54 protein-coding genes and 4 tRNA genes (1 of these 58 cut by a window edge) are annotated in these 54,604 nt (G+C 72.7%); 27 read left to right on the top strand and 31 right to left on the bottom strand.

Features of this window, described 5'->3' with window-relative positions; genetic code table 11:
• The 3 genes from ACFQLX_RS10025 to ACFQLX_RS10015 all read left to right on the top strand — a co-directional run.
• Positions 1–466, top strand: partial view of an RDD family protein gene (locus ACFQLX_RS10025; RefSeq protein ID WP_386413865.1) — the 3' portion only. It extends 782 nt beyond the left edge of the window; the window shows 466 of its 1,248 coding nt (coding positions 783–1,248); its start codon lies off the left edge, out of view; its stop codon occupies positions 464–466.
• Between the two features lie 58 nt (positions 467–524).
• Complete coding sequence (locus ACFQLX_RS10020) at positions 525–1,196, top strand: RDD family protein (RefSeq protein WP_386413863.1); 672 nt, start codon at positions 525–527, stop codon at positions 1,194–1,196.
• Between the two features lie 95 nt (positions 1,197–1,291).
• Positions 1,292–1,849: an RDD family protein gene (locus ACFQLX_RS10015; RefSeq protein WP_386413862.1), complete on the top strand. Its 558-nt coding sequence runs from the start codon at positions 1,292–1,294 to the stop codon at positions 1,847–1,849.
• A gap of 29 nt (positions 1,850–1,878) precedes the next feature.
• Here ACFQLX_RS10015 and ACFQLX_RS10010 read toward each other — a convergent pair whose 3' ends face one another.
• Positions 1,879–2,160 carry a hypothetical protein gene (locus ACFQLX_RS10010; RefSeq protein ID WP_386413860.1) on the bottom strand — a complete coding sequence of 94 codons (282 nt, stop codon included), beginning with the start codon at positions 2,158–2,160 and terminating at the stop codon, positions 1,879–1,881.
• A 347-nt stretch (positions 2,161–2,507) separates the two neighbouring features.
• Between ACFQLX_RS10010 and ACFQLX_RS10005 the strand changes: the two genes are divergently transcribed.
• Positions 2,508–4,904 carry an immune inhibitor A domain-containing protein gene (locus ACFQLX_RS10005; protein ID WP_386413858.1) on the top strand — a complete coding sequence of 799 codons (2,397 nt, stop codon included), beginning with the start codon at positions 2,508–2,510 and terminating at the stop codon, positions 4,902–4,904.
• Between the two features lie 97 nt (positions 4,905–5,001).
• Here the strand turns inward: ACFQLX_RS10005 and ACFQLX_RS10000 are convergent, their stop codons facing one another.
• Positions 5,002–5,592: a nicotinamidase gene (locus ACFQLX_RS10000; protein ID WP_386413857.1), complete on the bottom strand. Its 591-nt coding sequence runs from the start codon at positions 5,590–5,592 to the stop codon at positions 5,002–5,004.
• A 182-nt stretch (positions 5,593–5,774) separates the two neighbouring features.
• Positions 5,775–7,097, bottom strand: a complete 1,323-nt coding sequence (locus ACFQLX_RS09995) for a nicotinate phosphoribosyltransferase (RefSeq protein WP_386413855.1) — start codon at positions 7,095–7,097, stop codon at positions 5,775–5,777.
• A 203-nt stretch (positions 7,098–7,300) separates the two neighbouring features.
• Here ACFQLX_RS09995 and clpS point away from each other — a divergent pair, with 203 nt between their 5' ends.
• The 3 genes from clpS to ACFQLX_RS09980 all read left to right on the top strand — a co-directional run bounded on the left by clpS (position 7,301) and on the right by ACFQLX_RS09980 (position 9,710).
• Positions 7,301–7,609: an ATP-dependent Clp protease adapter ClpS gene (gene clpS, locus ACFQLX_RS09990; RefSeq protein ID WP_386413854.1), complete on the top strand. Its 309-nt coding sequence runs from the start codon at positions 7,301–7,303 to the stop codon at positions 7,607–7,609.
• On the top strand, positions 7,609–8,220 hold the full coding sequence (locus ACFQLX_RS09985) for a DUF2017 domain-containing protein (protein WP_386413853.1): 612 nt from the start codon (positions 7,609–7,611) through the stop codon (positions 8,218–8,220). The genes clpS and ACFQLX_RS09985 overlap by 1 nt, the downstream gene beginning before the upstream one ends.
• A gap of 68 nt (positions 8,221–8,288) precedes the next feature.
• Positions 8,289–9,710, top strand: a complete 1,422-nt coding sequence (locus ACFQLX_RS09980; RefSeq protein ID WP_386413852.1) for an amino acid permease — start codon at positions 8,289–8,291, stop codon at positions 9,708–9,710.
• Between the two features lie 73 nt (positions 9,711–9,783).
• Here ACFQLX_RS09980 and ACFQLX_RS09975 read toward each other — a convergent pair whose 3' ends face one another.
• From ACFQLX_RS09975 to ACFQLX_RS09960, 4 genes are all read right to left on the bottom strand, one after another.
• Positions 9,784–10,734, bottom strand: a complete 951-nt coding sequence (locus ACFQLX_RS09975; RefSeq protein ID WP_386413851.1) for a PLP-dependent cysteine synthase family protein — start codon at positions 10,732–10,734, stop codon at positions 9,784–9,786.
• Entirely contained in the window at positions 10,734–11,009 is a 276-nt protein-coding gene (locus ACFQLX_RS09970) for a MoaD/ThiS family protein (protein ID WP_386413850.1), read from the bottom strand. Before ACFQLX_RS09970 ends, ACFQLX_RS09975 begins: the two co-directional genes overlap by 1 nt.
• Before the next feature lie 73 nt (positions 11,010–11,082).
• Entirely contained in the window at positions 11,083–11,178 is a 96-nt protein-coding gene (locus ACFQLX_RS09965; RefSeq protein ID WP_386413936.1) for a putative leader peptide, read from the bottom strand.
• Positions 11,179–11,264: 86 nt separating this feature from the next.
• A complete protein-coding gene (locus ACFQLX_RS09960) occupies positions 11,265–11,732 on the bottom strand; it encodes a M67 family metallopeptidase (RefSeq protein ID WP_386413849.1) in 468 nt (155 codons plus the stop codon).
• Between the two features lie 247 nt (positions 11,733–11,979).
• Between ACFQLX_RS09960 and ACFQLX_RS09955 the strand changes: the two genes are divergently transcribed.
• The gene (locus ACFQLX_RS09955; protein WP_386413847.1) at positions 11,980–13,500 is read left to right on the top strand and encodes an ABC transporter substrate-binding protein; all 1,521 of its coding nucleotides are present in this window, start codon (positions 11,980–11,982) and stop codon (positions 13,498–13,500) included.
• Positions 13,501–13,583: 83 nt separating this feature from the next.
• Here ACFQLX_RS09955 and ACFQLX_RS09950 read toward each other — a convergent pair whose 3' ends face one another.
• Positions 13,584–14,063 carry a type II toxin-antitoxin system PemK/MazF family toxin gene (locus tag ACFQLX_RS09950; protein WP_386413846.1) on the bottom strand — a complete coding sequence of 160 codons (480 nt, stop codon included), beginning with the start codon at positions 14,061–14,063 and terminating at the stop codon, positions 13,584–13,586.
• Positions 14,064–14,311: 248 nt separating this feature from the next.
• On the opposite strand from ACFQLX_RS09950, the gene ACFQLX_RS09945 reads away from it, so the two are divergent.
• The gene (locus ACFQLX_RS09945) at positions 14,312–15,064 is read left to right on the top strand and encodes an MBL fold metallo-hydrolase (RefSeq protein WP_386413844.1); all 753 of its coding nucleotides are present in this window, start codon (positions 14,312–14,314) and stop codon (positions 15,062–15,064) included.
• 30 nt (positions 15,065–15,094) lie between these two features.
• On the opposite strand, the gene ACFQLX_RS09940 is transcribed toward ACFQLX_RS09945, so the two are convergent.
• Positions 15,095–16,378, bottom strand: coding sequence for a PTS transporter subunit EIIC (locus ACFQLX_RS09940; RefSeq protein ID WP_386413843.1), 1,284 nt, complete (start codon positions 16,376–16,378; stop codon positions 15,095–15,097).
• Between the two features lie 263 nt (positions 16,379–16,641).
• Between ACFQLX_RS09940 and ACFQLX_RS09935 the strand changes: the two genes are divergently transcribed.
• The 4 genes from ACFQLX_RS09935 to rdgB all read left to right on the top strand — a co-directional run bounded on the left by ACFQLX_RS09935 (position 16,642) and on the right by rdgB (position 18,776).
• A complete protein-coding gene (locus ACFQLX_RS09935; RefSeq protein WP_386413842.1) occupies positions 16,642–16,890 on the top strand; it encodes a PTS sugar transporter subunit IIB in 249 nt (82 codons plus the stop codon).
• Positions 16,891–16,993: 103 nt separating this feature from the next.
• Positions 16,994–17,770 carry a ribonuclease PH gene (gene rph, locus ACFQLX_RS09930; RefSeq protein ID WP_386413840.1) on the top strand — a complete coding sequence of 259 codons (777 nt, stop codon included), beginning with the start codon at positions 16,994–16,996 and terminating at the stop codon, positions 17,768–17,770.
• On the top strand, positions 17,770–18,156 hold the full coding sequence (locus ACFQLX_RS09925; protein ID WP_386413839.1) for a hypothetical protein: 387 nt from the start codon (positions 17,770–17,772) through the stop codon (positions 18,154–18,156). Before rph ends, ACFQLX_RS09925 begins: the two co-directional genes overlap by 1 nt.
• Positions 18,153–18,776, top strand: coding sequence for an RdgB/HAM1 family non-canonical purine NTP pyrophosphatase (rdgB, locus tag ACFQLX_RS09920; RefSeq protein ID WP_386413838.1), 624 nt, complete (start codon positions 18,153–18,155; stop codon positions 18,774–18,776). Before ACFQLX_RS09925 ends, rdgB begins: the two co-directional genes overlap by 4 nt.
• Positions 18,777–18,778: 2 nt before the next feature.
• On the opposite strand, the gene ACFQLX_RS09915 is transcribed toward rdgB, so the two are convergent.
• The 3 genes from ACFQLX_RS09915 to ACFQLX_RS09905 all read right to left on the bottom strand — a co-directional run bounded on the left by ACFQLX_RS09915 (position 18,779) and on the right by ACFQLX_RS09905 (position 21,644).
• Positions 18,779–19,759 carry a YidC/Oxa1 family membrane protein insertase gene (locus ACFQLX_RS09915; protein ID WP_386413837.1) on the bottom strand — a complete coding sequence of 327 codons (981 nt, stop codon included), beginning with the start codon at positions 19,757–19,759 and terminating at the stop codon, positions 18,779–18,781.
• A 147-nt stretch (positions 19,760–19,906) separates the two neighbouring features.
• Positions 19,907–20,215, bottom strand: coding sequence for a DUF6412 domain-containing protein (locus ACFQLX_RS09910; RefSeq protein ID WP_386413836.1), 309 nt, complete (start codon positions 20,213–20,215; stop codon positions 19,907–19,909).
• 127 nt (positions 20,216–20,342) lie between these two features.
• The gene (locus ACFQLX_RS09905; protein WP_386413834.1) at positions 20,343–21,644 is read right to left on the bottom strand and encodes a DUF445 domain-containing protein; all 1,302 of its coding nucleotides are present in this window, start codon (positions 21,642–21,644) and stop codon (positions 20,343–20,345) included.
• Positions 21,645–21,864: 220 nt separating this feature from the next.
• Between ACFQLX_RS09905 and ACFQLX_RS09900 the strand changes: the two genes are divergently transcribed.
• The 3 genes from ACFQLX_RS09900 (at position 21,865) to ACFQLX_RS09890 (ending at position 28,012) form a co-directional block, all read left to right on the top strand.
• Complete coding sequence (locus ACFQLX_RS09900; protein ID WP_386413833.1) at positions 21,865–23,169, top strand: SGNH/GDSL hydrolase family protein; 1,305 nt, start codon at positions 21,865–21,867, stop codon at positions 23,167–23,169.
• Positions 23,170–23,443: 274 nt separating this feature from the next.
• Positions 23,444–25,681 (top strand): RNA polymerase recycling motor ATPase HelR, encoded by a 2,238-nt coding sequence (helR, locus tag ACFQLX_RS09895; RefSeq protein ID WP_386413832.1) that lies wholly within the window; start codon positions 23,444–23,446, stop codon positions 25,679–25,681.
• A gap of 144 nt (positions 25,682–25,825) precedes the next feature.
• Positions 25,826–28,012 (top strand): transglycosylase domain-containing protein, encoded by a 2,187-nt coding sequence (locus ACFQLX_RS09890; protein WP_386413831.1) that lies wholly within the window; start codon positions 25,826–25,828, stop codon positions 28,010–28,012.
• A gap of 99 nt (positions 28,013–28,111) precedes the next feature.
• Here ACFQLX_RS09890 and ACFQLX_RS09885 read toward each other — a convergent pair whose 3' ends face one another.
• A complete protein-coding gene (locus ACFQLX_RS09885; RefSeq protein ID WP_386413935.1) occupies positions 28,112–29,155 on the bottom strand; it encodes a glycoside hydrolase family 6 protein in 1,044 nt (347 codons plus the stop codon).
• Between the two features lie 307 nt (positions 29,156–29,462).
• Here ACFQLX_RS09885 and ACFQLX_RS09880 point away from each other — a divergent pair, with 307 nt between their 5' ends.
• Positions 29,463–29,843, top strand: a complete 381-nt coding sequence (locus tag ACFQLX_RS09880) for an STAS domain-containing protein (protein ID WP_386413830.1) — start codon at positions 29,463–29,465, stop codon at positions 29,841–29,843.
• Here the strand turns inward: ACFQLX_RS09880 and ACFQLX_RS09875 are convergent.
• Positions 29,827–30,468 carry a class F sortase gene (locus ACFQLX_RS09875; protein WP_386413829.1) on the bottom strand — a complete coding sequence of 214 codons (642 nt, stop codon included), beginning with the start codon at positions 30,466–30,468 and terminating at the stop codon, positions 29,827–29,829. The genes ACFQLX_RS09880 and ACFQLX_RS09875 overlap by 17 nt on opposite strands.
• Positions 30,465–31,076: a hypothetical protein gene (locus ACFQLX_RS09870; protein ID WP_386413828.1), complete on the bottom strand. Its 612-nt coding sequence runs from the start codon at positions 31,074–31,076 to the stop codon at positions 30,465–30,467. Before ACFQLX_RS09870 ends, ACFQLX_RS09875 begins: the two co-directional genes overlap by 4 nt.
• Positions 31,077–31,316: 240 nt before the next feature.
• Here ACFQLX_RS09870 and ACFQLX_RS09865 point away from each other — a divergent pair, with 240 nt between their 5' ends.
• Together ACFQLX_RS09865 and ACFQLX_RS09860 are read left to right on the top strand one after the other, a co-directional pair.
• Entirely contained in the window at positions 31,317–32,096 is a 780-nt protein-coding gene (locus ACFQLX_RS09865) for an HAD-IIA family hydrolase (protein WP_386413827.1), read from the top strand.
• 349 nt (positions 32,097–32,445) lie between these two features.
• Positions 32,446–33,540, top strand: a complete 1,095-nt coding sequence (locus tag ACFQLX_RS09860) for a Gfo/Idh/MocA family oxidoreductase (RefSeq protein ID WP_386413826.1) — start codon at positions 32,446–32,448, stop codon at positions 33,538–33,540.
• 39 nt (positions 33,541–33,579) lie between these two features.
• Here the strand turns inward: ACFQLX_RS09860 and ACFQLX_RS09855 are convergent, their stop codons facing one another.
• The gene (locus ACFQLX_RS09855; protein WP_386413825.1) at positions 33,580–34,215 is read right to left on the bottom strand and encodes a nucleoside/nucleotide kinase family protein; all 636 of its coding nucleotides are present in this window, start codon (positions 34,213–34,215) and stop codon (positions 33,580–33,582) included.
• Between the two features lie 288 nt (positions 34,216–34,503).
• Between ACFQLX_RS09855 and ACFQLX_RS09850 the strand changes: the two genes are divergently transcribed.
• Positions 34,504–36,402 carry a glycosyltransferase family 2 protein gene (locus ACFQLX_RS09850; protein WP_386413823.1) on the top strand — a complete coding sequence of 633 codons (1,899 nt, stop codon included), beginning with the start codon at positions 34,504–34,506 and terminating at the stop codon, positions 36,400–36,402.
• Positions 36,393–38,333 (top strand): radical copper oxidase GlxA, encoded by a 1,941-nt coding sequence (gene glxA, locus ACFQLX_RS09845; RefSeq protein WP_386413822.1) that lies wholly within the window; start codon positions 36,393–36,395, stop codon positions 38,331–38,333. The genes ACFQLX_RS09850 and glxA overlap by 10 nt, the downstream gene beginning before the upstream one ends.
• A gap of 111 nt (positions 38,334–38,444) precedes the next feature.
• Here the strand turns inward: glxA and ACFQLX_RS09840 are convergent, their stop codons facing one another.
• Positions 38,445–38,747, bottom strand: coding sequence for a GroES family chaperonin (locus ACFQLX_RS09840; protein WP_386413933.1), 303 nt, complete (start codon positions 38,745–38,747; stop codon positions 38,445–38,447).
• A 146-nt stretch (positions 38,748–38,893) separates the two neighbouring features.
• Positions 38,894–39,226, bottom strand: coding sequence for a DUF3618 domain-containing protein (locus ACFQLX_RS09835; protein WP_386413820.1), 333 nt, complete (start codon positions 39,224–39,226; stop codon positions 38,894–38,896).
• Between the two features lie 128 nt (positions 39,227–39,354).
• Between ACFQLX_RS09835 and bcp the strand changes: the two genes are divergently transcribed.
• The 4 genes from bcp (at position 39,355) to ACFQLX_RS09815 (ending at position 41,408) form a co-directional block, all read left to right on the top strand.
• On the top strand, positions 39,355–39,828 hold the full coding sequence (gene bcp, locus ACFQLX_RS09830; RefSeq protein ID WP_386413819.1) for a thioredoxin-dependent thiol peroxidase: 474 nt from the start codon (positions 39,355–39,357) through the stop codon (positions 39,826–39,828).
• A gap of 138 nt (positions 39,829–39,966) precedes the next feature.
• Entirely contained in the window at positions 39,967–40,620 is a 654-nt protein-coding gene (locus ACFQLX_RS09825) for an HNH endonuclease signature motif containing protein (RefSeq protein WP_386413932.1), read from the top strand.
• A 2-nt stretch (positions 40,621–40,622) separates the two neighbouring features.
• A complete protein-coding gene (locus ACFQLX_RS09820) occupies positions 40,623–41,282 on the top strand; it encodes an HNH endonuclease signature motif containing protein (protein ID WP_386413818.1) in 660 nt (219 codons plus the stop codon).
• Between the two features lie 54 nt (positions 41,283–41,336).
• Positions 41,337–41,408: transfer RNA gene (locus tag ACFQLX_RS09815), tRNA-Leu, on the top strand.
• A 121-nt stretch (positions 41,409–41,529) separates the two neighbouring features.
• Here the strand turns inward: ACFQLX_RS09815 and ACFQLX_RS09810 are convergent.
• The 7 genes from ACFQLX_RS09810 to ehuB all read right to left on the bottom strand — a co-directional run bounded on the left by ACFQLX_RS09810 (position 41,530) and on the right by ehuB (position 45,879).
• Positions 41,530–41,603: transfer RNA gene (locus ACFQLX_RS09810), tRNA-Lys, on the bottom strand.
• Positions 41,604–41,662: 59 nt separating this feature from the next.
• Positions 41,663–41,736, bottom strand: a tRNA-Lys gene (locus ACFQLX_RS09805).
• A gap of 57 nt (positions 41,737–41,793) precedes the next feature.
• Positions 41,794–42,552, bottom strand: coding sequence for an IclR family transcriptional regulator domain-containing protein (locus ACFQLX_RS09800; RefSeq protein WP_386413817.1), 759 nt, complete (start codon positions 42,550–42,552; stop codon positions 41,794–41,796).
• Positions 42,553–42,777: 225 nt separating this feature from the next.
• Complete coding sequence (gene ehuA / locus ACFQLX_RS09795; protein ID WP_386413816.1) at positions 42,778–43,611, bottom strand: ectoine/hydroxyectoine ABC transporter ATP-binding protein EhuA; 834 nt, start codon at positions 43,609–43,611, stop codon at positions 42,778–42,780.
• Positions 43,601–44,233 carry an ectoine/hydroxyectoine ABC transporter permease subunit EhuD gene (gene ehuD, locus ACFQLX_RS09790; RefSeq protein ID WP_386413815.1) on the bottom strand — a complete coding sequence of 211 codons (633 nt, stop codon included), beginning with the start codon at positions 44,231–44,233 and terminating at the stop codon, positions 43,601–43,603. The genes ehuA and ehuD overlap by 11 nt, the downstream gene beginning before the upstream one ends.
• Positions 44,230–44,955 (bottom strand): ectoine/hydroxyectoine ABC transporter permease subunit EhuC, encoded by a 726-nt coding sequence (gene ehuC, locus ACFQLX_RS09785; protein ID WP_386413813.1) that lies wholly within the window; start codon positions 44,953–44,955, stop codon positions 44,230–44,232. Before ehuC ends, ehuD begins: the two co-directional genes overlap by 4 nt.
• Before the next feature lie 9 nt (positions 44,956–44,964).
• A complete protein-coding gene (gene ehuB, locus ACFQLX_RS09780; protein ID WP_386413811.1) occupies positions 44,965–45,879 on the bottom strand; it encodes an ectoine/hydroxyectoine ABC transporter substrate-binding protein EhuB in 915 nt (304 codons plus the stop codon).
• A 246-nt stretch (positions 45,880–46,125) separates the two neighbouring features.
• Between ehuB and ACFQLX_RS09775 the strand changes: the two genes are divergently transcribed.
• Positions 46,126–46,464, top strand: a complete 339-nt coding sequence (locus tag ACFQLX_RS09775; RefSeq protein ID WP_386413810.1) for a hypothetical protein — start codon at positions 46,126–46,128, stop codon at positions 46,462–46,464.
• A 37-nt stretch (positions 46,465–46,501) separates the two neighbouring features.
• On the opposite strand, the gene ACFQLX_RS09770 is transcribed toward ACFQLX_RS09775, so the two are convergent.
• On the bottom strand, positions 46,502–48,304 hold the full coding sequence (locus ACFQLX_RS09770; RefSeq protein ID WP_386413931.1) for a putative bifunctional diguanylate cyclase/phosphodiesterase: 1,803 nt from the start codon (positions 48,302–48,304) through the stop codon (positions 46,502–46,504).
• Between the two features lie 509 nt (positions 48,305–48,813).
• On the opposite strand from ACFQLX_RS09770, the gene ACFQLX_RS09765 reads away from it, so the two are divergent.
• Positions 48,814–50,100 (top strand): M6 family metalloprotease domain-containing protein, encoded by a 1,287-nt coding sequence (locus tag ACFQLX_RS09765; protein ID WP_386413809.1) that lies wholly within the window; start codon positions 48,814–48,816, stop codon positions 50,098–50,100.
• Between the two features lie 167 nt (positions 50,101–50,267).
• Here ACFQLX_RS09765 and ACFQLX_RS09760 read toward each other — a convergent pair.
• From ACFQLX_RS09760 to ACFQLX_RS09740, 5 genes are all read right to left on the bottom strand, one after another.
• Positions 50,268–50,341: transfer RNA gene (locus ACFQLX_RS09760), tRNA-Lys, on the bottom strand.
• Entirely contained in the window at positions 50,303–50,989 is a 687-nt protein-coding gene (locus ACFQLX_RS09755; RefSeq protein ID WP_386413930.1) for a bifunctional DNA primase/polymerase, read from the bottom strand. The genes ACFQLX_RS09760 and ACFQLX_RS09755 overlap by 39 nt, the downstream gene beginning before the upstream one ends.
• Positions 50,990–51,100: 111 nt before the next feature.
• Positions 51,101–51,487, bottom strand: coding sequence for a hypothetical protein (locus ACFQLX_RS09750; protein ID WP_386413808.1), 387 nt, complete (start codon positions 51,485–51,487; stop codon positions 51,101–51,103).
• A 103-nt stretch (positions 51,488–51,590) separates the two neighbouring features.
• On the bottom strand, positions 51,591–52,961 hold the full coding sequence (locus tag ACFQLX_RS09745) for an AAA domain-containing protein (protein ID WP_386413806.1): 1,371 nt from the start codon (positions 52,959–52,961) through the stop codon (positions 51,591–51,593).
• The gene (locus ACFQLX_RS09740; protein ID WP_386413805.1) at positions 52,958–54,517 is read right to left on the bottom strand and encodes a hypothetical protein; all 1,560 of its coding nucleotides are present in this window, start codon (positions 54,515–54,517) and stop codon (positions 52,958–52,960) included. Before ACFQLX_RS09740 ends, ACFQLX_RS09745 begins: the two co-directional genes overlap by 4 nt.
• Positions 54,518–54,604 lie beyond the last annotated feature (87 nt).

Here is a 54,604-nt window from a genome sequence, read left to right as displayed (position 1 = left end):
CCTCGGCGCCCGCCTCGCCGCGCGGCTGATCGACCTGGTGGTGACCGCCGCCCTCTCCCTCCCGCTCGCGCTGCCCCTCGCCCTGCGCTCCGCCGAGCACCTCGACCGCAAGATCGAGGCGGCCCGCGACTCGGGCCGCACCGTCCACGTCTGGCTGATCGACGGCACCACGGGCCCGTACCTCGCCCTCTTCGCCACGGTCCTGCTGCTCTTCGGCCTGCTCTACGAGGCGCTGCCCACCGCGACCTGGGGCCGCACCCTGGGCAAGAAGCTCTGCGGGCTGCGGGTCGTGGACGTACGCACCCAGCGCCCCCCGTCGCTGACGGCCGCCGGGAAGCGCTGGCTGACGATGTTCCTGACCTGCCTGCCGCTGGTCGGCCTCGCGGGCCTGCTGCGCGGGCTGTACGACCGCCCGCGCCGCCAGTGCTGGCACGACCGCGCGGCGGGGACGTACGTGGCGCGCTGATCACCCCATCGGCCCCCGCCCCCGTGCGCCCGGGGCGCGGGCGCGGTCCCCTCGGGGTATGAGTGACGACGACGCGCAGGGAACCCCTCAGCACGGCGGCACCCCGTCCGGCGGCTCGCCGTACGACAAGCCCTCGTCCCCGTACGGCGGCCCGCCCCCCGCGGGCCCGCCCCCCGGCGGCGGCTCGCCCTACGACCCCCCGCCGTCCCACCCCGGCGGCGGCGGCCCGTACGGCGGCGCCCCCTACGGCGGTGCCCCCTACGGAGCGCCGCAGGACCCGCGACTGGCGGGGATGCCGCCGCTGGGCGGCCTGGGCAACCGGGTGGTGGCGCGGATCATCGACTACCTGATCATCTCGGTCCCGGTCTCGATCCTCGCCGCCATCTTCAGCGGCTTCGACGACTACGAGGACACCGGCACCTACGGCTGGTCGCTCTTCGCGCTCCTGGCGTACTTCGTCTACGAGGGCGTGATGCTGAGCAAGTCCGGCCAGACCGTCGGCAAGAAGGTGATGGGCATCCGCGTCGCCATGCTGCAGGACGGCGCAGTGCCGACGGGCGGCCCCGCCTGGATCCGCTCCTCCGTCTACCACCTGCCGCTGCTGATCCCCTGCCTCGGCTGGTTCTTCTGGCTCTTCAACGTCCTGTCCTGCACCTGGGACAAGCCGTTCCGCCAGTGCGTGCACGACAAGGCGGCCAAGACGGTCGTGGTGAAGGCCGTATCCCGGTAGTCCGCGCGAGAGCAGTCCGCGCAGGGACCCCCGCCGAGGCCCCGGGCCCGCCCGCAGCTACGGGCGGCCCGGGGCCCGGTGGTTCAATGGCAGGCATGAGTCTGGACCAGTCGGCCCCGTCCGCCCCCGCCGTACGACCGAAGCCCGCGCTGCACGAGATGGCGCCGCTCGCCCCGACGGGCCTGCGCTTCACGGCCCGGGTGCTCGACAGCCTGGTGCTCGCCGTGCTGTGGTTCGTGTCGGCGACGGTCACCGGGCTCTTCGGCGAGGTGATGGAGGCCCAGCGCGCGGGCGGCAGCTTCGTGGAGCAGACGGCGTCCGTGGACCCGGTGCGGGCGGTGCTCGCCTTCGCGCTGACCTACCTCGTCTACTTCCTCTACGAGGGCGCGCTGCTCGCCCGCAGCGGCCAGACCCTCGGCAAGAAGGCCGTCGGCATCCGCGTCGCGGTGCTCTCCGACGGCGACATCCCCGGCCAGCGCGGCTGGACCCGCGCGGCGGTCTACGCCCTGCCGGGCGTGCTTGGCGGCGCCCCGGGCCTGTCGCTGCTCGGCCAGCTCTTCTGGCTGACCGACTCCCTGTGGTTCCTCCGCGACCGCCCCTACCGCCAGGCACTGCACGACAAGGCCGCCAAGACGGTCGTCGTACGGGCCTGAGCGGCGTTGCGTACGGGCCTGAGCGGCGGTTAAGCCGCGTCCTGCCCCACCACCGCGCGTTCCGGCGCGGACACCCGGGGCAGGACCGCCGGCGCGGGCAGCGCGGCCCGGGTGCGGCGGGCGAGGGGTGCCGCCACGGCGGCCAGTACGCCGGCGGCCAGCGCCGCGAGGCAGATCGCGAGGACCGCGAGCTGCGAGCGGGCCTGGGTCAGCAGCAGCAGGGCGGTCGCCGTGCAGACGACCGTGAGTGTGCCGTAGGCGAACTGGGCGGCGGTGGGCGCGGCTTGGCGGGCGACAGCGGGTCGCGGCATGGCGGGCTCCCAGGTAGGAGTGGGGCGCTCTCAGGGCTTGGATGCCCATCGGGTCCGCCGCCAATCCTGGCCCGACCAGTGACCCGGGGCACAAGGGGCGCACAGGCGCGCGGAGTTGGGGACAGTCGGGGGACGCCGTCCGATGCCGAGTGGACGCTGAGACCTGAGTCACCTTAGCGACAAACGGCGGTTACTGAACCGTAAGTCATTACCCCCCTGGCGTGAGCAAGTCAAGACTGTCATTTCTGCTCCTTCTCCGATCGAATGCACACCACATGATTCGCGCCGCGCGTGTGGGTCGGTTCGGTCGATCCCTCACGCCGGCCGAAGGGGAGGACAGCGCATTCGTGATACGCCAACGGAGGAGCATCAGATCCGCCGCTCTGGCCACCGTGACCGCTGCCGCGATCACCGCGGCCGTGCTGCCGGCCTTCACTGCCTCGGCAGCTGAGGGCGCGGTCACACCCGACCGCCGTGACCCGGCGGCGGTGGGCAAGGACAGCGAGCACAACTTCGAGGGCCCGTTCAGCAAGCAGCAGGCGGAGGCCCGCGAGGTCGCCGTCGAGCGCATGCTCAAGGGCGGTCCCAAGGCGAAGACGGTGGAGAAGAACGGCTCGACCGTGATGAAGCTCGACGACGGCAAGTACGTCGAGCTCGCACGGGAGCAGACCGACAAGATCTTCCCCATCCTGGTCGAGTTCGGCGACAAGGTCGACAACGAGACCATGTACGACCCGGACGGCGAGGGCCCCGAGCCCGCCGTGGTGAAGTGGGGCGGCACGCCCGGCCCCGCGCACAACACCATCGCCAAGCCGGACCGCACCAAGGACAACTCGACGGCCTGGCACCCGGACTTCAACCGGGAGCACTTCCAGGACCTGTACTTCTCCCACGACGCCGACAAGGAGTCCGTGGCGAAGTACTACGAGAAGCAGTCCTCGGGCCGCTACTCGGTCGAGGGCGAGGTCCAGGACTGGGTGAAGGTCGAGTACAACGAGGCCCGCTACGGCGGCAACTGGTGCGGCGACAACAGCTGCGACGTCTGGGACCTGGTCCGCGACGCCGTGAACAAGTGGACGGACGAGCAGAAGGCAGCGGGGAAGACCGCCGCCGAGATCAAGGCGGCACTGGCCGAGTACGACCAGTGGGACCGCTACGACTTCGACGGTGACGGCAACTTCAACGAGTCCGACGGCTACATCGACCACTTCCAGATCGTGCACGCCGGCGAGGACGAGTCGGCGGGCGGCGGTGCCCAGGGCACCGACGCGATCTGGGCGCACCGCTGGTACGCCTTCGGTACGGATGTCGGCTCCACCGGCCCGGCGGACAACAAGTCCGGCGGTACGGAGATCGGCGACACCGGTATCTGGGTCGGCGACTACACCATCCAGCCCGAGAACGGCGGCCTGGGCGTGTACGCCCACGAGTACGGCCACGACCTCGGTCTGCCCGACCACTACGACACCACGGGTGGCGGCGAGAACTCCACCGGCTTCTGGACGCTCATGTCCTCGGGCTCGTGGCTCGGCGAGGGCAACGGCTCCATCGGCGAACTCCCCGGCGACATGAGCGCCTGGGACAAGCTGCAGCTGGGCTGGCTCAACTACGACGTGGCGCGTGCGGGCGAGAAGTCGACGCACAAGCTGGGCGTGGCGGAGTACAACACCGACGACGCCCAGGCGCTCGTCACCATCCTGCCGAAGAAGGCCGTCACCACCACCATCGCGACGCCCCCCGAGGGCACGCAGCAGTGGTGGAGCGGCAGCGGCGACAACCTGTCGAACACCCTGACGCGCTCGGTGGACCTCACCGGCAAGACCTCGGCCTCGCTGTCCTTCAAGGGCTGGTACGAGATCGAGGAGGGCTACGACTACCTCTACACCGAGGTGTCGACCGACGGCGGGGCGACCTTCACCCCGATCGACGGCACGATGAACGGCACCGCGATCCCGCGCGACGGCGGCGACAAGCCGGCGCTCGACGGGACCTCGGGCGGCTACCAGGACTTCGCCTACCCCCTGGACGCCTACGCCGGTCAGAACATCCAGCTCCGCTTCCGCTACTACAGCGACGGCGGTGTGGCCGAGAAGGGCTTCACGGCCGACGCCCTGAAGATCACCGCCGATGGCGCGGAGGTCTTCGCGGACGGTGCCGAGGGTGACGACAACGGCTGGACGGCGAAGGGCTTCTCCCGCATCGGGGCGTCCTTCACCAAGGACTACGCGCAGTACTACATCGCGGAGAACCGCCAGTACGTGTCGTACGACAAGACCCTTGAGGTCGGGCCGTACAACTTCGGCTTCGCGAACAGCCGTCCGGACTGGGTCGAGCACTACCCGTACCAGAACGGTCTGCTGATCTCCCTGTGGGACCGCTCGCAGTCGGACAACAACACCTCGGTCCACCCGGGCAAGGGCCTGATCCTGCCGGTCGACGCCCACGCCAAGCCGCTCCGCTGGAGCAGCAAGGGCGGGCTGATGCGCAGCCGGATCCAGTCCTACGACTCGACCTTCAGCACCTACCCGACGGACGCGCTGGTCCTGCACAAGGACAGCAAGGCGACCACGATCCCCTCGCAGAGCGGGGTCTCGGTCTTCGACGACCGCTTCGGTACGTACTGGTACAAGGTCAACCCGTACGCCGGTGTGCAGGTCCCGAACACGGGCACGCGCATCTCGATCACCGACGAGCCGCTGGACGGTTCGTCGATCACGGTCGAGGTCGGTCCCAGCGTGAAGTAGCACCACCCGTCGGCCCAGGCCGGTAGGACGGATGCGGCCGTCGCCCTCTTCGGGGCGGCGGCCGTGTCCGTTCGTGCCGCGTGCGTACGCGGCGGGCTCAGCCCGCGACCACCGGCTCGCCCCGCAGCTCCACGCCCGCCTCGCGTAGCTCCGCCAGCGCCCGCTCGGTGCTCTCCGGCGCCACCGCCGCCGTCAGGTCCAGCAGCACCCGGGTGCGGAAGCCCGCGCGGGCCGCGTCCAGCGCGGTGGCCCGTACGCAGTGGTCCGTGGCGATGCCCACCACGTCCACCTCGCCGACGTTGCGGGCGCGCAGCCACCGCTCCAGGGGCGTGCCGTGCTCGTCGGCGCCCTCGAAGCCGCTGTACGCCGCCGCGTGGGCGCCCTTGTCGAAGACCGCCTCCACGGCGCCGGAGGCCACCGCCGGGGCGAAGTTGGGGTGGAAGCCCACGCCCTCGGTGCCGGCGACGCAGTGCCGGGGCCAGGAGACGGCGTAGTCGGGCTCCTCGGCGAAGTGCCCGCCGGGGTCGATGTGGTGGTCGCGGGTGGCGACGACGTGCCGGTAGCCCGCGGGCGCCTGGCCGACCAGGTCCGTGATGGCGGCGGCGACGTCCGCCCCGCCGCCGACCGCGAGGCTGCCGCCCTCGCAGAAGTCGTTCTGCACATCCACGACGATCAGTGCGCGATGCATTCGCTGGATCTCCCAATCCGCTTGCGCCTGGGGGGTGTTGGGGCTGCGTTGAAGCTGTGGGGGGCGTACGGCCGGAGTCTCCCCCCTGGGCCCGGCCCGTACGCCCGCAGCCGTCCGGAGGTGTTCCGGGGTCCGCAGAGGTCCGCAGAGGTCCGCAGAGGTCCGCAGAGGTTCAGAGGTCCTCAGAGGTACTCCGTGGGCAGCACCGCCTCCCCGCGCGAGAGCTGCGTGGCCGAGAGCGGCAGCGCGGCCCGCGCCTCGATGTGCCGGGCGCGCGCCGCCTCCAGCGGCTCGCGGCCGATCACGGACCCGGCGCGCACGAGGGGTACGGGAAGCAGGCGCTCCGCCAGGTCCTTCGGCACCTCGCCCGTGCCCAGCACCTCCGCCGCCGCGAAGCCGTCCTCGTCCAGCCGCCGCGCGGCCCACTTGCGCCCGCCCACGGACGACTTGCCGCCCGTCGACCTCTTCGCCACGGGCAGCAGCGGGGCGCCCGGCTCGGTGGACGTGGCGCGGGCGACCAGCTTGTAGACCATCGAGCAGGTCGGGTGCCCGCTGCCGGTGACGAGCTGGGTGCCCACGCCGTAGGTGTCGACCGGGGCGGCGGCCAGCGAGGCGATGGCGTACTCGTCGAGGTCGCTGGTCACGACGATCTTCGTGTCGCGGGCGCCCAGCTCGTCCAGCTGCTGGCGTACCCGGTGGGCCATCAGCAGCAGGTCGCCCGAGTCCAGCCGCACCGCGCCGAGTCCCGGTCCGGCCACCTCCACGGCGGTACGGACCGCCTCGCGCACGTCGTAGGTGTCGACCAGCAGCGTGGTGCCCCGGCCCATCGACTCCACCTGCGCGGTGAAGGCGTCGCGCTCGCTGTCGTGCAGCAGGGTGAAGGCGTGCGCGGCGGTGCCGGTGGTGGGGATGCCGTAGCGGAAGCCGGCCGCCAGGTCGGAGGTGGCGGCGAAGCCGCCGACGTACGCCGCCCGCGCCGCGGCGACCGCCGACAGCTCGTGGGTGCGGCGCGCGCCCATCTCGATCAGCGGCCGGCCGCCGGCCGCCGCCGACATCCGGGAGGCCGCGGCGGCGACGGCGGAGTCGTGGTTCATGATCGACAGGATCACGGTCTCCAGCAGCACGCACTCCGCGAAGCTGCCCTCGACCCGCAGTACGGGGGAGCCGGGGAAGTAGACCTCGCCCTCCGGGTAGCCCCACACGTCGCCGTGGAAGCGGAAGCCGGCCAGCCACTCCAGCGTCGGACCGTCCACGATCCCGCGCTCGCGCAGGAAGTCGAGCTGGGCCGCGTCGAAGCGGAAGCCCTCCACCGCGTCCAGCACCCGCCCGGTGCCGGCCACCACCCCGTAGCGCCGCCCCTCGGGCAGCCGCCGGGTGAAGCACTCGAACACGCAGGGGCGGTCGGCGGTGCCGTCGCGCAGCGCCGCCTGGAGCATCGTCAGCTCGTACTGGTCGGTGAAGAGCGCCGTCGAGGGGACGCTCACCGGCAGCCTCAGGTCTGTCATGCCCACCATGCTACCCCCAGATCTCGTCAGTTTGACGATTTCCCCCGGCGCGGCCGAATGGCTGTGACAGGGCGCACAGTGGCAGCATGGGGGGTGGCGGCCGCCCGGCGAGGACGGGCGGCGGTCTGCGCACACCGGGGCACGCCGGGGCACATCAGGGCGCACGAGGGCACACGAAGGGCAGCACGGATGAGGGGCAGCAAGTGAGCGTCGCGCCTACCGAGATCGAACGCTCGGAGACCGTTGAGGCGCTCAACCCGTCCCCGGTCCCCGAGCCGGACGTCCCGTGGGTGACCATCGTGCACAACGACCCGGTCAACCTGATGAGTTACGTGACCTATGTCTTCCAGGCATACTTCGGCTACCCCAAGGACAAGGCCCGCAAGCTGATGATGGACGTACACACCAAGGGCCGCGCGATCGTCTCCAGCGGCACCCGCGAGGAGATGGAGCGCGACGTCCAGGCCATGCACGGCTACGGCCTGTGGGCCACGCTCTCCCAGGAGCGCTGATGGCCTCCCAGTTCGAAGCCGTGCCCGGCGGCGGCGCCGCCATCGCCCTGGACGAGGTCGAGACCTCGATCCTGCGCTCCCTGGCCGTCCAGCTGCTGGAGCTGCTCGGCCCCGGCGAGGGGCCGGCCGACGCCTCCGCCGACCCCCTCGACGCCCTCTTCGCCGAGGGTCCCAGCAAGGCGCCCTCCGACCCCGCGCTCGCCCGCCTCCTCCCCGACGGCTACGGCGACCCCGCCCGTCCGCCGGCCGACGAGGCAGCGCGCGTGGCCCAGGAGGAGGCCGCCGCGGAGTTCCGCCGCTTCACGGAGAACGACCTGCGCGCGGGCAAGCGCGAGCACGCCCTGGCCGTGGTCCGGGCGCTGGACTCGATGGCGGTGCGGGGCGAGGGTCCCGCCGGCGTGCTGAAGCTCGACCCGCAGCAGTCGCGGCAGTGGCTGGGCACCCTCAACGACCTGCGCCTGGCGATCGCGGCCCGGCTGGAGATCAGCGACGAGGAGGACGGCGAGCTGCTCTACCGCCTCCCGGACGACGACGCCCGCAAGCCGATGGTGATGGCGTACCTCTGGCTGGGCGGCCTCCAGGAGACCCTGCTGGAGACCCTCACTCCGTAAGCGCCGAGGCGCCCCGCCCGCCCATCGTGAGTGATTTGCACCCTTTGTCATGTGGGATACGTGACTGCATGAACGAAACGATGACGCCGGACGGGGCCCCGCCGCCCCCGGAAGAGGGCTACGAGCGCGGCCTCGGCAGCCGCCAGGTCCAGATGATCGCCATCGGCGGTGCGATCGGCGTCGGCCTCTTCCTGGGAGCCGGCGCGAACATCGCCAAGGCGGGCCCCTCCCTCATCCTGATGTACGCCCTGGCCGGCGTGGTGATCTTCTTCATCATGCGCGCCCTGGGCGAACTGCTGCTCTACCGCCCGGTCTCGGGCTCCTTCGCGGAGTACGCCCGCGAGTTCCTCGGCCCCTTCTTCGGCTACGCCACCGGCTGGACGTACTGGCTGATGTGGGTGGTCACCGGCATGGCGGAGCTGACCGCCGCCGCCATCTACGTGCACTTCTGGTTCCCGTCGATCCCGCAGTGGGTCAGCGCCCTGGTCTTCCTGGTGGTGCTCTTCGGCGTCAACCTGATCTCGGTGAAGATCTTCGGCGAGGTCGAGTTCTGGTTCTCGATGGTCAAGGTCACCGCGATCATCGGCATGATCGTCATCGGCCTCGGCGTGCTCACCCTGGGCTTCTCCGACGCCGGCGACACCGCCTCGGTCTCCCACCTCACCGCCCACGGCGGCTTCTTCCCCCACGGCGTCGGTGAGAGCCTGATGACCCTGCAGGGCGTCATGTTCGCCTACCTCGCCGTCGAACTGGTCGGCGTCACGGCCGGCGAGAGCGACAACCCGGAGAAGACGCTGCCCAAGGCGATCAACACGCTGCCCTGGCGCATCATCATCTTCTACGTCGGCGCGCTCGTGGTGATCCTCTCCATCGTGAAGTGGACCGAGTTCCAGCCCGGCGTCAGCCCCTTCGTCGCCGCCTTCGACAAGATCGGCATCCCGCTCGCGGCCGGCATCGTCAACTTCGTCGTCCTCACCGCCGCGCTCTCCTCCTGCAACTCCGGCATGTACTCCACCGGCCGGATGCTGCGCGACCTCGCCGCCAACGCCGAGGCGCCGCGCTTCCTGGGCAGGCTCAACTCCCGCAAGACCCCCGCGGCGGGCGTCACGCTCTCCGTCGTGCTGATGGGCGCCGGCGTCGTCCTCAACTACGTCGTGCCGGAGAAGGCGTTCGGCTACGTGGTCTCCGTCGCCACCGCGGCCGGCATCTGGACCTGGATGATGATCCTCGTCAGCCACCTCCTCTACCGCCGCGCGGTCGCCGCCGGCCGGCTGCCCGCCTCGTCCTTCCCGGCCCCGGGCGGCTCGGCGGGCAGCTGGCTCGCGCTGCTCTCGCTGCTCTTCGTGACCGTGCTGATCTACCTGGACCCCGACGGCCGCGTCTCGCTGTACGTGGGCGCGCTCTGGGCCCTCCTGCTCGGCATCGGCTACGCGGTGCTGCGCAGCCGCGCCGCCGCCACCCGCGAGCTGGAGCCGGAGTACGCGGACTGACCCCCGCCCCACCCCGGCACACGGACGCGGCCCCCTCCCGTACGGGACGGGAGGGGGCCGCGTTCTGCCGTTCCTAAGCCCAGAGTTGGCCCTGGAGCGCCTCGACGGCCTCCTCCGTGGTGGCCGCGGTGTAGATGCCGGTGGAGAGGTACTTCCAGCCGCCGTCCGCGACGATGAACGCGATGTCCGCGCTCTCGCCCGCCCGCAGCGCCTTGCGCCCCACGCCGATCGCCGCGTGCAGCGCCGCCCCGGTGGAGACCCCGGCGAAGACCCCCTCCTGCTGGAGCAGTTCACGGGTACGGGCCACCGCGTCCTGCGAGCCCACGGAGAAGCGGGTGGTCAGCACCGAGGCGTCGTACAGCTCGGGGACGAAGCCCTCGTCGAGGTTGCGCAGCCCGTAGACCAGGTCGTCGTAGCGCGGCTCGGCGGCGACGATCTGGATGTCGGGGCGCTGCTCGCGCAGGTAGCGCCCGGCGCCCATCAGCGTGCCGGTGGTGCCCAGGCCCGCGACGAAGTGGGTGATGGAGGGCAGGTCGGCGAGGATCTCCGGGCCCGTGGTGGCGTAGTGGGCGCCGGCGTTGCCCGGGTTGCCGTACTGGTAGAGCATCACCCAGTCCGGATGCTCGGCGGCCAGCTCCCTGGCCTTCGCCACCGCCGTGTTGGAGCCGCCCGCGGCGGGGGAGGGGATGATCTCCGCGCCCCACATGGCGAGCAGCTGGCGGCGCTCGGCGGAGGTGTTCTCCGGCATCACGCAGACCATCCGGTAGCCCTTGAGCCTGGCCGCCATGGCCAGGGAGATGCCGGTGTTGCCGGAGGTCGGCTCCAGGATCGTGCAGCCCGGGGTGAGCAGGCCCTCCTTCTCCGCCTGCTCGACCATGAACAGCGCCGGGCGGTCCTTGACGGAGCCGGTCGGGTTGCGGTCCTCCAGCTTCGCCCAGATCCGCACGTCCTCGGACGGGGAGAGCCGGGGCAGGTGCACCAGCGGGGTGTCACCGACCGCCGCGAGCGCGCTCTCGTACCGCATCAGGCCCCGCCGGCGACGGCCGGGAGGATGGTCACGCTGTCGCCGTCGGCCAGCTTGGTGGCGATGCCGTCCAGGAAGCGGACGTCCTCGTCGTTGAGGTAGACGTTGACGAAGCGGCGCAGCTCCCCGCCGTCCACCAGGCGGTCGCGGATGCCCGCATGGCGGGACTCCAGGTCGAGGAAGAGCGCGGCGATGGTCTCGCCCTCGCCGGTCACGGCCTTCTCGCCGTCGGTGTACGTGCGCAGGATGGTCGGAATGCGGACATCGATGGCCATGGCAGGCTCCAGAAGGGGAGGCTTCGTAGCGGCGGCGGATTCGCAGCGGCGACGAAGGGGACGGGACGCGGACTCAGGCTGCCGGTCGGCCCGGACAGATCGCGCTGGCGAGGCGGCACAGGTCGACGTGGAGGCGCGCCACGAGCAGCGAGCCCGGCGCCCTGTCCATCCCGTCCCTCACGCAGCCGTCAACCATGGGCTCATCGTAACGATTCCCGTGCGCCGCCCCCACCGCCCGTCCCAGCATGCGGATGCTCAGGTGGACGGGGCGGCCCCGTCCTCGTACGAGGCGACGATCCGCACCTCCTCCTCGGTCACCGTGCCGTCCACGATGCGGAACGAGCGGAAGGAGACGGGGCCGTCGCCTTGGCCGTCGTCGCCGCACTCGGCGGTGGAGACCAGCACGTAGTGGGCGCCGGGCTCGCCCGCGTAGGAGATGTCGGTGCGCGAGGGGTACGCCTCGGTGGCGGTGTGCGAGTGGTAGACCACCACCGGCTCCTCGTCGCGGTCGTCCAGCTCGCGGTAGAGCTTCAGCAGGTCCTGGGAGTCGAACTCGTAGAACGTGGGGGAGCGGGCGGCGTTCAGCATCGGCACGAAGCGCTGCGGACGCCCGTCCGCCGGAGCGGGGCTGGGGCCGGCGACGATGCCGCAGGCCTCGTCGGGGTGGTCGGCTCGGGCGTGCGCCGTGATCCGCTCGTACAGCTCCTGGGTGATGGTCAGCATGAGCGCAAGGATAGGAGGCGGTCGCCGGCCGGCGGCAGGGCGGCGGATGCGCCTCCGTGTCCGTTCTGATGGCGAAAAGTACCCCGAGCATTAACCAAAGCCCCACACAGTGTGGTGGACTGTCTGTCCACCAATCAGGTGACAGACAGCCCGAGCCGTGAGCCCCGGGCGCAGTGGCGTGTGTGGAAGGCAAAATCCCGTGCGGTTGACGCGACGACTCGTTCCCCTTGCGGCCGGTGGACTGGCAGTGACCCTGCTGTCCGGCTGCGGCGCTCTCGGCCTCGGTGACGAGGAGGGGGGCGACCCCATCCTGGTCGGGACGACGGACGAGGTGACCTCGCTCGACCCGGCGGTCGCCTACGACGCCGGCTCCTGGGCACTGATCAGCACCCTCGGCCAGAGCCTGCTGACCTTCCAGCCCAACGGCTCGGAGCCCGTCCCGGACGCCGCGGAGACCTGCGAGTTCACCGACGACGAGCTGACCACGTACGAGTGCACCCTGCGCAAGGGCCTCACCTTCGCCAACGGCGAGGAGATCACCGCCGAGGACGTGGTCTTCAGCTTCGACCGGATCAAGAAGTACTGGGACAAGGAGGAGGACGGCACCTGGCCCGTCGTCTCCACCCTGAAGAAGACCGAGGCGGTCGGCAGCGACAAGGTCGTCTTCCACCTCAGCACGCCCGACGCCACCTGGCCGTTCAAGCTGGCCAGCTCCGCCGGCACCATCGTCAGCCGCGAGAGCTACCCCATGGGGAGCGCGCTGGAGGGCAGTTCCGTGGTGGGCTCGGGGCCGTACGTGCTCAAGAGCTACACCAAGGGCAAGTCCGCGGTGCTGGAGCGCAACCCGAAGTACAAGGGCGCGCTCGAGGTCCACAACGACACGGTGGAGATCCGCTACTACGCGTCCTCGGAGAAGCTCTCGACGGCCTGGAAGGCCAAGGAGCTGGACGTGGTCAGCCGTGAGCTGCCCTCCGAGGAGTACAGCAGGCTGGAGAGCGACCCGCCCGCGGGCGTGCGCCTCTCGGCCGCCAAGGGCAGCGCGGTGCGCCACATGGTGTTCAACGTGCGCGCCGGCTCGCGGACCAAGGACCTGGCGGTCCGCCGGGCCATCTCCGCGCTCGTCGACCGCGACGACATCGCGGTCAACGGGCAGGCCAACACCGTCATCCCGCTGTACTCGGTGCTGCCGGCCGGCGTCCAGGGCCACACCACGCCGTTCTACGACAAGGTGCCCACCAACGACCCCGCGGAGGCGGAGAAGATCCTGCGCGACGCCGGGATCCCCACGCCGTTCACCTTCACCTACGCCTACCGCGCGGACTCGGGCAAGGACCAGGAGAGCAAGCTGCTGGCCAAGCAGCTGGGGCGCAAGGGCCTGTTCAAGGTCCAGCTGAAGCCGCTGAAGGCCGACGCTTACTTCGACATGGTCTCCGAGGGCAAGACCGACGCCTTCGGCGTGGGCTGGCTCCCCGACTTCCCGGACCCGATCACCTACATCGAGCCGGTCGTCGGTTCGGCGAACACGTACAACAACGGTTTCTCCGACGCCCGGGTCGACGGTCTGATCAAGAACATCGGGAAGGTCGCCGAACGCAGCCGGATCGGTGCGGACCTCAACAACGTCGACGTGCGGGTCGCCCAGGAGCTGCCGCTGCTCCCGCTCTACCAGGAGCGCGACTTCACCCTCACCACCGACCACATCCTCGGCGGCGAGAACATGATCGACTCCACCGGCGCCTGGCGCGTCTGGGAGCTGTCGCGCGAGTAGTACGCAGGGTCCTTCACCGACGGGCCGCCGCAACCACCCGGTTGCGGCGGCCCGTCCGCGCTCTGGGAGGTCCGCCCGTACGGTCACGGCTCCGCCAGATAGCGCACCTGGTCCCAGACCGTCGGGTCCACCGTGCCCGCGCGGCGGCGCAGCTCACCGAGCGGCACCTCGCGCAGCTCGCCGGTGCGCAGGTAGCCCGGCCGCCCCCGCGCGTCGCCCACCGTCCCCGGCGGCAGCGGGATCACCCCGGGGCGGTCGTGGTCGAACCTGCCGGTGATCCCGGCGACGAGCGCGGTGGCGCCGTCCACCCGCAGCACCAGGCAGGGGCGGTCCCGGGCGCGGACCCCCTGCGGGGGCCTGTCCCCGCAGGGGGTCCGCGCCCACCAGATGTCACCCACCGTCACCCCGGGCCGCGCCCCGGCGAGCATTCCTTCGAACAGCAGGCCCGTCCGGTGCCGCGCCGCACGCAGCCCCCGGCGGGCCCGGCGCCCCGCGGCGCCCAGCCCGGCCCCCAGGGCCAAGGCCACCGCGGCCGCCGCCGACCACCACCAGGAGGTGTCCATATGCCTGGATCGTAGGTCCGCGCCCCGGCCGCCGCCCGGCGGCCGGCGGGCGCGCCCGGCGCCCACCGGCGCCCCCGCGTCCTGGTGATTCCGCGCACACATGGGGTGACGCCGGGTCCCGGGCGCCGCCGCGAGCCTTAGGCTCAACGGGCCGATCGCCGTCGTCGCACCCTTCCCCCAAGGGGACAGCCCAGCCGCCGCCATGGCGCCGAGGGGCATCCCCTGACCGCCGGAGGTTCCTGCCGCACATGAAGCTCACCGTCGTAGGCTGCTCCGGCTCCTTCCCGTCCGCCGACTCGCCCTGCTCCAGCTACCTCGTCGAGGCCGAGGGCTACGCGCTGCTGCTCGACATGGGCAACGGGGCGCTGGGGGAGCTGCAGAAGCACTGCGGGCTGTACGACCTCGACGCGATCGTCCTCAGCCATCTGCACGCGGACCACTGCATCGACATGTGCGCCTACTTCGTGGCCCGTTACTACCGCCACGACGGCGGCCGCCCCGCACCGCTGCCCGTCCACGGCCCGGCCGGCACCGAGCAGCGCCTCACCGACGCGCACGCCTCGACGCCCTCCCGCCACTCGATGGCGGAGGTCTTCGACTTCCGCACCCTGGAGCCGGGCCGCTTCGAGGCGGGCCCCTTCACCGTCCGCGCCGACCGGGTGGCCCACCCGATCGAGTCCTTCGCCTTCCGGATCGAGTACGGCGGGCGCACCCTGGTCTACTCCGGCGACTCGGGCCCGTGCGCGGCGCTCACCCAGCTCAGCAAGGACGCCGATCTGCTGCTCTGCGAGGCCGCCTTCACCCACGGCAAGGAGGACATCCCCGACCTGCACCTCAACGGGCTGCAGGCCGGGGAGCTGGCGGAGGCGGCCCAGGTACGCCGGCTGGTCCTCACCCACATCCCGCCGTGGACGGACCCCCAGACCAACCTCCGCGACGCCCGCGCCGCGTACGGCGGACCGGTGGAACTGGCCCGGGTGGGCGCGGTGTACGAGGTCTGAGCCGCCGCCTTGCGCCCTGCGCGCCGCGCCTCACGCCTTGTACTGCGCCGTGTCCTCGGCGGCCAGCTCCTCGTCCGACTCCCGGCCGGGCGTGGGGAGGTTGAACCTCAGGATGGCGAACCGGAAGATCACGTAGTACAGCACCCCGAAGCCGAGCCCGACCAGCATCAGCGCCCAGGGCTTCTCCGCGATGCCGAGGTTCAGGACGAAGTCGATCGCGCCGGCCGAGAAGCCGAAGCCGTCGCGCATCCCCAGCGCCCAGGTCAGCGCCATCGAGACACCGGTGAGCAGCGCGTGGATCGCGTACAGCACCGGGGCGATGAACATGAAGGTGAACTCGATCGGCTCGGTCACACCGGTGACGAAGGCGGTGAGCGCGATGGAGAACATCATGCCGCCGACGACCTTGCGGCGCTCCGGCCGGGCGGTGGAGTACATCGCCAGGCAGGCCGCCGGCAGCGCGAACATCATGATCGGGAAGAAGCCGGTCATGAACTGCCCCGCCGTGGGGTCCCCGGCCAGGAAGCGCGCGATGTCGCCGTGCACCACGGTGCCGTCGGGCTTGGTGAAGGAGCCGGCCTGGAACCAGGGGAAGGAGTTGAGCAGGTGGTGCATGCCGACCGGGATCAGCGCGCGGTTGAAGACGCCGAAGAGGCCCGCGCCCACCGCGCCCGAACCGACCAGCCACTCGCCGAAGTTGTGGATGCCCGCGCCGAGCCACGGCCAGACGTACCCGAAGGCGATGGCGATGAACAGGCCGGCGAAGGCGGAGAGGATCGGCACCAGGCGGCGCCCGCCGAAGAAGCCGAGCCAGTCGGGCAGCCTCTTGCGGTGGTAGCGCTGGTAGAGCAGCGCCACCACCAGGCCCATCACCACACCGCCCAGCACGCCGGCGTTGACCGGGGCGTCGACCACCTCGATCTTCCCGTCGACGACCGTCTCGACCGGGTCGACGCTGGGGTCGGTGAAGGTGGCGAGCACCTTGGCGAAGACCAGGTAGCCCACCACGGCCGCGAGGCCCGTGGAGCCGTCGGACTTCCTGGCGAAGCCGATGGCGATGCCCACCGCGAAGAGCAGCGGCATGTTCTCCAGCAGCGCGCCGCCGCCGGCCGCCATCCAGGTGGCGATCTTGTTGATCCAGTCCGGCAGCGCGGGGTCGCCCAGCAGGTCCTGGGCGCCGAGCCGCACCAGCAGCGCGGCGGCCGGCAGGACCGCGATGGGCAGCATCAGGCTGCGGCCGATGCGCTGGGCGACGGCCATGGCGCCCGCGCCGCGGCCCTTCTTGTCTGCGGCTGTGGGAGACGCCGTGGACATCGATTCCTCCAGGGGGACGCCGTCGTCCGAGTGGGGGTGCCCGGGTTGCGGGCGATGTGGTCTACACCTGTGAGAGGTGTAGACCAGTTGTAGCATGCAGGTTCCGGCGGGGGACAATCCCCTGGCCTTCGAAGCTATGCGATACGTACGTGTACGTCCCGTTTTGCTGAGCCGTCCCGAGCGGACGCGGCCTCGGGAGTGGCGCATACTGGCGTAGACCAATGGCCGGTTGAGGGCAGCGCTTTCGACGGGCCGCCGAAGAGATGCGGAGTGTGGACATGGCCAGCAAGGCTGAGAAGATCGTCGCCGGCCTCGGCGGGCTCGCGAACATCGTCGAGGTGGAGGGCTGCATCACCCGGCTGCGCACCGAGGTGGAGGACGCGGGACTGGTCGACGAGGCCGCGCTGAAGGCCGCCGGCGCCCACGGCGTGGTCAAGATGGGCACGGCCGTGCAGGTCGTCATCGGCACCGACGCCGACCCCATCGCCTCGGAGATCGAGGACATGCTCTGACCGGCCCTCCCGCCGACCCCCTCCCCGGGCCCTGCGGCGGCCCTCCGACCCGACCGGCCGGAGGGCCGCCGCGCCTGTGCGTCCGCCCGATAGGGTCGGGGCCATGTCTGGAACCATTGGCACCCCCTCGGCCGCTCCGGGGGAGCCCACCGCGTCCCGTATCGACGGGCGTACGCCCGACCGGCTCCGCCCGGTGACCCTGCAGCGCGACTGGAGCAAGCACGCGGAGGGCTCCGTCCTGGTGTCCTTCGGCGACACCAGGGTGCTGTGCACCGCCAGCGTCACCGAGGGCGTCCCGCGCTGGCGCCGGGGCAGCGGCGAGGGCTGGATCACCGCCGAGTACGCGATGCTGCCGCGCGCCACCAACACCCGCGGCGACCGCGAGTCCGTCCGCGGGAAGATCGGCGGGCGGACCCACGAGATCTCCCGGCTGATCGGCCGCTCCCTGCGCGCCGTCATCGACTTCAAGGCGCTCGGCGAGAACACGGTCGTCCTGGACTGCGACGTCCTGCAGGCCGACGGCGGCACCCGCACCGCCGCCATCACCGGGGCCTACGTCGCCCTCGCCGACGCGCTCGGCTGGGCCCGCGAGAACAAGCTGGTCCGCGGCAAGGCCCAGCCGCTGACCGGGACGGTCTCCGCCGTCAGCGTCGGCATCGTGGGCGGCGTGCCGCTGCTCGACCTCTGCTACGAGGAGGACGTGCGGGCCGAGACCGACATGAACGTGGTGTGCACCGGCGACGGCCGCTTCGTCGAGGTGCAGGGCACCGCGGAGGGCGAGCCCTTCGCCCGTACCGAACTCGACGCACTGCTCGACCTCGCGGTCGAGGGCTGCGCCGAGCTGGACCTGCTGCAGCGTGAAGCCCTGGGAGAACTGTGATGAAGCGTCGCCCCCTCGCCATAACCGTCGCCGTGGCCGCCGCCACCGCCGCGCTCGCCGCCGGCCTGACCGGCTGCGGAGCCGTCGACAAGGCGCTGGACTGCGCCCAGCTCGCCGCCGACGTCGCCCAGGACGTACAGGACCTGCAGGACGCCGTCGCCGGCGCCGGGGAGAGCCCGCAGGGCGTGGTCGACGCCCTCAACGCGATCGAGACCGACCTGGACGACTACCAGAAGAAGACGGACAACGCCGACCTCACCAAGGCCGTCGACGACCTCCAGCAGGCCGTCGAGAACGCCCGCACCTCCGCCGAGGACGGCAGCATCCCCGACATCGCCCCGGTCACCGGCGCGGCGGGCGAGGTGTCGAAGGTGTGCGCCTCGTGACGGCCGCCAAGCTGGTCCTGGCGACCCGTAACGCCCACAAGGTCGTCGAGCTGCGCGAGATCCTCGCCGACGCCGGCCTGGAGGTGGACCTGATCGGCGCGGACGCCTTCCCCGAGGTCCCGGACGTCGTGGAGAACGGCACCACCTTCGCCGCCAACGCCCTGCTCAAGGCGCACGCGCTGGCGAAGGCCACCGGTCTGCCCGCGCTCGCCGACGACTCCGGCCTGTGCGTGGACCTCCTCGGCGGGGCGCCCGGCATCTTCTCCGCCCGCTGGTCGGGCGGCAGGGGCGACCGGGCGAACGTGGAGCTGCTGCTCGCGCAGCTCGCCGACATGGCCGCCGAGCACCGCGCGGCGCACTTCGCCTGCGCGGCGGCGCTGGTACTGCCCGACGGGCGCGAGCGCGTGGCCGAGGGGCGGCTGTCGGGCACCCTGCGCTTCGAGCCCGTCGGCGACGGCGGCTTCGGGTACGACCCGGTCTTCGAGCCGGTGGGACTCGACCGCACCCTCGCGGAGCTGCCCGCCGCGCAGAAGAACGCGATCAGCCACCGGGGCAGGGCCCTGCAGGCGATGGTCCCGCAACTGCGCGAACTGCTGGACGCGGGGGCGCCGGACGCCTGAGCCTACGCCCGACCCTTCTTCGCGGGCCGGGGGGATGCCGCACGCGCGGCGTTCCCCCGGCCCGCTGCCGTACGCGCCCTCGTCCCGGCCTTGGCGGCGGGGGCCGTGGCCTTTGTCCGTGCCTCGGCCCGTGCCTCGGCCGGGGCGGGGGTCGTGGCCTTCGTGCGGGCCTTGGCCCCTGCCTTTGCCGGGGCGGCCGTCGTGGCCTTGGCCGGGGCGGGGACGGAGGCTGCGGCCTTCGCCGGAGCCGGCGCCGTGCTGATCGTGCGGTGCAGCAGCGTGCGCTCGGCGACCGACCACAGCGTCGTCGTGGCGAGGTAGAGCGCCGCGGCCAGCGGGACGACCGCCGCCGACAGCAGCGTGCCGAAGGACAGCAGCGGCATCCAGCGCGCCATCCCGGCCATCCCCGGCAGCTGCTCGGCCGCGTTCCCCGCCACCCCCGCGGCCTCGCGCCTGGCCGCCGCGGCGGCGGCCAGCCTGCGGCTGTGCAGGAAGGACCAGGTGGCGCCGGCCGCCACGACCGCGAAGAGGCCCAGGTACACCAGCCCGTGCGGCCCGAACACGCCCCCGTCGGCCAGCGCGTCCGACCAGCGCCCGCCCAGCGGGGCGCCCAGCAGGGTGTGGTCGAGCAGCTCGTGGTCGTGGCCGGAGAAGAGGCGGTACATCACCATGAACACCGGCAGCTGCAGCAGCATCGGCCCGCAGCCGGCCAGCGGGGAGGAGCCGCTCTCGCGGTACAGCTCCATGGTCGCCTTCTGCAGCTTCTCCGGGTTCTTCCTGTGCTTGCGCTGCAGCTCGGCCAGCTGCGGGGAGAGCGCCTCACGGGTCTTGTGGCCGCGCGCGGTGGCGCGGGCGAGCGGGTGGAGGGCGAGGCGCACGCAGAGGGTGAAGACGATCACCGCCGCGGCCGTGGCGGCGCCGCCGAAGAGGGGGTCGAGGACGTCCGCGAGCGCGGACAGGACGGAGCTGAGGGCGTCGAACATCGCTGGGATGCCTTCCGGGTTCGTCGTACCGATCGGGGATGCGGTGTGACGAGCCGCGCGGCGCGCGGGCGGCCCGGGGCGCACGAGGGCGCGGACCGGGGCGGGGCGCGGGGGAGGGGGCGCCGGGAGCGGGGCTCCGGCGCGGCGTTACGCGGCCGTCGGAAGGACGTGTCCGGGCGCCCTGGGGCGGGCCCGGCCGGCGGCGTCGGGGTCGCGCTGCGGCAGGAAGGCGGTGCGCCGGGCCCGCTCGCGGATGGCGGTGCGGACCCCGGCCGGTGTGACCGTCCGGGCCACGGCGTGGTGCGGGAAGGCCGCGCCGAGCAGCATGAGGGCGGCGGAGGCGGCGACGCCCGTGAAGGCGGCGGCCAGTCCGGCCTCGTCGTACATCGCCTCGCCCAGCAGGGCCAGGACCGCGCCGACGAGGAGGCGCACCACGGCTTTCGTACGCGGATGCACGGGGGCGGTCCTCCTTTCACGGCCGGCCCGGCGCCGAAGCCGGGTCCTCACCGGATCGTAACGCGCCCACCCGCCCGAGCGGTACGGGCCGAGGTCCCCGATCCCCGCCGCCCCCGCCGCGGCGCGGCTACCCCCCCGTCACCGCGTGGTACACGCTGTAGATCGCCAGCCCCGCCAGCGAGCCCACCACCGTGCCGTTGATCCGGATGAACTGCAGGTCGCGCCCGATGTTCGCCTCGATCTTCCGCGAGGTCATGTCCGCGTCCCAGCCGGCCACCGTGTCCGTGATCAGGGAGGTGATCTCCGCCCGGTAGGTGGTGACGATGTACGTGGCCACGTCCTCCACCCAGCCGTCGACCTTCGCCCGCAGCCGCTCGTCGGTGGCCATCCGCTGACCCAGCGACATGACCGCCGCGCGGGCGCGCAGCCGCAGCTCGCTGTGCTCGTCCTGCGCCGCCCCGACGATCATCCGGCGCAGCGCCCCCCAGGCAGAGGCGATGAACTCCTGCACCTCGTCGCGGGCGAGGACCTCCGCCTTGAGCCGCTCCACCCGGGCCCGGGTGGCGGTGTCGGACTGCAGGTCGCCCGCGAAGTCGCGCAGGAAGCGGTCGATGGCGCCGCGCGCCGGATGCTGCGGGGAGTCGCGCATCTCGGTGACGAAGCGCATCAGCTCGCGGTAGACGCGCTCGCCCACCCTGCGGTCGACGAAGCGCGGCGTCCAGCCCGGGGCGCCGCCGGCGACGGCCTCCATCACCGAGTCGCCGTTGCGCCGCAGGTAGCTCTCGGCGCGCTCGCAGACCAGGTCCACCACCCGGCGGTGGCCGCCGTCCGCGACGACCTGCTCCAGCAGCTTGCCCGCGCCGGGGGCGATCTCCATGGTGGCGGCGCGGCGGTTGATCGCCTCGCCGACGACGGCCTGCACATCCGAGTCGCGCAGCACCGTCAGCGCGCCGCGCAGGGCGGTGGCGGCCTCGGAGGTGACGCGGTCGGCGTTGGCGGGCTCGGCGAGCCAGCCGCCCAGCCGGCGGGCGAGGTCCAGCTTGGCGATCCGGGAGCGGACCACCGGCTCGGAGAGGAAGTTCTCGCCCACGAAGTCGCCCAGGCTCCGGCCCAGCTGGTCCTTCTTCGTCGGGATGATCGCCGTGTGCGGGATGGGCAGCCCCAGCGGGCGGCGGAAGAGCGCGGTGACGGCGAACCAGTCGGCCAGCCCGCCGACCATCCCGGCCTCGGCCGCCGCCGCCACGTAGCCGGCCCAGGCGCCCGCACCGCTCTCCTCGGCCCAGGTGGCCAGGCAGAACACGGTCGCCGCGAAGAGCAGCAGCCCGGTGGCGACCAGTTTCATCCGCCGTACGCCCAGGCGCTTGGCCTCGTCGGAGGGCGTGTACTCGAAGCCGCCCGGGGCCTCGCCCGCCGGTTGTGTCCGTTCCATGCACCCTCATTCGTCCGTGCGCGCACCGCCTGCCGTTTCCTTCCACCCACCAGAACGAACGGACAGTTCCCGCCGTCCCATCCCCCGGTCGGACTAACGCGCGAACGGCCACCCACAAGGGCCCCGTCCCATGGGGGCGTTGTGCGCACAGCATGCCCACGGAGATAACATGACCAGTCGTTTAACACGGCGCAAACCCATCACCAGGAGAATCGAGCACGTGACGAGAAGAGCGGGATACGCCGTGCTCGCGCTCTGCGCCGCCCTGCTGCTCACGGCCTGCGCCGCGGTGTACGGGCTGGCCGACCGCGGCGAGAGCCCGCGCGCCCTGCCCCCGGCCCCCCGCGAACCGCTGGCCCGCGCCATAACCGGCGCCTGGACCGGCACCTGGGCCACCGCCCCCGTCACCGGCGAGCCCGGCACGGCGCACGGCCTGCCGGGGCAGTCCCTGCGCAACGTGGTGCACACCTCCGTCGGCGGCACCCGCGTACGCATCCAGCTCTCCAACCTCTTCGGCACCTCCCCCCTGACCGTCACGCACGCCTCCGTGGCCGTGGCGCTGCCCGGCGGCGGCGCGAGCGCGGTGCCCGGGACCATGCGCCGGCTCACCTTCGCCCGGCTCGGCCAGGTCACGGTCCCCGCCGGGCAGGCGGTCGTCAGCGACGCCGCGCCCCTGGCCGTACCGGCCGACGCGGACCTCCTCGTCACGACCTACTCGCCGCTGTCCGCGGGCCCCGTCACCTACCACCCGCAGGCCCGCCAGACCAGCTACGCGGCGCACGGCCAGCACACCGCCGCCGAGGACGGCGCCGCGTACACCCGGCAGGTCACGCACTGGCGCCACCTCACCGCGGTCGATGTCTGGAGCACCGGCGCCCAGGGCGCCGTCGCCGTGATCGGCGACTCCCTCACCGACGGCTCCAGCTCCACCCCGGACGCCAACCACCGCTGGACGGACTTCCTCGCCCGCCGCCTGCGCACCGAGCCCGGCGCCCCCCGCTACGGCGTGCTCAACCTGGGCATCAGCGGCAACCGCCTGCTCCGCGACGGCGGCACCTCCCCGGCCTCCGGCGAGCGCGCCCCGGCCCGCTTCGAGCGCGACGTCCTGTCCCGTACGGGCGTCCGGGCGGTCGTGGTGGAGCTGGGCATCAACGACATCCTCAAGACCCCGCACGAGACGAGCCCGGGCCGCATCACCGCAGCCCTGCGGCAGCTCACGCAGGCGGCGCACGCCCGCGGTCTGCGCGTCACCGGCGCCACGCTGATGCCCTTCGCCGGCCATCCGCGCTGGTCGCCGGCGCTGGAGCGGGTACGCACCCAGGTCAACCGGCAAATCCGGGCGGGCGGCGTCTTCGACGCGGTCGTCGACTTCGACGCGATGGTGCGCGACCCCCACCACCCGGAGCGGCTGCGCACGGCGTACGACTGCGGCGACCACCTGCACCTGACGGACGAGGGCTACGAGGCGATGGCCCGGCTGATCGACCCGGCGCAGCTGCGGGGGACCACGCAGGCTGCGTTGTAAGGGCTGTAAGGGCTGTAAGGGCAAGGGGTACGGCGCGCCCGGAAGGGCCGGCGCCCGGAGCGGGAGGATCGGGCGAGGGGGACCCACACTCCCCGCCACTCCTAACGTATAGCGCACAGGGGGCCTTGCGGCAAGGCCCCCTTTCTGCTGCACAATCACCGCCTGACCTCGGCAGCCGCCGACAACCGGCCGCAGCACCCAGCCGCAGCACCCAGCCGCGGCACCCATCCGCAGCGCCCATTCGCAGCACCCATCCGAAACCGGAGCTGATGCCTTGACCCCCGCCTCCCCCCTCGCCGCCCCCGCCGCCCCGACCGCGGGCGCCTTCGACCTCCCCGCCCGCTCGCCCAAGGCCGACCCCGCGCTGACCGCCGCCGACGAGCGCCACTTCGCCGCCCTCGCGCGCACGCTGGAGGAGACGATCGCGGAGGTCTCCGCCCGCCTGGAGGACGCACTGCGGGCACCCGGCGGCGCGGGCCGGGAGGCCATGGACCGCGACCGGGAGGTCCACCGGCTGAGCGCCCGCCTGCGTACCCTGCGCCGCTTCGGCCTCGACCTGTGCCTCGGCCGCATCGTCGCGGCAGAAGGCCCTGACAGCCCCGACGGCCCCGACAGCGCAGAGCCCCTCTACATCGGCCGCCTCGGCCTCACCGACAGCGCGGGCCGCCGGCTGCTGACCGACTGGCGCTCGCCCGCCGCCGAGCCGTTCTTCGCGGCCACCCACGCCCGCCCGATGGGCCTGGCGAGCCGCCGCCGCTACCGCTGGACCGGCGGCCGCATCAGCGACTACTGGGACGAGGTGTTCACCTCCGAGGGCCTGGCGGGGCACGCCGCGCTCGACGACCAGTCGGCCTTCGTCGCGAGCCTCGCCACCCACCGCTCGGCCCGGATGCGCGACGTGCTGGGCACCATCCAGGCCGACCAGGACGCCATCATCCGCGCGGGCTCGCGCGGGGCGCTGGTCGTAGACGGCGGCCCCGGCACGGGCAAGACCGTCGTGGCCCTGCACCGTACGGCCCATCTGCTCTACGCCGACCCGCGCCTGGGCGGCAGCGGACGCGAGCGCAGCCGGGGCGGCGTGCTCTTCGTCGGCCCCCACCAGCCCTACCTGTCGTACGTCGAGGACGTGCTGCCCAGCCTGGGCGAGGAGGGCGTCCAGACCTGCACCCTGCGCGACCTGCTCCCCGAGGGCGCCGCGGCGCCGGTCGAGAGCGACCCGCAGACCGCCCGGCTGAAGTCCTCCGCGGGCATGGTGAAGGCGGTCGAGAAGGCTGTCGGGATCTACGAGGAGCCGCCCACCGAGGGCATGACGGTCGAGACGCACTGGTCCAACGTGCCGCTGCGGGCCGCGGACTGGGCCGAGGCCTTCGCGGCGGTCGAGCCGGGCACCCCGCACAACGAGGCGCGCGAGCAGATCTGGGAGGAACTGGTCGCGATCCTGTGGGAGCGCCACGGCGACGAGGGGGAGGAGGACCTCACGCCCGAGCTGTTCGGCAGGTCGCTGCGGCGCAACCGGGAGCTGGTGGGCACCCTGGAGCGCGCCTGGCCGATGCTGGACGCGGGCGAGCTGGTCGGCGACCTGTGGACGGTCCCCGCCTACCTGCGGCTGTGCGCCCCCTGGCTCGACGCCGAGGAGGTACGCAGGCTGCGGCGCGCCGAACCCCAGGCGTGGACGGTGTCCGACCTGCCGATCCTGGACGCGGCCCGCCGGCGCCTGGGCGACGCGCAGGCGTCCGTGCGCCGCCGGCGCCACCGGGCCGCCGTCGCCGCCGAGCGCGCCCGGATGGCCGAGGTCATCGACCACATGGTCGCGGCCGACGCCGACGGCGAGGGCGCGGTGACGATGCTGCGCGGCCAGGACCTGCAGGGCGCCCTCGTCGACGAGGACGCGCTGCCCACCGCCGACCGCGACCTGCTCGCCGGTCCGTTCGCGCACATCGTCGTGGACGAGGCGCAGGAACTGACCGACGCCGAATGGCAGATGCTGCTCCAGCGCTGCCCCTCGCGGAGCTTCACCATCGTCGGGGACCGCGCCCAGGCCCGCCACGGCTTCACCGAACCGTGGCGCGAGCGCCTGCGGCGGGCGGGTTTCGACCGGATCGAACTGGCCTCCCTGAGCGTCAACTACCGCACCCCGGAAGAGGTGATGGCGCAGGCCGAGCCGGTCATCCGCGCCGCGCTGCCCGACGCCAACGTGCCCGTCTCCATCCGCGCCGGCGGCATCCCGGTCGCGTACGGGGCGGTCGCCGAGCGCGACGCGGTCCTGGACGCCTGGCTCGCCGAGCACCCGGAGGGCACCGCCTGCGTCATCGGCGCCGGCCCCACCGGGGAGGACGCCCGCCCGACGGCCTCCCGGGTGCGCTTCCTGACCCCGCAGCTGGCCAAGGGCCTGGAGTTCGACCTCGTCGTCCTCGTCGAGCCGGACTCCTTCGGCGAGGGCGTCGCGGGCGCGGTCGACCGCTACGTCGCGATGACCAGGGCGACGCAGCGGCTCGTGATCCTGGCGGGCTGACACCCCCTTTTTTTCCGGAGGTGGTACGGGAGGGCCGTCCGGGCGGCCCTCCCGCGAAGGGGTGCCGCCGGGCGCGCCCTGCGCGGTAAAACCGACCCTCGATGTCACAGTGGCGCATATCGGACTTATCGGATGTGAAGCCAAATGACTCAGACCGAGACGCCCCTGATCACCGAGGAAACCCCGCAGAGCGCCGACGGCGCGCCTGCCGACGGGGCTCCCGAGGCAGCCGCCGACGGGAGCCCCCCCGCCGGCCGCCGCAGGCGCCGCCTGCGGCTGCTGCCCGGCTGGCGCCCCACCGTGGGCACCTCGCTGATCGCCCTCGCCCTGGGCTCCGGCGCCTTCGCCGTCGGGTACATGTCCGTCGACATGCCCCAGCCCAACCGCGCCGCCGTCGCCCAGAGCAACCTCTTCCTCTACGCCGACGGCACCCCGCTGGCCCGCGACGGCGAGATCGACCGCGAGAGCGTCGGCATCGAGCGCGTCCCCGAGGCCGTACGACTGGCCGTGCTCGCCGCCGAGGACCGCAACTTCTACACCGACTCCGCGGTCAACCCCCTGGCCATGGTGCGCGCCGGCTGGAACACCGCCTCCGGCAAGGGCACCCAGTCCGGCTCGACGATCACCCAGCAGTACGTGAAGAACTACTACCTCGACCAGGGGCAGACGATCTCCCGCAAGCTCAAGGAGTTCTTCATCGCGATCAAGCTGGACCGCGAGGTCACCAAGGACGACATCCTTGAGGGCTACCTCAACACCAGCTACTTCGGCCGCAACGCCTACGGCGTCCAGGCCGCCGCGAAGGCGTACTTCGACAAGGACGTCACCGAGCTGAACGTCTCCGAGGGCGCCTACCTCGCGGCCCTCCTCAACGCCCCGCACACCCTGGACGTCACCCTCAACCCGCAGAACCGCCATGCCGCGGTGGGCCGTTGGAACTACGTGCTGGACGGGATGGAGAAGAAGCGCTGGCTGACCGCCGAGCAGCGCGCCGCCTTGCGCTTCCCCCAGCCCCAGCAGGCCCGCCCCCGCGAGAGCCTCTCCGGCCAGCGCGGCTACCTGGTCGAGGCGATCAAGTCGTACCTCACCGAGCACCGCATCATCGACGAGCAGACCCTCGCCGCCGGCGGCTTCCGGATCACCACCACGATCCAGCCCGCGCGCCAGCAGGCGTTCGTCGAGGCGGTGGACGACCGGCTGATGTCGCGCCTCAGTGACGACAACCCCGTCGACCGCTTCGTACGGGCGGGCGGCGCGTCCGTCGACGTGCGCACCGGCGAGGTGGTGGCGATGTACGGCGGGCGCGACTACGTCCAGCAGTTCGTCAACAACGCCACCCGCCGCGACTACCAGGTCGGCTCCACCTTCAAGCCCTTCGTCTTCACCGCCGCCGTCCAGCACGACGCCCGCACCGTCAAGGGCGCGCCGATCACCCCGCGCACGGTCTACGACGGGAAGAGCAGGCGCCAGGTGGTCGCCAAGGGCGGCAGGAAGGTCGGCTACGCGCCGGAGAACCAGGACGACGAGGACTACGGCCGCCTCAGCGTCGCCGCCGCCACCGACGAGTCCGTCAACTCGGTCTACGCGCAGATGGCGCAGGACGTCGGCCCGCGCCGGGTCTTCGACACGGCGGTGAACCTGGGACTGCCCCCCACCACCCCGGAGATGCTGCCGCATCCGGCCATCGCGCTGGGCTCGGCGACCGCGAGCGTGCTGGACATGGCGCAGGCGTACGCCACCCTCGCCAACCACGGCCGCCGCCCCGCGCTGACCATGGTCGAGAAGATGACCAAGAACGGCCACGACTACCGCCTCCCCGTCGCCGCGGACGTCCAGGCCGTCAGCCGGGTCGCCGCCGACGCCACCACCGCGATCCTGGAGAGCGTGGTGGACAACGGCTCGGGCGGGGCGGCCCAGGAGGCGGGCCACCCGGCGGCCGGGAAGACCGGCACCGGCGAGCACAACCGCTCGGCCCTCTTCGCCGGCTACACCACCCGACTGGCCACCGTGGTGGCCGTGATGGGCCAGGACTCGCAGACCGGCGAGCAGAAGTCGCTGCACGGGGCACTGGGCGAGGACCGCATCTCCGGCAGCGGGGTGCCGGCGCAGATCTGGGCCGACTACACCGCGCGGGCGCTGGGGGACGCGGAGCCCGAGGAGTTCGACCTGCGGGCCGGCGCCAAGGGCCGCCTCCCCGCACCCCCGCCGCCCCCCGCCCCGCCGGCTCCGATCGCCCCGCCCCCGGTGCCAGCGGCCCCCGCCGTCCCGCAGCCCGCGCCCGCCGCCCCGCAGCCCGGCGCGGTCCTGCCCGGCGCGGCCCCGCCGGCGTAGTCGCCGGGCCGCCGCCCGCACAGACCAGGACCCCCGCTCCCTCCTTGCCGGAGAGCGGGGGTCCTTCCCGTCCGCGTACGGGCTGTACGGGCGCCCGCCTCAGCCCGCGTTCCCGGCCAGCTGCAGGGCGTACTGCGGCCACCAGCGGCCGGCCTGCGGGCCGCCCTTGCAGGTGCCGTCCGACTCGCCGGGGCGCTTGATCCACAGATAGGCGTCGACCAGTTCCTCGCCCGTCTCCACCGTCGGCGCCTCACCCAGCGCCCGGCCCGGCGGATTGCACCAGGTCTCGTCGTCCCCGCCGTCCCCGCTTCCCCGCCACGGCCCGTTGCCGTTCCTGCTGGTGTCGATGACGAAGTGCGGACTGCCGCCCAGCAGACCGGAAAGCCGGATCCCGTATTCCCTGCTGGCGGCTGTCGTATAGAAATTCGAGACATTCACTGAAAAGCCGTCGGCCTGCTCGATCCCGGCCCGGCGCAATCCCGCCACCAGCGCCCCCGGATCCGGCCCGAAACCCGGGTTCCCGGCGTCCAGATAAACCTTCGTCCGGGGGAGTTCCTTCAGCCGCACCACGGCCTCCTTCAAAAGCGCGTACCGCTCCTCGTGGAACTCCGCCGGTGTGCAGCCCTGCTGCAGCAGGTGCGGCAGCGCGTCCGGCTCCACCACCACCGTCGCCGAGCGCTTCCCGATGCCCTCCAGCACCCCGTCCAGCCAGGCGCGGTACGCGTCGCCGTCGGCCGCCCCGCCGCGCGAGTACTGGCCGCAGTCGCGGTGGGGGAGGTTGTAGAGCACCAGCAGCGCCGTCTTGCCCTCCCTGGCCGCCGCCTGGGTGAAGCCCCGTGCCTCGCCGCGGGCGTTGTCCGTGCCCAGCCACTCGGCGGCCGGGCGGTCGGCGATCCGGGCGATGAGCTTGGCCTCGCGCGCCTGCCCGGCCGAGCGGAACGCCCGCTCCTGGCGGGCTGCGCTGCCGTCCGGGTTGACCCAGTACACCCCGGTCGACCGCCGGTGCTTCTGACTCTGCCCCGCCCCCTCGCGCTCCGTGGGGGAGGACTGCGGATCCTCCTGCGAGCAGCCGCCCGCCATCGTGAGGACCATCGCGGCGGACACGGCGGCAAGAGCCGTACGACCGGCGAGAACGCCGTACATCATTCCCCTTCGGACAGGCGGAAAAGGTCTCCCATATGGTGGCACAGCCGCCCTGCCCGCAATGGCCCCGCGAGTGCATCCGGCCCAGTTCCCCGCCACGTCGGAGCGATCCCCGCCACCACCCCGCCCACTCCGCGAGATCGAATCGACTAGCGCACTTCACGGATGCGTGTCAAGCAATTCGGGAAAACACCGCCCGGTGGGGAGAGGGCCGATCTACGCTCGGTGTGGTCGGCCCGGAATCCGTCGACACACAGACCCAGACCGGTCCCAGACCAGTCGCTCCACACCTTCCGGGGTCCGCACCATGACCACATCCGACCCGTTCCCCACCCTGCGCACCCAGGTACACGAGGCGTACACCCTCGTCGTCCTCGGCGGCGAGCTCGACGCCTTCGCCGCCGGCCGCCTGCGCCCCGAGCTGGACACCCTCACCGCCCCCGGCGCCGACGGGCCGCCCGGGCTGGTCCTCGACCTGCGCCGCGTCACCTTCGCCGACTGCGGCGGGCTGTCCCTGCTGGTACGCGCCCGGCGCCGCGCCCGCGGCCGGGGCGGCGACGTCACCCTCGTCTGCGACTCGCCCCGGGTACTGCGGGTGCTGCGACTGACCCGGCTGGACCGGGAGTTCACCGTCCGCGCCGACCGGGCGGGCAGATCCGGTACGGCCCAGCTCAGCGGCTCGCGGTGAGATAGCCCGAGACGACCAGGTTGGCCGTGTAGGACTTCTCCTCCGGCAGGTAGCGCCCCCCGCAGGTGATCAGCCGCACCTCCGCCCGCCCCTTCACATGCGGCCCGTAGACCCGCTCGGCGTCGAAGTGCCTGCGCTCCACCGTCTCCACCCGGTCCACCGTGAACTCCGCCGTCGAGCCGTCCGCCCGCACCACGCGCAGCCGCTGCCCCGGCCGCACCTCCGCCAGGCGGTAGAAGACCGCCGCGCTGCTGCCCGTGTCGAGGTGCCCCACGAAGGTCGCCACCCCCGCCGCCCCCGGCCGCGCCCCGCCCCGGTACCAGCCCACCTCCTGCGGGCTGGCGAACGGCGGCGCCTCCACCGCCCCCGCCCCGTCCAGCCCCCGCTCGATCACCGGCGCCTCCACCCCGGCGCCGGGCACGTACAACGAGACCGGATCGGAGCCCCGCAGCGGCGCGGCCGCCTTGGGCGCGGGGCCCTGGAGCGTACGGACCCGGCTCACCGCGCCCTGTGCGCCGGCCACCGCCGGGCCGTGGGTGCGGCCCCACAGCCACAGGCAGGCCAGCAGCACCGCCCACACCAGGACCTTGGTACGCCGCCCCGACCAGCCCACCCCCGCGCTCACACCCCGCCACGCCCGCCGCGGCGCCGCACCAGCACCCGCCGGCCGGCGAATCCCACCAGGGTCGCGGCCCCGGCACCGAGGGCGAACTCATCGGCGTACCCGACTGCTTGACCTCGGACAGCGGCCAGCGCGCCGACCTCCCGCTCCGCTGGGCTCGCGGCCCGCTCGGCCTTCGGGGCGGTGCCGCCACCGCCGGCGTGCACCGGCCGCCAGGGCCGCGGCTGCCACTGGCCCGGCTGGGGCTGGGGCGGCGGAGGCTGGCCGGGGGAGACGGTGAAGCGGCCCTTGAGCTGCGTACCGTCGTCGCAGCGCACCCGCACGTCGTACGGGCGCGGCTGGGCGCTGGAGCTGACCCGCGTCTGCCCCCACAGGGCGTAGCCGTCGGGGGAGGGGGAGAGCTGCGCCTCGGTGACGAACGCCTCTGAGCGGGCGGTGGCCCAGTCGCCCTTGCAGCCGGAGGTGCGGATCTCCACCTCCGTCCCCGGCCGCGCCTGCGCCGGGGAGACGATCACCTCCCCCTGCGCGTAGGCGTTGCCCCCGCACGAGGCGCACGCCGCGACGACGGCCGCCGCACAGGCGGTGATCAGGGATATCCGGGCCCGGCGCATACGACCTCCGAAGGAAAGCTCGTCCCTCCCAGCCTGAACGCACCCCCGCCCACCGCATCCCCCCCGCCGCCCCCCTGCTCCGAACGGGGCCCGTCTCACCCGTACGGAGGACACCCGGCGCCGCCCCTTCTCTGACAGGCCAACTCAGAACAGGCCCCCGCGCCCCCGCACCCCCGGTGGTCCGCGCATAGCATGGGCGCGTTCCACGACCGCAGTCCCGTACGGCAGGAGTCCGCCCAGATGACAGAGCGCAAGCCCATCGAGTCCTGGCTCACCGACATGGACGGCGTGCTGGTGAGCGAGGGCGTGCCCGTGCCCGGCGCGGACACCTTCATCAGGAAGCTCCGCGAGTCCGGACGGCCGTTCCTCGTCCTCACCAACAACTCCATGTACACCGCCCGCGACCTGCACGCCCGCCTCAACCGCATCGGCCTGGACGTACCGGTGGAGAACATCTGGACCTCGGCGCTGGCCACCGCGAAGTTCCTCCAGAACCAGCACCCCAACGGCACCGCCTACGTCATCGGCGAGGCCGGCCTGACCACCGCCCTGCACGACGCCGGCTACGTGATGACCGACACCGACCCCGACTTCGTCATCCTGGGCGAGACGCGGACCTACTCCTTCGAGGCGCTGACCAAGGCCATCCGCCTGATCAACAACGGCGCCCGCTTCATCGCCACCAACCCCGACAACACCGGCCCCTCCCCGGAGGGCGTCCTGCCCGCCACCGGCTCGGTCGCGGCGCTCATCACCAAGGCGACCGGCAAGGAGCCCTACTTCGTGGGCAAGCCCAACCCGCTGATGATGCGCACCGGGCTGAACGTGATCGGCGCGCACTCGGAGAGCAGCGCGATGATCGGCGACCGGATGGACACCGACGTACTGGCCGGACTGGAGGCGGGAATGGAGACCTTCCTCGTCCTCACCGGACTCACGGAGAAGGAGGACCTCGACCGCTACCCCTACCGGCCGACGAAGGTCGTGGACTCCATCGCCGACCTGGTGGACCTGGTCTGACCCGGAGCCGCCTGAGCCGCACAAGGCCGACCGCAAGCGGCGGCCCCCGCGTCCGGGGGGAGTGGACACGGGAGCCGCGGCTATCTGGTGGCGGGAACGGCTGGACGGCGCCCACACAGACACCGAGAACCCACCGGAGCGCACCGCCGCCGAGGAGGAAGACGCCGGCGGCGCATGGTCGAGACCCTGGCATGCCCGAGCCCCCCGCGGCACGCGACACGACCCGTCGTCGGCCGACCGCAGCAGCGATTCCGCCCGTTCGGCGCAATAGGCGGCTTGTCCGACGGACCCGCCGCCACCCGCGCTCCTCCGGTTTGCACTCGGGCGTCGGCATTGCTTAAGTGCGCCCATGAACGGCACCCCCGCACCCCCTCCCCTGCGCGTCGGCATCATCGGCTACGGACTGGCCGGCTCGGTCTTCCACGCCCCCCTCATCGCCGCCACCCCCGGCCTCGTCCTCGACACCGTCGTGACCGCCAACCCCGAACGCCGGCAGCAGGCCCGGGAGCGCTACGACGGCGTCCGCGTCCTCGACACCCCCGAGGAACTCCTCGCCCGCGCCGAGGAGTTGGACCTGGTGGTCATCGCCTCCCCCAACCGCACCCACGTCCCCCTCGCCACCGCCGCCCTCAAGGCCGGACTGCCCGTCGTCGTCGACAAGCCCCTCGCCGCCACCGCCGCCGAGGCCGAGGCACTGCGCGAACTCGCCGACGAGCGCGGACTGATGCTCTCCGTCTTCCACAACCGCCGCTGGGACAACGACTTCCTCACCCTCAAGCGCCTCATCGACGACGGCGCCCTCGGCGACGTCCAGCGCTTCGAGTCCCGCTTCGAACGCTGGCGCCCCCAACTCAAGGGCGGCTGGCGGGAGTCCGGCGACCCGGCCGAGGTCGGCGGCCTCCTCTACGACCTCGGCAGCCACCTGGTCGACCAGGCCCTCACCCTCTTCGGCCCCGTCGTGCGCGTCTACGCCGAGGCCGACGTCCGCCGCCCCGGCGCCCAGACCGACGACGACGCCTTCCTCGCCCTCACCCACGCCTCCGGCGTCCGCTCCCACCTGTGGGCCAGCGCCACCACCGCCCAACTCGGCCCCCGCCTGCGGGCCCTGGGCAGCCGCGCCGGATACGTCACGTACGGACTCGACCCCCAGGAGGCCGCCCTGCGCGAGGGCGCCGTCCCGGGCACCCCCGGCGAGGACTGGGGCGTCGAACCCGAAAGCGCCTGGGGACGCCTGGGCGCCGGCGAGTCCGTACTCACCGGCGGCGGCGAGCCCGTACCGACCCTCCCCGGCGACTACCCCGCCTACTACGCCGCCGTCGCCGACGCCCTGCGCACCGGCGCCCAGCCGCCCGTCACCGCCCGGCAGGCCGCCGAGACACTGCGCGTCCTGGAGGCGGCACGCCTCTCCGCCGCCGAGGGCCGAACGGTCGAACTGACCCCGTAGGACAGGATCCGGGCGGGGAGGGCGCCCGGCCCACCCCGCTCAGACCGCCAGCCGCACCACCCGGTCGCAGCGCCCCCGGGTGGCCGCCACCAACTCCGCGTTGGGCGCGTCGTTGCTGTCGATCCACTCCCGCGACGCCCCCGGCCCGCGCCCGAAACCCGTGTGCCGCTCCATCAGGCGCACGTCCCGCAGCGCGCCGGCCGCCTCCACGTACCAGACCTCCGCCATCAGCGCCCGCGCCGCCCGCCAGGCCGGCAGGTCCACCGCCAGGTAGTTGCCCTCCGTGACGACCAACCGCGCGGACGGCGCGACCAGATGGCGCGCCGCCACCGGCTCGTCCAGCACGCGGTCGAAGTCCGGCACGTAGACCTCCTCACGCGGGCACTCCACCAGCCGCCGCAGCAGCGCGGCATAGCCCCAGGCGTCGAAACTCGGCTCGGAGCCCTTGCGACCGCGCAGCCCCAGCCGCTCCAACTGGGCGTTGGAGAGGTGGAAGCCGTCCAGCGGCACGTACGCGGCCCGCTCGCCCAGCACCCCCGCCAGCCCCGCCGCCAGCGTCGACTTCCCCGCCGCCGGAGGCCCCGCCAGCCCCAGCACCACCCGCCCCGCCGGGGGCGCCCCGGCCCCGGCCACCAGCCCCCACGCGTCCTCGGCCAGCCGCTCCACACTCGTCATGGGCGGCACCCTACGTCCGCACCCACCCCCGCCCGCGTCAACCTCCCGCATGTGCACGCGAGTTCGGATCATCCGCCGTCCCGGTGGATAGGTGGCGTTCTACACACAAAGACATGGACGGTAAGCGGAAAGTAACCACGACGCGTCGCGCAAGCCCCGCCCACCCGCGCACGGAAGCACACCCGCGCCCGGCAGCGGCCCCGCAAGCGGCACGCCCGCCCTGGCAAACCGGGCCCCAGGCCCGCCGAACGACCAAGCGCGCCCTGAAGCGCGGGGGGACACGACACGATGGCCGCGACGCCGACCGACGCCCGAACCACCCACGACACCGCGGCCCCCACACCCGCGACCCTCCCCCTCCCCGCCCCGCGCAACGGCCGCGACCCCGCCTACGGCACCCCCGCCACAACCGCCCCACCCCCCACGCCGCCCCCCGCCCCCGTCCCCGACACCGACAGCACGGACGCCGCCCCCGGCCCGTACGACTACGAGCACTACAGCCGCCTCGCCGGCCCCCTCACCCAACCCCCCGCCGACCGCCCCTACCGCGTCCGCTACCGCAGCCTCCTCGCCGGCGAACCCCACCGCCTGCGCGCCGCCCTGCTCCTCGCCACCGCCCCCCTCCTCTCCCTCGGCCTCCTCGCCTGGCTCCTCCAGCCCCAGCACTGGACCCGCCGCGACGGCGCCGCCTCCCCCCTCCTGCTCAAACTCGACCTGGTCATGCTCGCCGCCATCGCCCTCATCGAGCTCTTCCGCACCATCAACGTCCTCTCCAACGCCCACGCCACCCTCGTCGCCCGCGACCCCGTCCCCGTCATCCCCGAACCGGGCACCCGCGTCGCCTTCATCACCACCTACGTCCCCGGCAAGGAACCCCTCGACATGGTCACCCGCACCCTTGAGGCCGCCGTCGACATCCGCCACCGCGGACTCCTGCACGTCTGGCTCCTCGACGAAGGCGACGACCCCGACGTCAAACGCGTCTGCCGGCGCCTGGGCGTACGCCACTTCACCCGCAAGGACATCCCCGAGTGGAACCGCCCCACCGGCCCCCACCGCGCCAGGACCAAGCACGGCAACTACAACGCCTGGCTCCAGGCCCACGGCGGCGACTACGACTTCTTCGCCTCCGTCGACACCGACCACATCCCCCTGCCCAACTACCTGGAGCGGATGCTCGGCTACTTCCGCGACCCCGACATCGGCTTCGTCATCGGCCCCCAGGTCTACGGCAACTACGACACCTTCGTCACCAAGGCCGCCGAAAGCCAGCAGTTCCTCTTCCACGCCCTCATCCAGCGCGCCGGAAACGCCTACGGCGCCCCCATGTTCGTCGGCACCTCCAACGCCGTACGCATCACCGCCCTCCAGCAGATCGGCGGCCTCTACGACTCCATCACCGAGGACATGGCCACCGGCCTGGAGATGCACCGCGCCCGCAACCCCGAAACCGGCCGCAAGTGGCGCTCCGTCTACACCCCCGACGTCCTCGCCGTCGGCGAGGGCCCCACCTCCTGGACCGACTTCTTCACCCAGCAACTGCGCTGGTCACGCGGCACCTACGAGACCCTCCTCAAGCAGTTCTGGAAAGCCCCCCTCACCCTCCCCCCGGGCCGCCTCCTCAACTACACCCTCATGATCGCCTTCTACCCCATGTCCGCCCTCAACTGGATCCTCGCCGCCCTCAGTTGCGCCCTCTTCCTCGGCCTGGGCGCCTCCGGCGTCGCCATCGACCCCGTCATCTGGCTCATGCTCTACGGCAACGCCACCGCCCTCCAGGTCGGCCTCTACCTCTGGAACCGCCGCCACAACGTCTCCCCCCACGAACCGGAGGGCTCCGGCGGCCTCGCAGGCATGCTCATGTCCGCCCTCTCCGCCCCCATCTACGCCCGCTCACTCCTCGACGCCGTCCTACGACGCAAGAGCGGATTCGTCGTCACCCCCAAAGGCGACTCCTCCAGCCCCGACACCCTCTTCGGCACCTTCCGCGTCCACCTCTTCTTCATCGCCGTCTTCGCCACCTCCCTCGCCGGCTCCTTCGCCCTCGGCCACGACCACCCCGCCATGCTCACCTGGGCCGCCCTCGCCCTCGCCGTCACCAGCACCCCCCTCGTCGTCTGGCGCTGGACCGTCCACCGCGAACGCCGCACCCGCACCCGTACGGACAAGGAGCCGACATGCGCCTGACCCTCACCCACCGCACCCGCCGCTACACCGTCGGCGCCGTCACCCTCGCCGCCGTCACCGCCTTCAACGGCCCCGCCTTCTACCGCTACGGCGGCGAGGAATACCACGACTGGCACATCAACCGCCCCACCTACAAAGCCGCCAACGGCCACTGGCGCACCGTCGACGTCCCCGAACGCCACCGCATCAACACCATCCACGCCGCCCTCCTGCACACCGGCAAGGTCCTCCTCATCGCCGGCTCCGGCAACGACGCCCGCCAGTTCGACGCCCGCACCTTCCGCAGCGTCCTGTGGGACCCGGCCAAGAACACCTTCCGCGACGTCCCCACCCCCGCCGACCTCTTCTGCTCCGGCCACACCCAACTCGCCGACGGCCGCCTCCTCGTCGCCGGCGGCACCCAGCGCTACGAGAAACTCGGCGGCGACGTCAAAAAAGCCGGCGGCCTCATGGTCGTCCACAACGAGAACCCCGACAAACCCCTCACCCTCCCCGCCGGCACCCGCTTCACCGGCCGCGACAACCACAAGACCTTCGAATCCAAAGACCCCCTCCTCGTCCCCCGCGCCACCAAGACCACCAACCGCAAAACCCGCACGACCACCGTCAAGGCCGCTACCGCCCGCGTCTACGTCGAAGCCCTCCAGCGGGGCCGCCGCCACCAGACCGGCACCGAGGACAACTACCGCATCAACGCCCTCCCCACCGCCGACCGCCGCAACGTCTACGGCATCGCCCAGAAGCTCTCCTTCGACAAGAAGGACTTCCAAGGCATCAAGAACACCTACGAGTTCGACCCCGTCGCCGAGCGCTACCTCCCCGTCGACGACATGAACGAAGCCCGCTGGTACCCCACCCTCACCACCCTCCACGACGGCCGCGTCCTGTCCGTCTCCGGCCTCGACGAGATCGGCCAGGTCGTCCCCGGCAAGAACGAGGTCTACGACCCCGCCACGAAGAAGTGGACCTACCTCACAAAAGAACGCTTCTTCCCCACCTACCCTGCCCTCTTCCTCACCGGCCGCGACCAGGTCTTCTACACCGGCTCCAACGCCGGCTACGGACCCGCCGACCAGGGCCGCGCCCCCGGCCTGTGGAACCTGCGCACAGGCGCCTTCACCCCCGTACCCGGCATCAGCGACCCCGACGTACTGGAAACCTCCATGTCCGTCCAGCTGCCGCCCGCCCAGTCGCAGCGCTACATGGTCCTCGGCGGCGGCGGAGTCGGCGAGAACAGCACCGCCACCGCACGCCGCCGCCTCGTCGACCTCAACGACCCCGAGCCCCGCTTCCGCAACGGCCCCGACCTCTACGCCGCCGCCCGCTACCCCTCCAGCGTCATCCTCCCCGACGACACCGTCCTCACCACCAACGGCTCCGGCGACTACCGCGGCCGCGGCGCCAGCGACATCCTCCGCGCCGAGCTCTACGACCCCGCCACCGACACCGCCCGCCGCGTCGCCGACCCCCTCGTCGGCCGCAACTACCACTCCGGCGCCCTGCTCCTCCCCGACGGCCGCGTCATGACCTTCGGCTCCGACTCCCTCTTCGCCGACCGGGCCAACACCCAACCCGGCGCCTTCCAGCAGCAGATCGACCTCTACACCCCGCCCTACCTGCACACCGGCACCCCCCGCCCCCGCCTGCGCGACACCGCACCGCGCACCCTGGCGCCAGGGGGGAGCACCGCCTACCGCACCACCGCCGACGTCCGCACCGCCCGCCTCATCCGCCCCGGCTCCTTCACCCACGTCACCAACGTCGAACAACGCTCCATCGCCCTGACCGTGCGCCGCACCCCCGACGGCATCAGGGTCACCGTCCCCGCAGACCCCGCACTCGTCCCACCCGGCTGGTACATGCTCACGGTCACCGACGGCAAAGGAGTGCCCTCCGAGGCCGTCTGGGTGAAGGTACGGGCCCAGGACTGAGCCCCGGCGTTCCGGTACCGGCCCCGGAAACACGAACGGCCCGCGCGAAGAGCGCGAGCCGCCGTCAAGAAAAACCGAAAACACCCGGGCCGCAGAGACCCGGGCCCCAGATCAGAGATACAACCCCGTGGCGTCCGCCGACCCCTCCAGCCGCTCCGCCGCCACCGCGTGCAGATCCCGCTCCCGCAGCAGCACGTACGCCACCCCGCGCACCTCCACCTCGCCCCGGTCCTCCGGATCGAAGAGCACCCGGTCGCCGACCTCCACCGCACGCACACTCTGCCCCACGGCCACCACACCCGCCCAGGACAGCCGCTTGCCGACCTGCGCCGTCGCGGGAATCACGATGCCACCGGACGAGCGACGCTCGCCCTCCCCGGCATCGGCACGGACCAGCACCCGGTCGTGCAGCATCCGGATGGGCAGCTTGTCGGCGGAGTCGTTCACCCTACGACCGTACCTTCGCCCGCACCCGGCGCGCTCCCAGGGGGCGGACAGCGGGAGAACCCGGAGCGGGGAGGGCCGCCGAGCGGGGGAGCCCCGGAGCGGCCGACAGCAGCTCAGCCCCGCCGACGACCCTTGCGCGGCCGCCGCGAACCCACCGCCAGCAGCCCGATCACACCCAGCGCCACCGCCGCCACCGGCACGATCCGCTCCAACCGGGGCGAGCCGTCCTTGCCCACTAGCTGCGAACGAACCCCCGACGTCACCGAGTGCGCCGCCTCGAAGAACCGCCCGGCCGCCTCGTCCACCGCACTGCGCGCCCGCGCCCGCACATCACCCGCGATCGCCTGCGGGCTCACCCGCATCGCGAGCTCGTCGAGCGTCAGGGACAGCGCCTGCCGCCGACGGACGATGTCCGCCTCGATCTGCGCAGGGGTTCTGTTCGACACCGAGCTGCCTCCGCTCTCCGCCCTCGCCCCGGGCCTCTGGCGGCCCGTCAGGCTTGTCCGATGGGCACAGTCTGTCAGCCGCTAGGCTCGCCTGCGATACCGACCCACGCAAGAGGAGCCCTGCACCGATGAGCGAGCGTCTCAAGCCCGGCGACACCGCACCCGCCTTCACCCTGCCCGACGCCGACGGCAACGAGGTCTCCCTCGCCGACCACCGCGGCCGCAAGACCGTCGTCTACTTCTACCCCGCCGCCCTCACCCCCGGCTGCACCAAGCAGGCCTGCGACTTCACCGACAACCTCGACCTCCTCGCCACCGCCGGCTACGACGTCATCGGCGTCTCCCCGGACAAGCCGGAGAAGCTCGCGAAGTTCCGCGAGAAGGAGTCCCTGAAGGTCACCCTGGTCGGCGACCCCTCCAAGCAGGTCCTGGAGGAGTACGGCGCCTTCGGCGAGAAGAAGCTGTACGGCAAGACGGTCACCGGCGTCATCCGCTCCACGATCGTCGTCGACGAGACCGGCACGGTGGAACACGCCTGGTACAACGTCCGCGCCACGGGCCACGTGGCAAAACTCCTGAAGGACCTGGGCGTCGAGGGCTGAACGCGCCACCATCCGCCACCCCGCTCCGGAGAGTCACGGGCCCGCCTGCCGGCGGGCCCGTTTCTCACGTTGCGTGACCTTCCGATAGTCGGATCGTTGATCCATCCGAGAACGGAACTCACGTCGGAGGGGACGCACATGGGGGCAAGCCCGTACACCCGGGAACGACTGGCGGAGGCCGCGGCAGCGGCGAACACGATGGGGGAGGTGATGGAGAGGCTGGGGGTGGATCCCACCGCAGCCACACGGACGTACCTCTGGCAGCGGATGAAGCACTTCGGGATCGACACCTCCCACTTCACATACGAGAGGTACGTCCGCTGGACCAGGGAGAAGCTGAGCGAGGCGGTGGCGGCCTGCTCGAACATGACGCAGGTCCTCGTCCACCTGGGCTTGGACCCCGTGGGAGGCAATCACACGCACATCAGCCGCCGCGTCCGGGCGATGGGCATCGACACCTCGCACTTCATTCCGGCGCAGCGCTCAGAGCGGATGAAGGGAAATGCGCGCCGCCGAGGGCCGGAAGAGATCTTGGTCCAGCGCGATGTCGAGAGGGGCAGAAGAGTGCCGGGGGCCCGGCTCGGGCGGGCTCTGCGGGAGATCGGTGTCCCTGAGGTGTGCGCGATGTGCGACACCGGTCCGGAATGGTACGGCGATCCGCTGCCGTTGGAGGTGGACCACATCGACGGCGACTGGCGCAATAACCGACCGGGGAACCTTCGATTCCTCTGCCCCAACTGCCACTCCACCACGGATGGTTACCGGGGGCGTGGAGTGCGAAGGAGGAGCTGACCATGGCCACCCGCTACACCGAGACCCGACTGCGTGAGGCCGCGGCGGCGTGTTCGTCGTTCAGCGAGGCCATCGTTTTCTGCGGAGGCGAGCCGCATGAGAGAAACAGGCATTACCTGGTGAAGCGCTGCCGGTTCTACGGGATCGATGTGTCCCACTTCAGCGACCTGCCTCGTCCCTACAGAAGGCCCCGACCATCGCCCGAGGAGCTACGCGCCGCGGTGATCGGGTCGGTTTCCATCGCGGAGACGCTGCGGAAGCTCGACCGGCGGGGCAACTCCGGTGAGCGCGCGCATCTGCGTGGCTGGTTGAAGGAGGACGGCCTGGACACCTCGCACTTTCTGGGGCAGGCACAGGGGCGGGGGCGCCCTGGAACGCGTCCGGCACTGACCCCAGAGGAGATCCTGGTCCGCCGCGACCCGGCGAAAGGCCGCAGGCAGACGTACCTGCTGCGCCGGGCCCTCGTTGAGGTCGGGGTGTCGGAGACGTGCGCACGTTGTGGCTGTGATCCGCAGTGGCAGGGCAGGGCCATGACACTAGAGATCGACCACATCAACGGTGACTGGAGCGACAACCGGGCGGAGAACCTCCGGTTCCTCTGCCCGAACTGCCACGCGATCACGGATACGTGGTGCCGGGGAGGGAGCCCTGGTCGGAAGTGAGTCGCACATGCCTGGGAGCGCGTCTGGGGCGAGGGTATGCTTGGCCTTGTATGTGCGCCCGTAGGCCAATGGTGAGCCAACGTCTTTAGGTGGCGTTGTTTGCCGGTTCGAATCCGGCCGGGCGTACCGAGGAGCCCCGTCCCTGGACGGGGTTCCGTCATGTCCGGCCACGGGTTTCGGCCAACCCCGGAAACGACTTTGGGCGTCCTCGGTGATCGAGGACGCCCAAAGAGCACGGCTTCATCTGTGCGCCGCCAGGGACTCGAACCCCGGACCCGCTGATTAAGAGTCAGCTGCTCTAACCAACTAAACTAACAACGCTTGACTCGGCCGACGCCTCATCCCGTGAGGGATGGGGGTTGGCTGTGATGAAGCCGTCGTGCGCCGCCAGGGACTCGAACCCCGGACCCGCTGATTAAGAGTCAGCTGCTCTAACCAACTGAGCTAGCGGCGCTTGACGACATCAACTCTACAGGGTGCGGGGGAGTGCTTTCGACCGCCGGGGTGTGACCTAGATCGCCATGGAGAGGAGGAGGGGTGCCGCGCTCCTGTTCAGGGCGTCGGTGGCGGCGCGCAGGTGGTGGGCGCGGTCGAGGGGGAGGGAGAGGGCGAGGGTGCCCACGGCGCGGCCGGCGGTGAGGGGGACGGCGGAGCAGACGGTGCCGACGGCGTATTCCTGCAGGTCGAGGGTGGGGACGGTGACGGGGTGGCGGTCGAGGGTGGCGAGGAAGGCGCTCTCGTCGGTGACGGTGCGGGAGGTGAGGCGGGCGATGCGGTGGCGGGCGAGGTGGTCGCGTCGGGCCTCGGCGTCGAGCTGGAGGAGGAGGCATTTGCCGATGGCGGTGGCGTGGGCGGCGGAGCGGAAGTCGACCCATTCGTGGACGCGGGGGGCGGTGGGGCCGTCGGAGACGTGGGTGATCTTGATTTCGCCGTCTTCGTAGCGGCTGAGGTAGATGGCGGCGCCGGTGCTTTCGCGTAGTTCGTCGAGGGCGCGGGCGAGGCGTTCTTCGAGGGCGCGGGTGCGTTCGGCGGTGGAGGTGAGGAGGGCGAGGGATTCGCCGATGACGTAGGTGCCGGTGGTGAGCTGCTGTACGTATCCCTCGCGGCGGAGCATGAGGAGGAGGCGGTTCAGTTGGGGGGTGGTGAGGCCGGTGGTGCGGGTGAGGGCGGTGGTGGTGATGCCGTCGGGGTGGCGGGAGACGGCTTCCAGTACGCGGAAGGCGTGTTGGACCGATGCGAGTGGGGCGGTGGGTTCCGGCTTGACGGCCATGGTGTCCCCCCTGTGTCGATGCGTGGTCCGTGGGTGTGCTGGATCCGTGTCCGGGGTGGTGCGGTGTTGCCGGGTGGTTTCCACGATAGCTGTCAAAGGGGCGGTTATGCGGGGGTGTTGGGGAGAGTGGTGGCGGGCCGGGTGTGGGGTGGTGGGGCCCGCCACCTTGGGTTTTGCCGTTGGCATATGCCTCGGGGGTGGGGTGGTGCTTTGGGCGGGGGTGGTTCAGAGGATGGCGCTGAGGAACTCCCTGGTGCGGTCCTGTTCGGGTGCGGTGAAGAGTTGCTCGGGGCTGCCCTTTTCGATGACGCGTCCTTCGTTGAACATCAGGACCTCGTCGGAGATGTCGCGGGCGAAGCCCATCTCGTGGGTGACGCACAGCAGGGTGATGTCGGTGGAGCGGGCGATGTCGCGCAGGAGGTCGAGGACGCCGGCGACGAGTTCGGGGTCGAGGGCGGAGGTGACCTCGTCGAGGAGGAGGATCTCGGGGCGCATGGCGAGGGCGCGGGCGATGGCGACGCGCTGCTGCTGGCCGCCGGAGAGGCGGGTGGGGTGGGCGTGGGTCTTGTCGGAGAGGCCGACGAGGTCGAGGAGTTCGCGGGCGCGCTGTTCGGCTTCGTCCCGGCTGAGGCCGAGGACGTTGACGGGGGCTTCGATGATGTTCTGCAGGACGCTCATGTGGGGGAAGAGGTTGAACTGCTGGAAGACCATGCCGATGCGTTTGCGGATCTCGCGCAGGTGCTTCTCCCCGGCGGGTCTGAGGGTGCCGTCGGGGGTGCGTTGGTGGGTGAGGGGTTCGCCGTCGACCCAGATGACGCCGTCGCTGACGCGTTCCAGGGTCATGAGGAGGCGCAGGATGGTGGTTTTTCCGGAGCCGGAGGGGCCGATGAGGGTGACGTGGCGGCCGCGTCGGACCTCGAAGTCGAGGCTGTCGAGGACGGTGTGGTCGCCGTAGCGCTTGACGACGTGGTCGAAGCGTACGAGGGGGTTGTGCTGCGGGGCCGTGGCGGTGGTGGTGTCGCGCGGCTCGGGGATCTTCAGGGGCTGGTCAGTGGCCAAGGCGCTTCTCCAGCTTTCTCATCAGGAGTGAGGTCGGGTAGCTCGCGAGCAGGAAGATGGCGCCGGCGAGGGTGAACGCCTCGGTGTAGGCGAAGTGTTCGGCGCCGTAGGCGCGGGCGTCGAAGACCATCTCCTCGACGGTGATGACGGCGAGGAAGGGGGTTTCCTTGAACATCGAGAGGGCGTAGTTGCCGAGGGCGGGCAGGACGTTGCGCAGGGCCTGGGGGAGGATCACGGCCTGCCAGGTGCGGCGGGGGGTGAGGGAGAGGGCGCGGCAGGCCTCCCACTGGCCGGGGGGTACGGCGTCGATGCCGGCGCGGTAGACCTCGGAGGTGTAGGCGGCGTAGTGGACGCCGAGTACGGCGATGCCGATGGTGAGGGGTTCGACGGTGGTGAAGAGGGCGTAGGTGCCGACGAGTTGGACCAGTAGGGGGGTGGAGCGTACGAACTCGGTCAGGGCTCGTAGTGGTGCGGTTGCGAGTGGGCTGGGTGTGCGGGCGGCGATGGCGACGGCGAGGCCGAGGACGGCGGCCAGGGCGGTGCCGAGGACGGTGGCGAGGAGGGTGGTGCGGAAGCCTTCGAGGAGCAGGGGGAGGACTTCGCGTATGTCGTCCTGGTTCACGGTGTCACCTCCAGGGCGCCCTTGCGGGGGCGGGTGCGCCTGGTGGGGCGGCGGCCGAGGCGGGTGGCGGCGCGGCGTTCGAGGGCGTTCATCAGGAGGGTGAGGGCGGAGGCGAGGGCGAAGTACAGGACGAGGAGGGTGAGGTAGGCGGGGACGGTTTCGCCGGTGCGGTCGCGCAGTTGCTGGATGACGGTCATGAGGTCGGTGACGGAGATCAGCCACAGCAGCGGGGTGCACTTGACGAGTTGGATGAGCAGGTTGGTGAAGGGCGGGATCATCTGGACCCAGGCCTGGGGGAGGATGACGTGCCGTAGTCGCTGCCCGGGGGTGAGGTTGAGGGCGATGGCGGCCTCGCGCTGGCCGGGGGGGACGGCGCGGATGGCGCCGCGGACGACTTCGGAGCCGTAGGCGCCGTAGTTGAGGCCGAAGGCGACGACTCCGCAGAAGAGGGGCTGGAGTTCGTAGTGGAGGAGTTGCGGCATGGCGTAGTAGAGCCAGAACAGCTGGATGTAGAGGGAGGTGCCGCGGAAGAACTCCACGATGGCGCGGGAGGTGCCGCGTACCAGGGGGCGGCGGTCCAGGGCGGCCAGGCCGAGGGTGAAGGCGAGGGCGAGGGCCAGGGCGGCGCCGTAGACGGTGGCCTGGAGGGTGGTGAGGAGGCCCTGGAGGAGGGTGGATCTGTTGGCGTGGAGGGCGTCGAGGAACGCGGGGAGGTCACCCATGCGGCGCGGTCAGCCCTTGCACAGGGTGGCGGTGGTCAGTTCGGCCGGGGGGACTTCGGTTTCGGCGAAGCCGTACTGGCCGAGGAGGGAGGTGAAGCGCTGCCTGTCGCCGGTGATCTTCTTGAGTTCGGTGTTGAAGGCGTCGCGGAGGTCCTCGCTGCCCTGGCGGAAGACGGCGCCGCCGGGGCTGTACTGCTTGACGCCGTCCAGTTCGGGCAGGAAGGGGTCGGTGACCTGGGTGTCGGGGTTGGTCTTGGCGAGCCAGCGCAGGGAGATGCCGGTGAGCAGGAACGCCTGGACGCGGCCGGACTTGACGGCGTCGGCGCCGTCCTGGGGCTTCTGCAGCGTCTTGATCTTTCCGCTGTCGATGCCGGCGCCCTCGGCGTAGTCGGCTTCGACGGCGCCGGCCATGACGCCGATGGTGATGCCGGCGGTCTTGGCGGAGGCGAGGTCGGTGAGGTTATCGGGGTTGCCCTTCTTGACCATCATGGCGGTGGGGGAGATGAACTCCGGTTCGGAGAAGAGGGCTTTGGCGCAGCGCTCCGGGGTGATGGCCATGCCGGCGCTGATGACGTCGTACTTGCCGGCCTGGAGGCCGGGGATGAGGCCGTCCCATTCGGAGAGGGTGGGGCGCAGTTCGTCGATGCCGAGGGCTGTGAAGATCTCGCGGTGCAGGGTGGGGGCCTCGCCCTTGAGGTCGCTGCCCTCCAGGTATCCGTAGGGGGCCTCGTTGGCGTAGGCGACGCGGACGAAGCCCTGGTCCTTGAGCTTGGCGAGGACGCCGCCCTTGCCGTCCGGGGTGGCTGCCCCGCCGTCGTCGGTCTTGCTGCAGGCCGTGAGGGCGGCGGGGGCGGCGAGGGCGCCGCCGAGGAGGGCGGTGCGGGTGAGGAAGCCGCGTCGGGACGGGTTCGGGTAGTTCGCCATGCGGGTTCCAGCCTCCTGAAGGGGGGCCGCGGTGAGGCGGCTTGATCGGATCGGGGATGCGCCTGCCCGGGAGCGGCGGAATATGCTCCGGCCGGGGGCTGGTGGCCGAACGGAGATGCTGCCGTTATCTGTCCGTTATTTGTTTGTGATGAAAAAGGGTGGGATCCGTACGGATGGACGGTGGGTGATGTTTCCGTGCGGGCATATCCCCTTCGTCCGAAGCGGTCCGGTACGGGGGGTGCGGCCATGGCCGAGAAGTTCCGTGAGGAGGGGGCCGGGGAGCGGGCGCTCCCGGGGCCGGCCGGGTTCGCGTTCCTGCACCGCAGCCTGGAGGTCGACGTCCGGCTCGCGGTGATGGAGTACGCGGACGTGGCCGCCGGGTACGCGGCGGTGGTCGGTGATCCGCGCGTCCCCGGGGAGGTGCTGGACGACTACGGCATCGCGATGGACGTCCTCGCGCTGGCCCGCCGGGTGCCGGCCGCCGAGATCCCGGGCCTGCTGACCATCGGCACCCGGGCGCTGCTGCGCGTCCACCGCGCCCTTCCCGGCGGCGCGCAGGCGGGCGGCGCGGCGGAGGCGGCGTGATCCGCTGCGGGCCCGACTCGCGCCCGTACCCCGGGGGTTACGCCCGTACCGAAGCGCCCAGCAGCTCGGTGATCCGCTCGGCCGGGACCGCACGGGAGTAGAACCAGCCCTGCGCCGTGTCGCAGCCGATCGCCCGCAGCCGCTGCGCCTGGTCCTTGGACTCCACGCCCTCCGCCGTGACGGACAGGCCGAGTTGGTGGGCGAGGTGCACCAGTGCCTCGACGATCGTCTCGTCCGCCGGATTGGGGTGCTCGGCGTCGCGGAAGCCGCGCACGAAGGAGCCGTCCAGCTTCAGCGTCGTCACCGGCAGCCGGCTCAGGTAGGCCAGGTTGGAGTAGCCGGTGCCGAAGTCGTCGATGGCGATGCCGACGCCCATCTCGTGCAGCTCCTGCAGCGCCTGCAGCGGGCGGCCCGCCGAGCCCATGACGGCGGACTCCGTCAGCTCCAACTGCAGCAGCCCCGGCGGGAGTCGGGTCTCCTGAAGGATCTCCGCCACGTCCGCCACCAGGTCGGAGTCCCAGACCTGGCGCACCGCGACGTTCACGCTCATCAGCACCGGGGTGTCCGGCCGGGCCAGCTGCCAGGTCCGCGCCTGCCGGCAGGCGGTGCGCAGCACCCAGCGGCCCAGCGGCACGATCGCGCCGTTCTCCTCGGCCAGCGGGATGAAGCGGTTGGGGGTGAGCAGCCCCAGCCGGGGATGGCACCAGCGCACCAGCGCCTCCACCCCGCGCACCGAGCCGTCGCCCAGCCCCACCAGCGGCTGGTACGCGAGCTGGAACTCGCCGCGCTCCACTGCCGGGCGCAGCCCCGAGGAGAGGGCCTGGCGGGTCATGCGGTGGGCGTTGCGCTCGGGGTCGAAGAGGGTGAAGCGGGCCTTGCCGTCGGCCTTCGCCCAGTACAGCGTGGTGTCCGCGGCCTGCATCAGCGCCGTCGCCGTGGTGCCGCGCGCCTGGCGCTCCACCACGCCGATGCTGGCGGAGACCGCGTGGCGCTGGCCGGCCAGGTCGAAGGGTTCGCGCAGCGCCTCCAGCACCGCCGAGGCCAGGGCGCTGACCTGCTCCGTCCCCGTGGAGTCGGCCACCAGCAGCGCGAACTCGTCGCCGCCCAGCCGCGCCACCAGGTGGCCGCCGTGCGCGGTCGCGCAGTCGCTGAGGCGCCGGCCGACCGCGGCGAGGAGGCGGTCGCCGGTGCGGTGGCCGAGGGTGTCGTTGACGGCCTTGAAGCCGTCGAGGTCGAGGTAGACCAGCCCGATCCGCCCGCTGCCGGCGCTCTCCCGGGCCTCGTGGTCCGGCGTCCCGCCGCCCTGCGTCCCGCCGCTCTGCGCCCCGCCCTCCTGCGCCCCGTCCTCCGAGGCGCCGTCCTCCCGCGTCCCGTCCCCCCGGGCGCGCTCCAGCGCGCCGGAGAGCCGCTCGAAGAAGAGCGCCCGGTTCGGCAGCCGGGTCACCGTGTCGTGCATCTGCAAATGGCGCAGCCGGCCGCGCAGTTCGCGCTCCTCGCCGATGTCCGCCACCGAGAGGAGCGCCCCGCCGCCGGGCAGCGCGGTGATGGTCACCCGCGCCCACATCGGCGAGCCGTCGGCCGTCCGCAGCCGCCGCTCGGCCCGCAGCAGCGGGCGTCGCCCCTGCAGTACGTCGAGGAAGGAGCCCCACATCCACGGCTCCTCGCGCAGGGCGCACAACTCGGCGGCGGAGGCGCCCGTGAGCGCGCCGGGATCGGCGCCGGGCAGCGCGAACAGCGCCAGCATCCGCTCGCCGGCCGCCCGCAGCAGCCCGTCGCTGCCGACGACGGCCGTCGCCAGATGCGCCGCGTCGAAGGCGGCCCGCAGCTCCTGCGCGTCCACGGGCGCGGCCGCGGCGAGATGACGCTCCGTGATCGTCGTGGGGAGGGTGCCGGTCCCGCAGACCGGTCCGCCGAGTGCTCCGCCCACCGCTCGCTCCCGCCGTGAGGGGGTCCCCCAGGGTCCAGGGGGGCCGGTGTGGGGCGGACCGTGGGGCCGGGCCGCCGCGCTGGAAATGTGCCGATCATAGAGGTATTCCGGTACGTGGGGCCAACCACTGCGCAGCCCTTCGAACCACCGTACCCCCCACTGCGGCGCCGTTCGGGGCGAGTTTCGGACCGTCCGATCAGGATCCGTCCCGTAGTGGGCAGACCCGATCCCACGCCGCCCGAAAGTGACGCTGGGTCACGGTGATGCCCGAGCTTCCCGTACGCCCCTCCCGGCCCCCGCGGCGCCCGCTCCCCGCCCGTCCTCACCCGGCCGGCGCACTGGAACAGGGCATCGACCCGCACAAGCACACAGGGTGGGCCTTGTTCGGTAGGTCCGCTTCGTGAGCCGACGAGGTCGATGTGGTGCAGTCAGGGCACATAGCCAGAGAGCCCCGGGAGCCCCGGGAGCAGAGCGCGGGAGCCCGGGACGCGGGCGCCGCGCGCGGGCGGCGGATCCGCCGGGTCACCGCCGTGGCCGGCGCCGCCGCCGCGCTGATAGCCAGCTCCTTCATAGCCGGCCCGGCAGGGGCGGACGCCCCCCGCCCGTGCGCCCTGGAGCGCACCGACGCGCACCACTCCGAGGGCGTCGACACCTGGAACGCCGCCTATCCCCAACCCCGCAGGGAGCTGCGGGCGGTGATGGTCTTCCTCTCCTTCCCCGACTCCCGCCCGCGCACCACGCCCGCCGACCTGGCGGCCGACCACTTCCCGGCCACCTCCGACTTCTTCGCCCGCTCCTCCTACGGCCGCTTCCAGCTGAGGGCCGAGCCGCTGAAGCGGTGGATCGAGATGCCGGCCGACTCCACCTCGTACGAGATCCAGCGCGACTGGGAGCCCGACCGCAGGGCGCGCTACCTGCGCGACGCGGTCGACGCGGTGGACCCGAAGGTCGACTTCGGGGACTACGACATCGTCTACTTCGTCGCCGACCCCGACGCGCCCGGCGTGGACTCCGACGCCACCAAGGTCGTCAACTTCGACCGCCCGCTCGTCGCCGACGGCACCCGGCTGCGGCGCATCGTCACCGTCTTCGAGCAGCACCCCCCGGACCGCAACGTCCTCGCCCACGAGACCGGCCACGTCTTCGACCTGCCCGACCTCTACCACCGGCCCGCCGACGGCAAGGCCGACTGGGACACCCACGTGGGGGACTGGGACATGATGGGCAGCCAGTTCGGGCTCGCCCCCGACCCCTTCGCCTGGCACAAGTGGCGGCTGGGCTGGATCACCGACGCGCAGGTCGGCTGCGTCAACAAGACCGGCACCAGCACCTGGTCCGTCCAGCCGCTGCACGCGCCGCCGCTGCGGGGCGCCCTGCGCAGCACCCGCCTCGTCGTCATCCGCACCGGCAGCGACTCCGCCCTCGCCGTCGAGGTGCGCGCACGCGGCGGCAACGACGCGGAGAGCTGCACGGAAGGCGTGCTCGTCTACCGGGTACGGGCACGCACCGCCTCCGGCGAGGGGCCCATCGAGGTGGTCGATGCCCACCCGGGCTCCAGCGCCTGCCAGAGCACCTCGGTCTACCCGCCGCTGGCCGACGCGCCCCTCGGTGCGGGCGAGCGGCTCGACCTGCCGGAGGACGGCGTCACCGTCTCGGTCACGGGCCGCGCCCCCGACGGCGGCTGGACCCTGCGCGTCGACCGGCGCTAGGTCCTGTACGGCACCCCGCAAGCCGCGTCCCCCGGGCTACGCCCCTGGCCCGGGGGACGCAGCAATCCGGCGGCCCGATCCGGCGGGAGCCCCCGCCGCGGTCGCGCGGAAAACGCCAAGGGCGATGCGGTCTGCGTTTTCCGCAGACCGCATCGCCCTTGAACGAGTGCGCCGCCAGGGACTCGAACCCCGGACCCGCTGATTAAGAGTCAGCTGCTCTAACCAACTGAGCTAGCGGCGCTTGACAGGATGACTTTAGCATCCGATCCGGGGTGATCGAAAATCGGTATCCGGGGGCCGGTACGGCTCCGGGGCGCTCCTCGCCGCCCGCCCCGGGCCGCGCCCCCGCCCGTACGCACGCCCGCAGCAGCGCCCGCGCCCCCGGCAGCCAGGGGTGGCGCACCTGCGGGGCGAGCAGCCAGCGCGGGCCCGGGCGGGGGCCGGCCGGCGGCATCCGCAGCGGGGGGATCGTCACCGCGTCGCCGGGGCCGAAGCACAGCGGGGCGGCGCCCGGCGGATCCGGCAGGGCGGACGGGGCGGACAGGGCCGCCCACTGGCCCCACGCCAGCAGGGACGGCAGCCGGGCGGCCGTGCCGGGGGCGGCGAAGAGCAGCGTCCGGCCGCGGACGACGGCCGCCGGGCCGCTGGCCCCGGGTGCGCCGGCGCGCGGGGTCCACAACTGCTCCAGGACCGCGCGGCCGAGGACGGGCGGCAGACTCACCACGTCGAAGGCCGTGCCGCAGGGCAGCGCGCTCGGGGCCTGGGGGCGTGCCCGCCACAGCGCGAGCACACTGCGCGGGAAGGGGGAGGCGGAGGCCAGCCAGTCGGCCCCGGCCCGGGTGACGACCGCGCTGTCGCCCGCCCGGCCGCCCCGGTCGTCGGTGGTCATGGCATATGCCTACCGGCCGCCGCGCGCTGATACCTCCCGGTTGCGCGAAGTGCTCCCGGTTCGCCCGGTACGGCGCTATCCTCCCGGGCTGGGCAGCCGACCGGACAGCGCTCAGCGCTCCGTGAGCGTGTCCTCGCGGCGCAGCAGCTCCCGGCCGAAGCGGATCATGCGGTGGGCGTAGTCCACGGACCAGTCGGCGCGCTCGGCGACGGCCTCCGGGGTGAGCCGGTCGAAGCGGCGCGGGTCGGCGAGCTGGGCGGCGGCCATCGCCTGGTACTCCACCGCGCGGTCGGTCGCGGCACGGAAGGCGAGCGCCAGGTCCGTGGCGCGGGCCAGCAGTGCGCGGGGGTCCTCCAGGGACTCCAGGCCGAAGAAGTGCTCCGGGTCGGCGAGGGCCTCCTGCGGCTCGAAGGTCAGCGGCGCGGGGCGGCGGGGTGTGGCGGGGCGCCGCTCGCCGGCGGCCTTGCGCGGGCTCTGAGCCGAGTGCGGCTCCTTCATCCGTGTCCTCCCGATCGTGCTGTGCTTCAGCTCCATTGTCCCGGCCCCTGCAAGAGGGCACTGCGCTGGGCGCGCGCCCCCTCACGCCCGGACAGCATGTCCGTCACACCCGTACCGCATGCCCGGCGAGATGGGACAGGACCGCCTGGTGGGCCTCCCAGCCGTCGGGGAAGCGGATCGCCTCGCCCAGGCGGACCGGCTCCGCCGACGGGTACTCGTCCAGCAGCTCGGGGATGCCCGCGCGGGCCACCACCACGCAGGCGTGGCGGTGGCGGGAGGCCAGCACGCACAGGCGGCCCGTCTCCAGGTGGAAGGCTGTCGCGTCGGGGCGGCCCGAGAGCGGGTGCAGCACGAACGTCACGTCGAACTCCATGCCCTGCAGCCGGTTCGCCGTGTCCACCGTGACACCCCGCACGCCGCGGGCGGCCAGCGCCGCGCGGACCGCCGCCGCCTGGTCGCGGTGGGCGGTGCCGACCGCGATCCGCGCCGGGCCCACCGCCGTGCCGCCCGGCGCGCGCTCCGAGTACGCCGTCGCGCCGCGCTCCAGCAGCCGGTGCACCAGCCCCGCCAGCGCCGCCACCGCCTCCGGGTCGGTGCGCGGGGTGGGCCGCGCCGGCAGCTCCAGCAGCCCCCAGCCCGACTCGGCGGCCGTCTCCAGCACCCGGTCCGCGGCGCTCTCCGCGGGCCCGGCGCCCCGGGTGAGGGAGAGCCGGCGCTCGCCCGGTCCCGTACCGCTGCGGAAGGGGGTGTACGGGTAGAACGCCGCGGACACCAGCCCCGCCGCCGAGTGCGGCAGCCGCCAGGACACCGGCAGGCGGTGCTGCGGCAGCCCGGGGTTGTGCGCCAGCAGTGTCGTCACCGCGCTGCCCGCCGGGTCGTACGACAGCCCGGCCCACTGCTCGGAGCCGACCACCGCGAAGGGGTCCAGCTGCCCGGGGTCGCCGACGAACAGCGCCCGCTCGAAGAGGCGGCCCACGGCGAGCAGGGCGTCGGAGCGCATCTGGTACGCCTCGTCGACGATCGCGTGCTCCCAGGGCCCGGCGTCCTTCACCCAGGCCCACTTGGCGGCGGTGGAGACCACCACCGGCAGCGTCGCCAGCTCGGCCACCTTCGCGGACTTCACCACTCCCGGACGGGTGTCCAGGACCGGGTCGTACGGATGGGGGTCGCTGCTGTGCAGGCGGCCCAGCGGCAGCCCGGGGTCGGCCTGGGCGAGGCGGTCGACCAGGTCGTCCACCTGCGCGTTGGTCTGCGCGACGACCATCAGCCGGCGGCCCGCGGCGGCCAGCTCCCGGGCGGCGCGCACCACCAGCGTGGACTTGCCCGCGCCGGGCGGGGAGTCGACCACGACGCCGCGCGCCGTGCCGTGCAGGGTGTCGGCGAGGATCCGCTCGGTGGCCAGGGCGGCGGCCCGCGCGGGGTCGGCGGCCTCGGGCGCCGCGGTGGGCACCGCGGTGGGCGGGGCGCTGCTCACAGGAAGTCCTCCGGCGTCACGGGGTCGGCCGCCTCCGGCGGGCGCGGGGCGTCGCCCGGGTGCGGGGCCGGGGGGCCGCCGTGCGTCCACGGGGTGTCCTCCGGATCGGGGAGCTGCGCCCCGGCGCGGGCGCTGTGCTCGAAGCAGGTGAAGCACAGCACGTCCCCGGCCTCGGGCACGGAGCCCTCCTCGGGCGCCTTGCCGCGCCCCATGCCGTTGAGCAGCCGCAGGACGACGGTGCGCGGGGCGTCGGGGCCGTCCGGATCCGAGCCGTCGGGGCCCGCGCCGTCTCCCGCGTCCCGCGCTCCCGTACGCACCACCTCGGCCGTCTGCGTCCTGCCGTCCGCCTTCGCCCGGTAGACCTCCGTGCCCTCCGCCAACTGCGGCTCGTCCCACGTCTCCAGCGTGACCAGCGGGCGCGGTCGCGGCGAGCGGCCCTCGGACAGGGCCGGCTCGACGTGCAGCACCCGGCCCGCGAACGCCTGCCCCGCCAGCCGGTGTTCGGCCATGACCAGGGGGTCGTCCAGCGCCTCGCCCGCCGCCAGCTCCGCCTGCGCGCGCTCGCGCGAGGCGAGCTTGCGGGCGGCGGTGGTGGCGTCGTCGCGCCGGGGCTGCGGCGGCTCGCCGGCGCGCAGCCGGTCGCGGTGGTGGGTGTACGACCAGCGGTCGCTCTTCCAGCGCTCCGCCACGTGCGCGCCCGGCGGCAGCTCGCGCAGCAGCGCCAGGCCCTCCCACACCGCGTCCCAGGTCGGCCGCAGCTGGGTGGCGAGCAGCTCCCGTATCTCCTCCTCGGCACCCGGCTTCCCGGCGTCGAAGCGGGCGGTCGCGGGGGCCAGCAGCCGGTTGTCGAAGGCCGGGTCGGTGGCCGGGCCGGCCGGCGGGGTGCGCAGCTGGCCGCGCGCGTCGCGGGCGCGCTCGACCGCGTCGGGGTCGCCGCCGCGGATCCAGGCCAGCAGGACGCCCAGATGCTGGTCCTCCAGCCGGCTCTGCCCGGTGGCCCAGTGCCGGCCGAGCAGCTCCGTCATCGGCAGCAGCAGCGCCGAGCCCGGGGTGCGGGAGCGCTCGGCGTAGTGCGTCAGCCAGCGGCCCAGCAGCGGCACGCGCGGCGGCGCCGGATAGGGGGTGTCCGGCTCCTCCTCGGCGGTGCGCCGAAAGCGCGTCGAGCGGCCCAGCAGCCGGACGTACTCCACGCCCGGCGCGCTGGGCACCAGCAGCTGCGGGGCGTCGGCGCACACCTCCAGCTCCTCGCCCTTGCGCAGCTCGGTCTCCACCTGCGCGCCGTAGGACTCCAGGTACGGAAGCACCACGTCCGCCAGCCGGGCCAGGAAGGCGAAGCGCAGGTCGCGGTCGCGGGGCTGGGGGACGACCAGCAGCTCCGGGCTCGCCGGGTCCGTACCGACCAGGGCGCCGAGGGGGGCGGCGGCCTCGCCGGCGGTGGTCAGCGGGACCAGGACCAGGGGGCGGGGCGAGAGGTGGCGGTGGCGCACGGTGGTCAGCGGCTGCGCGCGCCGGGCGCGGACGGCCTCGGCGCGGGCGAGGGTGGTCAGCAGGCTCACGGGCGGGCCTCCCCGGCGGCGCGGGCGGCGGCAACGGCGGAGGCGGCGGGGGCGGCCGCCGCGAGGGCCTCGGCGCGCAGCCGCGCG

Source organism: Streptomyces polyrhachis (assembly GCF_042663125.1).
Lineage (GTDB): Bacteria > Actinomycetota > Actinomycetes > Streptomycetales > Streptomycetaceae > Streptomyces > Streptomyces polyrhachii.
The sequence above is the reverse complement of the archived record's forward strand: the minus strand, read 5'-3'. Positions and strand labels throughout refer to the sequence as shown.

Coding starts and splice junctions, on each gene's coding strand:
- ACFQLX_RS10020 (WP_386413863.1), top strand. CDS start 525: ATGAGTGACGACGACGCGCAGGGAACCCCTCAGCACGGCGGCACCCCG.
- ACFQLX_RS10015 (WP_386413862.1), top strand. CDS start 1,292: ATGAGTCTGGACCAGTCGGCCCCGTCCGCCCCCGCCGTACGACCGAAG.
- ACFQLX_RS10010 (WP_386413860.1), bottom strand. CDS start 2,160: ATGCCGCGACCCGCTGTCGCCCGCCAAGCCGCGCCCACCGCCGCCCAG.
- ACFQLX_RS10000 (WP_386413857.1), bottom strand. CDS start 5,592: ATGCATCGCGCACTGATCGTCGTGGATGTGCAGAACGACTTCTGCGAG.
- ACFQLX_RS09995 (WP_386413855.1), bottom strand. CDS start 7,097: ATGACAGACCTGAGGCTGCCGGTGAGCGTCCCCTCGACGGCGCTCTTC.
- ACFQLX_RS09985 (WP_386413853.1), top strand. CDS start 7,609: ATGGCCTCCCAGTTCGAAGCCGTGCCCGGCGGCGGCGCCGCCATCGCC.
- ACFQLX_RS09980 (WP_386413852.1), top strand. CDS start 8,289: ATGAACGAAACGATGACGCCGGACGGGGCCCCGCCGCCCCCGGAAGAG.
- ACFQLX_RS09975 (WP_386413851.1), bottom strand. CDS start 10,734: ATGCGGTACGAGAGCGCGCTCGCGGCGGTCGGTGACACCCCGCTGGTG.
- ACFQLX_RS09970 (WP_386413850.1), bottom strand. CDS start 11,009: ATGGCCATCGATGTCCGCATTCCGACCATCCTGCGCACGTACACCGAC.
- ACFQLX_RS09965 (WP_386413936.1), bottom strand. CDS start 11,178: ATGGACAGGGCGCCGGGCTCGCTGCTCGTGGCGCGCCTCCACGTCGAC.
- ACFQLX_RS09960 (WP_386413849.1), bottom strand. CDS start 11,732: ATGCTGACCATCACCCAGGAGCTGTACGAGCGGATCACGGCGCACGCC.
- ACFQLX_RS09950 (WP_386413846.1), bottom strand. CDS start 14,063: ATGGACACCTCCTGGTGGTGGTCGGCGGCGGCCGCGGTGGCCTTGGCC.
- ACFQLX_RS09945 (WP_386413844.1), top strand. CDS start 14,312: ATGAAGCTCACCGTCGTAGGCTGCTCCGGCTCCTTCCCGTCCGCCGAC.
- ACFQLX_RS09940 (WP_386413843.1), bottom strand. CDS start 16,378: ATGTCCACGGCGTCTCCCACAGCCGCAGACAAGAAGGGCCGCGGCGCG.
- ACFQLX_RS09935 (WP_386413842.1), top strand. CDS start 16,642: ATGCGGAGTGTGGACATGGCCAGCAAGGCTGAGAAGATCGTCGCCGGC.
- rph (WP_386413840.1), top strand. CDS start 16,994: ATGTCTGGAACCATTGGCACCCCCTCGGCCGCTCCGGGGGAGCCCACC.
- ACFQLX_RS09925 (WP_386413839.1), top strand. CDS start 17,770: ATGAAGCGTCGCCCCCTCGCCATAACCGTCGCCGTGGCCGCCGCCACC.
- ACFQLX_RS09915 (WP_386413837.1), bottom strand. CDS start 19,759: ATGTTCGACGCCCTCAGCTCCGTCCTGTCCGCGCTCGCGGACGTCCTC.
- ACFQLX_RS09905 (WP_386413834.1), bottom strand. CDS start 21,644: ATGGAACGGACACAACCGGCGGGCGAGGCCCCGGGCGGCTTCGAGTAC.
- ACFQLX_RS09890 (WP_386413831.1), top strand. CDS start 25,826: ATGACTCAGACCGAGACGCCCCTGATCACCGAGGAAACCCCGCAGAGC.
- ACFQLX_RS09885 (WP_386413935.1), bottom strand. CDS start 29,155: ATGTACGGCGTTCTCGCCGGTCGTACGGCTCTTGCCGCCGTGTCCGCC.
- ACFQLX_RS09880 (WP_386413830.1), top strand. CDS start 29,463: ATGACCACATCCGACCCGTTCCCCACCCTGCGCACCCAGGTACACGAG.
- ACFQLX_RS09870 (WP_386413828.1), bottom strand. CDS start 31,076: ATGCGCCGGGCCCGGATATCCCTGATCACCGCCTGTGCGGCGGCCGTC.
- ACFQLX_RS09865 (WP_386413827.1), top strand. CDS start 31,317: ATGACAGAGCGCAAGCCCATCGAGTCCTGGCTCACCGACATGGACGGC.
- ACFQLX_RS09860 (WP_386413826.1), top strand. CDS start 32,446: ATGAACGGCACCCCCGCACCCCCTCCCCTGCGCGTCGGCATCATCGGC.
- ACFQLX_RS09855 (WP_386413825.1), bottom strand. CDS start 34,215: ATGACGAGTGTGGAGCGGCTGGCCGAGGACGCGTGGGGGCTGGTGGCC.
- ACFQLX_RS09850 (WP_386413823.1), top strand. CDS start 34,504: ATGGCCGCGACGCCGACCGACGCCCGAACCACCCACGACACCGCGGCC.
- glxA (WP_386413822.1), top strand. CDS start 36,393: ATGCGCCTGACCCTCACCCACCGCACCCGCCGCTACACCGTCGGCGCC.
- ACFQLX_RS09840 (WP_386413933.1), bottom strand. CDS start 38,747: ATGCTGCACGACCGGGTGCTGGTCCGTGCCGATGCCGGGGAGGGCGAG.
- bcp (WP_386413819.1), top strand. CDS start 39,355: ATGAGCGAGCGTCTCAAGCCCGGCGACACCGCACCCGCCTTCACCCTG.
- ACFQLX_RS09825 (WP_386413932.1), top strand. CDS start 39,967: ATGGGGGCAAGCCCGTACACCCGGGAACGACTGGCGGAGGCCGCGGCA.
- ACFQLX_RS09820 (WP_386413818.1), top strand. CDS start 40,623: ATGGCCACCCGCTACACCGAGACCCGACTGCGTGAGGCCGCGGCGGCG.
- ACFQLX_RS09800 (WP_386413817.1), bottom strand. CDS start 42,552: ATGGCCGTCAAGCCGGAACCCACCGCCCCACTCGCATCGGTCCAACAC.
- ehuC (WP_386413813.1), bottom strand. CDS start 44,955: ATGGGTGACCTCCCCGCGTTCCTCGACGCCCTCCACGCCAACAGATCC.
- ehuB (WP_386413811.1), bottom strand. CDS start 45,879: ATGGCGAACTACCCGAACCCGTCCCGACGCGGCTTCCTCACCCGCACC.
- ACFQLX_RS09775 (WP_386413810.1), top strand. CDS start 46,126: ATGGCCGAGAAGTTCCGTGAGGAGGGGGCCGGGGAGCGGGCGCTCCCG.
- ACFQLX_RS09755 (WP_386413930.1), bottom strand. CDS start 50,989: ATGACCACCGACGACCGGGGCGGCCGGGCGGGCGACAGCGCGGTCGTC.
- ACFQLX_RS09750 (WP_386413808.1), bottom strand. CDS start 51,487: ATGAAGGAGCCGCACTCGGCTCAGAGCCCGCGCAAGGCCGCCGGCGAG.